This is a genomic window from Streptomyces sp. NPDC015345 (assembly GCF_043078805.1).
In the GTDB taxonomy this organism is placed as follows: Bacteria; Actinomycetota; Actinomycetes; order Streptomycetales; family Streptomycetaceae; genus Streptomyces.
This window is the reverse complement of sequence record NZ_JBIBTX010000001.1, coordinates 473,272-529,456: the sequence shown is the minus strand read 5'-3', so window position 1 is coordinate 529,456 and position 56,185 is coordinate 473,272. Positions and strand designations below refer to the sequence as shown.

Below are 56,185 nucleotides of genomic sequence, written 5' to 3'. Positions count from 1 at the left end.
GAGGTCGAGCGGGAGCTGAAGCTCGGCCCCGGCGGGCTGCGGGACGTCGAGTTCGCCGTCCAGATGCTCCAGCTGGTGCACGGCCGCAGCGACCCCTCGATCCGCAGCGGGTCGACGCTCGTCGCCCTGGACGCGCTCGGCGCGGGCGGCTACGTCGGGCGGGTGGACGCCGCCCAGCTCGACGACGCGTACCGCTTCCTGCGCTCCCTGGAGCACCGCATCCAGCTGTACAAGCTGCGCCGCACGCACCTGGTGCCCGAGGACGACGCGGACCTGCGGCGCATCGGCCGCTCCCTCGGGATGCGCACGGAGCCGATCACCGAGCTGCACCGCGCGTGGAAGCGGCACACCTCCGTCGTACGCCGCCTGCACGAGAAGCTGTTCTACCGCCCGCTGCTCGACGCGGTCGCCCAACTCGCCCCCGGTGAGGCGCGGTTGAGTACGGAGGCGGCCCGCGAGCGGCTGGTCGCGCTCGGCTACGCGGACCCGAGCGGCGCCCTGCGCCACCTGGAGGCGCTCGCCTCGGGCGTCTCCCGCAAGGCGGCCATCCAGCGCACGCTGCTGCCCGTCCTGCTCGGCTGGTTCGCGGACTCCGCGGACCCGGACGCGGGCCTGCTGAACTTCCGCCAGGTCTCCGACGCGCTCGGCAAGACCCCCTGGTACCTGCGGCTGCTGCGCGACGAGGGGGCGGCGGCGGAGAACCTCGCCCGCGTCCTGTCCGCCGGCCGCCTCGCCCCCGACCTGCTGCTGCGCGCCCCAGAGGCGGTCGCCCTCCTCGGCGACCAGCGGGGCCTGGTGCCGCGCGGCCGCGCCCACCTGGAGCAGGAGATCCTGGCGGCGGTGCGCCGCGCCGACGGCGCCGAGCAGGCCGTGACGGCGGCGCGCGGGGTGCGCCGCCGGGAGCTGTTCCGTACCGCTGCGGGGGACATCATCGGCTCGTACGGCACGGAGGAGAGCCCCGCCGAGGCCGACCCCGGCGCGCTGGTGGACCGGGTGGGCGACGCGATCTCCGACCTGACCGCCGCCACCATCGCGGGCACGCTGCGCGCGGTGGTCCGCGACGGCTGGGGCGACACGCTCCCGACCCGCTTCGCGGTCATCGGCATGGGCCGCTTCGGCGGCCACGAGCTGGCCTACGGCTCGGACGCGGACGTCCTGTTCGTGCACGAGCCGCGCGAGGGCGCCGACGAGCAGGAGGCGGCGAAGGCGGCGGCGAAGGTGGTCGCGGAGATGCGCCGCCTCCTCCAACTCCCCTCCGCTGACCCTCCATTGCTCATCGACGCCGACCTGCGCCCGGAGGGCAGGAGCGGCCCGCTGGTGCGCACACTTGGGTCGTACGAGGCCTACTACCGCCGCTGGTCCCTCGTATGGGAGTCCCAGGCGCTGCTGCGTGCCGAACCGGTCGCGGGCGACGAGGAGCTGGGCCGTGCCTTCATCGACCTGATCTCCCCGCTGCGCTACCCCGCGGAGGGCCTCGGCGAGGACGCGGTCCGTGAGATCCGCCGCCTGAAGGCCCGCATGGAGAGCGAGCGGATGCCGCGCGGCGCCGATCCCACCCTCCACGCCAAGCTGGGCCGCGGCGGCCTCTCCGACGTCGAATGGACCGTCCAGCTCCTCCAGTTGCGGCACGGCTGGGCCGAGCCGGGCCTGCGCACGACCCGCACCCGTGAGGCCCTGGCCGCCGCCTGCGCCGCGGGCCTGATCCCGGCCGAGGACGCGGCGACCCTGGACGAGGCCTGGGTGCTCGCGACGCGCGTACGCAACGCGGTGATGCTGGTGCGCGGCCGCGCGGGCGACACGTTCCCCTCCGGGGGCCGTGAACTGGCCGCGGTGGGCCGCTACTTGGGCTATGACGCGGGCCATGTCGGCGACATGCTGGACGACTACCGGCGGATCACGAGGCGGGCGCGAGCGGTGGTGGAGGAGAGGTTCTACGGGGCTTAGCGGCGCTTCGTCAGCCCGTGATTCTTCCTGCGGTTCCGGGTCCGGTCCTGAGCCGCGCCGATACGCTGGGCGGGTGATCCGGCGGTACTTCGAAGGTCTCAGCCGCTTCGAGGCGGCGTTCGTGGTGGCCGTTGCGTGCCTCGCGGCCGTGGGGATCGGCCGAGCGTTCTGGCCGGGCCCCGATGGCGGCGGCCCCGCTCCCCGCCCCGCGGCAGCGGTCAAGAAGCTGCCGGTCGTGGTTGATTCGGCCGAACCGGAGCTCATTGGCACCGACTTGGGACGGTCGGCGATGGGCCTGCCGCCGCCGCCCGGTTCTGACGCCTCGCTCACCGAGAAGGTGTTGGACGAGATACGGGAGAAGACCCTCGGCATGGCGGGCATCCGCGCCCAGGTCGGTGCGAGGTGTGAGGGCGACGAGGTCACGGTGAAGAAGGGGGAGTGGACGGTGTGCACCGCCACCTACCGAGGCGTGAAGCTGGCCTGGGAGGTGTTGGTCGAGGATGTCACCGGCGGAGGAGCCTGGACCGTCCAGTTCATCGATTACCACGTCTTTCCTCCTGACTCGGGAGTACTGCTGGCCAAGGCGGTCCAGGGCCGGTTCTGGGATCAGTACCGCAAGGACGCGAAGGAACTGCGCTGCGACAAGATGCCGCCCCTCAAGAGAGTCGCGCTCGGCGCCGACACCGGGTACCGGTGCCAGTACCTGGACGTGGAGGGTGACGCGCCGCGCTGGGTGAACGCGAAGGTCTTCCTCGAAGAGTTCGGTCCCGTTTTCCGAGAGGTCGAGTGACGAGAGGCCGGTGCTGGGCAGGTCTGCTCGGCAGGGCTCGCTTTTCCTGCCGGTGCCCGCGTCACATCCCGCCCCGGGGCCGGCAGGTCCATCAACGCCGGCCCTCGCCCGGCTACTGACCGCCGCCCGGCTCGTCGTACGCCGCCAGCATGGCCCCCGCCTGCGCCAGAAACCCCGCCAGCGCCAGCTCGAAGGCCCGGTCCGCGCGGCCCGGGGGGACCGCGTCCAGCGCTCGCGCCAGCGCGGGCGTCGCCGATGTGTCCGTCAGCTCCCACATCGCCTCGGGCGCCGCGAGGTCGAGCGCCGAGCCGAGCACCATGTTCTCCAGGGCGATGATCAGCGGCATGACGTCCGCCAGGGCGAAACCGGCGGCCAGGAGCAGCGTCACCGCCCGCTCGTACTGCCGGAGCACCCGCGGTGCCCGCACCGGTGACGTCATCAGGAGGGGGATCGCCCGGGGGTGGGCCGCGAAGGCCGCGCGGTAGGAGGCGGCCCAGGCGGCGAGGGAGGCGTCCCAGGGGCGGCCGGGGTCGAGCGTGGCGGAGTCGATCGCCTCGGCCACCCGTTCCCGCAGCAGCTCGACGATGCCGTCGCGGCCGTCCACATGGTGGTACACCGAGCCCGTCTGCACGCCGAGCCGCTTGGCGATCTTCGGCACGCTGAAGTCGCCGTCGCTGTCGACGAGTTCCAGCGCGGTCGTCGTGATGCGCTCCCGGTCCAGGAGTGGTGTGCGCGGCCGGCCCATGGTCCCGATCTCTCCGTCTCGCGGTGAAGTCTTCCCGAACTGCCCAGGGTGAGGCTACATTGCCGAAACCGAAAGCCTTTAGGTTTCTGGCTCCCGCCTCCTGCCCGGCGTCCGGCACCCCGCCGTGCGCCGCGCGTCCGCCCGCCGCAGAAGGGCTGCTTCGCCATGCCTGCCACCAGCACCGCGGAGAGATCCGCGCCCACGCTCCGCACCGGCTCCCTCGGCACCGCCGACATCACCTTCTTCGTCGTCTCCGCCGCGGCCCCGCTCACCGTGATGGCGGGCGTCGCCCCGGTCGCCCTCACGCTCGGCGGCATCGGCGCCCCCGTCGGCTACCTCCTCGCCGGCGTCACCCTCACCGTCTTCGCCGTCGGGTTCACCACGATGAGCCGGCACGTCCGCGGCGGCGGCGCCTTCTACGCGTACATCACCCGCGGCCTCGGCCGCCCCGCCGGGATCGCCGCCGCGCTCCTCGCCATGCTCGGCTACAACGGCATGGAGATCGGCGTCTACGGCCTGCTCGGCACCGCCACCCAGGACACGGCGCACGCCCTCTTCGGCGCCGACATCCCCTGGCTCCCCGTCTCCCTCGCGGGCCTGCTGCTCATCTGGTACGGCGGCTTCCGCTCCATCGACTTCGGCGCGAGACTCCTCGGCGTCCTGCTCGTCGCCGAGACCGGCATCCTCGTACTGCTCGCGGGCGGCGTGCTCGTGAAGGGCGGCGCCGACGGGCTCAGCCTCGCGGGCCTCGCGCCGGGCAACGTCCTCGTCCCCGGCACCGCGGCCGTCCTGGCCTGCGCCTTCGCCGCGTTCACCGGCTTCGAGTCCACCGTCATCTACCGCCGCGAAGCACGCGACCCCGACCGGACCGTGCCGCGCGCCACCTACATCGCCGTCGCGTTCCTCGGCCTCTTCTACGCCTTCGTCGTCTGGACCGTCATCCAGGCCTTCGGCGACGAGCAGGTCGTGAAGGCCGCGAGCAACGACCCCGCCGGGCTCTTCTTCTCCGCCATCACCACCTACGTCGGCGCCTGGGCCGCCGACCTCATGCACGTCCTCATCGTCACCAGCGTCCTCGCCTCCCTGCTCGCCTTCCACAACGCCATCAACCGCTACGGCCTCGCCCTCGCCGAAGAGGGCGTCCTGCCCAAGGCCCTCGGCCGCGTCCACCCGCGCCACCGCTCGCCGTACGTCGCGGGCGCCGCCCAGACCGTGCTCGGCGCGGCCGTCGTCCTCGCCTTCGCCGCGGCCGGAGCCGACCCGTACCAACAGCTCCTGCTGTGGGTCAACACGCCAGGCATGATCGGCCTGTTGACGCTCCAGCTGTTCGCCGCCGTCGCCGTGCCCTGCTACTTCCGCCGGGCCGGCCACCAGGAGGGCGTCCTGCGCACCGTCGTCGCCCCGGTCGTGGCGACGGTCCTGCTCGGCGCGGCCCTCGTCCTCGTCGTCACGCACGTCGACCTCTTCACCGGAGCCTCGCCCCTGGTGAACACCCTCCTCGTCTCCCTCGTCCCCGCCGTCCTCGTCCTCGGCGTCGCGCTCGCGTGGCGGCTGCGCCGCAGCCGCCCCGAGGTCTACGCGAACTTCGCCGCGGAACCGCCCCCGGAACCCTCCGAGCGGCCCGCCGCTTCCCTCACCACGACCAGCCCCACCGCCTAGGAGCAGCCACCGTGCCCACCGCCGACCTCATCCTCACCGGCGCCCGCATCCGCACCCTCGACCCCGGCCGGCCGCACGCCACCGCGCTCGCCGTCCGCGACGGGGTGATCACCGCCGTCGCCGACACCGATGACGGCGTACGTGACCGGCGAGGGCCCGGCACCGAGGTGATCGACCTCGCGGGGGCGTCTCTCGTGCCCGGCCTCGTCGACTCCCACAGTCACCCCGTGTGGGGCCTGGAGATGGCCACGGGGTTCGATCTGTCCGCCGTACGCGATCTCGACGGGCTCCGGGCCGCGCTGCGCGGGGCCGAGCGGACCGGGGGGTGGGTCGTCGCCTGGGGGCTCGACCACAACGCCTTCGGCGGGCGGGCCGTCGACCGCGCGCTCATCGAGGACGTGCTCGACGGCGCGCCCGCCTTCATCCGCCTCTACGACGGCCACTCCGCCCTGGTCAGCGGCGCCGCCCTGCGCGCGGCCGGCATCGAGGGTCCGAGGGAGTTCGTGCAGCGCTCCACCGTCGTGTGCGACGCGGACGGGCGGCCCACCGGGCACCTGATCGAGCATGCCGCGATGGATCTCGTCCAGTCCGTGCTGCCGCGGCCCTCCTTCGCCGAGCGCCGCGACCGCCTCGTGGAACTGCTGTCCGCCATGGCGGCCACCGGCCTGACCGGCGCGCACGTCATGGACATGGGCGGCGGGGACGTACCGCAGCTGCTCGCGGCCGTCGAGGAGGCGGGCGACCTGCCGCTGCGGCTGCGGCTCGCCCCCTGGTGCATGCCCGGTGTGGGCGCGGAGGGCATCGAGGAGATCATCGCCCTCCAGGCCGAGGCGGGGCGGCTGTGGCAGGTCGGCGGCGCCAAGTTCTTCATGGACGGCACGGTCGAGGGCGGCACGGCCTGGCTGGAGCACGCGGACTGCCACGGCCAGGGCACCGACGCCTTCTGGCCGGACCCGGAGGCGTACGCGGACGCCGTGCGGCGCCTGCACGCGGCCGGGGTGCGCACCGCCACGCACGCCATCGGGGACGCGGCCGTGCGGCACGTCCTCGACACCGTGGCGTCACTGGGCGACGGCGGGCGCCTCGCGCACCGGATCGAGCACATCGAGACCGTGCCGGACGACACGGTCCCGCGCTTCGCCGAGCTGGGCGTCATCGCCTCGATGCAGCCGCCGCACACCGCGTACACCCGGGCCGACCACAGCGACGAGTGGTCCAAGCGGCTCGGCGACGAGCGGGCCGCCCGGGCCTGGCGCATGCGGAACCTGCGGGACGCCGGGGCGTACGTGGCGCTCGGCTCCGACTGGCCGATCGCCCACTACGACGTACGTGAGGTCCTGGCCACCGCCCGCAGTCCGCGCGGGGCGGCTTCGCGGGCGCCGGGGCTCACGGGGCTCATGGCGCTGGAGGGCTGCACGACGCACGCGGCCGTCGCCGCGGGGGAGGGGGGAGTGGCGGGGCGGATCGCCCCCGGGTGCCGGGCGGATCTCACGGCGTTCGGGCTCGATCCGGTGGTGGCGCCGGCCGATGAGGTGGCGGCGGCGCCGGTGTTCCTCACGGTGGTGGGAGGGCGGGTCGCTCACCGCGGGGTTTGAGTGGGCCCCCTTCGCCTGCGGCGGGCCCCCGCTTGGGCGTCTGCCGTGGGCTGCGGGGTGGCGGGTGCGGGTCGGTTGTGGTTGCTCGCGCGGTTCCCCGCGCCCCTGACGGGGCGCAGCCCCGGTGCTACACCTCGCGTGGTAGCGCGGGCGGCAGCGCGCCGTACCAGAGGCGGGTGACCGCGAGGCCGAAGGCCAGGCAGATCATGCCGCCCACCGCGTCCAGCCAGAAGTGGTTGGCCGTGGCCACGATCACCACGAGCGTCACCACGGGGTAGAGCAGGCCGAGCACCTTGGCCCACGGCACCGACGCCAGGGCGAAGATCGTCAGGCCGCACCACAGGGACCAGCCGATGTGCATCGACGGCATCGCCGCGTACTGGTTCGACATGTTCTTCAGGTCACCGGAGGCCATCGAGCCCCACGTGTGGTGCACCAGGACCGTGTCGATGAAGGTGGTGCCGTTCATCAGGCGCGGCGGCGCCAGCGGATAGAGGTAGTAGCCGACCAGGGCCACCGCCGTCGTCGCGAAGAGGACGAGGCGCGTGGCCGCGTACCGCCCGGGATGCTTGCGGAAGAGCCAGACCAGTACGCCGAGCGTCACCACGAAGTGCAGCGTCGCGTAGTAGTAGTTCATGCCGACGATGAGCCATGTCACCGAGTCCACGGCGTGGTTGACGCCCCGCTCGACGGCGATCCCGAGGTCGTGCTCGACCCGCCAGATCCAGTCGGCGTTGCGCAGCGCCTGAGCCTTCTGCTCCGGCACGGCGTTGCGGATCAGTGAGTACGTCCAGTAACTCACCGCGATCAGCAGGATCTCGAACCACAGCCGGGGACGGCGGGGGGTCCGCAGACGACGCAGGAGATTCCGCCCATTGCGGTCATCTTCCTCGCCCGCGATGGGTGATGCGGTGGGCGCCTGCCGGCCCTCAAGTGTTGTCACGATCGTCTCACCCATAGGCACAGAGTCTGCCAGATCCCCGTCCTCCGACCGATCATCCCCTGGTCGGGTCCGGACCGCATTCTCTCCGTCGGAAGTACGAGGCCGCTGCCCGAAGAACCCTAGGGGCGCCTGGGGGCCGAAGCGGTTGAACCGCGAACCACCAGCTCCGGCATGAAGACGAACTCGCTGTGCGGGGCGGGGGTCCCGCCGATCTCCTCCAGGAGTGTACGCACCGCCGCCTGCCCCATCGCCGGCACCGGCTTGCGCACCGTGGTCAGCGGTGGATCGGTGAACGCGATCAGCGGCGAATCGTCGAAGCCGACCACCGAGACGTCGTCCGGCACCTCCAGGCCGCGCCGACGCGCCGCCCGTATCGCACCGAGCGCCATCATGTCGCCGGCACACGCGATCGCCGTGCAGCCGCGGTCCATCAGCGCCGCGGCCGCCGCCTGGCCGCCCTCCAGGGTGTAGAGGGAGTGCTGGACGAGGTCCGCCTCGATCTCCTCCGGGGCCAGGCCCAGCTGATCGCGCATCGAGCGCACGAAGCCCTCGATCTTCCGCTGGACCGGCACGAACCGCCTGGGGCCGAGGGCCAGTCCCACGCGCGTATGACCGAGCGAGACGAGGTGCGTCACCGCGAGCCGCATCGCCGCGCGGTCGTCCGGCGAGATGAACGGCGCCCGCACCTCGGGCGAGAAGCCGTCCACGAGGACGAACGGCACGTCCCGCGCCCGCAACCGCTCGTAGCGCCGCATGTCGGCGGAGGTGTCCGCGTGCAGCCCCGAGACGAAGATGATGCCGGCCACCCCGCGGTCCACCAGCATCTCGGTCAGCTCGTCCTCGGTGGAGCCGCCGGGGGTCTGGGTGGCGAGGACCGGTGTGTACCCCTGGCGGGTCAGGGCCTGCCCGATGACCTGCGCGAGCGCGGGGAAGATGGGGTTCTCCAGCTCCGGCGTGATCAGTCCGACCAGGCCCGCGCTGCGCCGGCGCAGCCGCACCGGGCGTTCGTAGCCGAGGACGTCGAGCGCGGCGAGCACGGACTGACGGGTGGCCGCCGCGACGCCCGGCCTGCCGTTGAGCACGCGGCTCACCGTCGCTTCGCTGACCCCCGCCTGGGCTGCGATGTCGGCTAGCCGTGCGGTCACAGGAGGGGACTGTACCGGTCGCGTCTCAGGCTGCCCACCAGAGCGTCGAATCGGCCGGCAGGACGGTCTCGTCGGCGCCCGGCGTCACGTCCGCGCTCGCCAGGAGCAGGTCGCCGGGTGTCGGCAGCGTGACGGGGGAGGCGGTGAGGTTCACCGCGCAGACGAACGCGCGCGTCGCACACGTGCGGCGGAAGGCGAGCACACCCTCGGGGGCATCCAGCCACTCCACACCGCGGCCCGCGCCCAGCGCCGGGTGCTCACGGCGCACGGCGAGCGCGGAACGGTAGAACTCCAGCGTCGACGTGGGGTCACCGGTCTGCGCCGCCACCGACAGGTCCCGCCAGGACTCCGGCTGCGGCAGCCAGCTCGGACCGCCCTCGGCCGGACCGAAGCCGAACGGCGCGCGCTCACCGGACCACGGCAGCGGCACCCGGCAGCCGTCACGCGTGCCGTCCTGCCCGGCGGAGCGGAAGAACGCCGGGTCCTGGCGCACCTCGTCCGGCAGATCGGTGACCTCGGGCAGGCCGAGCTCCTCGCCCTGGTAGATGTACGCGGAGCCGGGCAGCGCCAGCATCAGCAGCGTCGCCGCCCGGGCCCGGCGCAGGCCGCGGGCCTCGTCGCCGCCGGCGAAGCGCGTGGAGTGGCGTACGACGTCGTGGTTGGAGAGCACCCAGGTGGCGGGCGCGTCCACGGAGTTCATCGCGGCGAGGGAGCGTCCGATGACGTCGCGCAGCGCCCGCGCGTCCCAATCGGTCGTCAGGTACTCGAAGTTGAACGCCTGGTGCAGCTCGTCGGGGCGCAGGTACAGGGCGCTGCGCTCGACGGTCGGGGTCCACGCCTCGGCGACGGCGATGCGCTCGGTGCCGTCCTCGCGCGTGTACTCGTCGAGGATCTTGCGCCAGTCGCGGTAGATCTCGTGCACGCCGTCCTGGTCGAAGTACGGCACGGCCTGGCTGCCGAGCAGCTTGACCTGCTCCTCGTGGCCGGTGTCCGGCAGGCCCCGCGCCTTGACCAGGCCGTGCGCGACGTCGATGCGGAAGCCGTCGATGCCGAGGTCGAGCCAGAAGCGCAGGATGGAGCGGAACTCGTCCTTGACGGCCGGGTGGTCCCAGTTGAAGTCGGGCTGCTCCGGCGCGAAGAGGTGCAGGTACCAGGAGCCGTCCTCGACGCGGGTCCAGGCGGGTCCGCCGAAGACGGACTCCCAGTCGTTCGGCGGCAGTTCGCCGTCGGTGCCCTTGCCGGGCCGGAAGTGGAAGCGGTCCCGCAGCGGCGAGCCGGGGCCCTCGCGCAGCGCCTGCTTGAACCACTCGTGCTGGTCGGAGCAGTGGTTGGGCACGAGGTCGACGATGACGCGCAGGCCCAGCGAGTGGGCTTCCCGTACGAGGTCGTCGACGTCCGTGAGGGTGCCGAACATGGGGTCCACCGCGCGGTAGTCCGCCACGTCGTAACCGGCGTCGGCCTGCGGCGAGGCGTAGAAGGGGGAGAGCCAGACGGCGTCCACCCCCAGGTCGCGCAGGTGCGGCAGGCGTGCCGTGATGCCGGGCAGGTCGCCCATGCCGTCGCCGTTCCCGTCGGCGAAGCTGCGCGGGTAGACCTGGTAGATGACCGCGTCGCGCCACCACTCCCGGCTCGGCACGGAGTCGGTGTGGGCGGGCGCGGCGGTGACGTGCTGGGTCATGAAGTCCCTCATGGGTGCGGGGGGTTGTCGGCTCGGGGGTGGGGTGCGTCGGGAGGTGGTGGCGAAGGTGCGGGTAGGTGGCTGCGCCGAAGTGGTCGCTCACTTTGGTGAACGCCTCGCGGAACGCGAAGGTCACGAGGGCGTCCGCCCCGCCGGTGGCCGCGGAGTCTTCGGCGTCCCCCGACGCCACCCCGCAGGCCGGGCCACAGCGGCCCCGGATCCTCGCCGGGCAGGCCCAAGAACTGCACCACGTCAAGGTGAGGGGCGCAGATTCTATCGTCAAGTACTCCCTCGACGAGAGAGGTTCGGGGATCTTCACCGTTCCCGGTAGGACCGTCGCCGCCCACTCCCGGAGCACACGGCGGAACGCTAACTTGGACGAGCGGGACTGTCCTCAGACCGGGCGGGCACCCCGCCCCACCGACCAGCCCATCGACCTGCCCCAAAGGGGCCCCGCTTGAGCGCCAACGGCAAGGCAGACACCACGATCCTGGTGGTCGACGACGTCGCCGCCAGTCGATACGCGCTGGGCGCGGTCCTGCGCAGGGACGGCCACCGTGTCATCCTCGTCGCCAGCGCGGCCGAAGCCCTCGCCGAACTCGACGCGCGTCACCGCATGGGCGAACTCCCCGACGTGGCGCTCGTCGACGTGGGCCTGCCCGACATGAGCGGCTTCGAGCTCTGCCGCCGCATCAAGGAGGCCCCGCAGACCGCCGCCCTGCCCATCGTGCACTTCTCGGCGGCCCGCGTCGCCCCCGCCGACCGCTGCCGCGGCCTCGACGCGGGCGGCGAGGCCTATCTGACGGTGCCCGCCGAACCGGAGGAGATCCAGGCCGTGGTCCGGGCCGTCGCCCGCGGCGCCCGCCACCGCAGCGACGCCGAGGCCGAGGCCGGGCACCTCACGCGGCTCGCCGAGACCATCCTCGCCGTCCAGTCGGCCCGCTGCCCGCGCGAACTGGCCGACGCCGCGGCCGCGGGCACCGACCGCCTCACCAGGAGCCCCGCCGCCGCGTTCATCCTCGGCGGCGACGGCGCGGTGCACCGGGGCCTGTCCCGGCGCAGGGCCTGCGCCTCGCTGCCCGACGACGGCGCGCAAGAAGCGGTGGCCCGCCTCGTCCTGCGGATCATGTCGGGCCACGTCGGCGTGCGCAGCACCGTCGCCCCCGCCCCGCTGTGGCCGCCCGGCTTCTTCCAGGCCGAGGCGGTCAGCGGCACCGGACCGCCCGACGGGGCCCGGCTCGCCCTGGCCCGCAGCCGCGAGGGCAGCGCACCCGTCTGCCTCGCCACACCCGCCTACGCCCAGCACCCCGACCCCGACACCGAGCGTCTCGTGGGGCGGCTCGCCCATGCCACCGCGCTCGCCGCGGAGCGACTGCTCATGTACGAGATGGAACGCCACATCGCCCTCACCCTCCAGCGCAGCTTCCTGCCGACGCACGTGCCCCAGGTACCCGGCACGGAAGTCGTCGTCCGCTACGAACCCGCCTCCAGCGACACGGAGATCGGCGGCGACTTCTACGCCGCGCTGCCCACCTCGGGCGGCGTCCTCACCGCCATCGGCGACGTGGTCGGGCACTCCCTGGACGCCGCCACCGTGATGGTCGAGATCCGGCACGCCCTGCGCGCCTACTGCGTCGAGGAATCCGACCCCCGGGAGCTCGCCCACCGCCTGGACAACATGCTCCAGCGCTACCACCCCGACGTGACGGCCACCCTCTGCCTGGCCCTCGTCGACCCCGCCACCGGACGCACCCGCGTCGCCAACGCCGGGCACATCCCGCCGCTCGTCGTCAGCGACACCGGCTCCGCCACGTACCTGCGGGCCTACGGTCCGCTCCTCGGCCTCGGCCTGGACAGACCGGCCCCCACCGAGACGGTCCTTGGCCCCACCGACCGGCTCCTCATGGTCACCGACGGCCTCATCGAGACGCGCGGCACCGACCTCGCGGTCTCCATGCAGCACCTGCGCACCGTCGCCGCCGACGCACCACTCGGCGTCGCCGATCTGTGCGACACCCTGCTCGCCTGCTTCGGCCACGACCGGGACGACGACATCGCCCTGCTCGCCCTGCGCCTGACCGGCGACCGCTAGGGCCTGTCTGACAATTCCCGCCTGCCTCGCGACGCCATGCACGCACTCTCGCCGCACCGGGCGCAGAGCCAAGTACATCCAGTACGAGGCCCTACGCCCGGCACGCCGAGAGCACGCACCTGACGCCGCGAGGCCGCCCTCCGGGCGACGACGGGAATTGTCAGACAGGCCCTAGACCAGGCGCTTCTCCATCAGCGTCACGCCGTATGTGCTCCCGTCGGCGGCCACCTTCCCCGCCAGCTCACCGACGGCCGTGTAACCGGCCCCCTCGTAGTACGTACGCAGCCGGGGGTTGGCCGACACGCAGTCCAGCCGGCACAGCTCGCGCCCCGCCTCGGCGATCCGCCGCTCCGCCCGCGCGAGCATCGCCCTGCCGGACCCGGGCCGCGCCCCGCGCCGCACCATCAGCCGGTGCACATAGCCCGCGTCCGGCGCCCGCACACCCCAGGCCGCCTCGTCGTCCCACCACAGCTCGTACGCCCCGACGACCTCGGCCCCTTCCTCGGCGAGCCACACCTCCTCCACCCCGGAGTCGATCAGCCGCCGGAAGTGCCGCGCGTCCTTGTCGCCCGGCTTCCACTGGTCGATGCCGCGCTCCAGCATCCAGCGGGCCGCGCCGTCGTAGAGGCCGGTGAGGGTCGCCGTGTCGGCCTTGTCCGCCCTGCGGAACGTCAGTTGCGCCGTCATGGCGATCACCGTAAAGGTGGGCGTCACCAACGGACCTACAGGGGTGGCCATGCCGCAGATCACCGTCGACTACTCCGAGCAGCTCGCCGGGGACTTCGACCGCAGGGGCTTCGCGCTGGCCCTGCACCCGCTGCTCGTCGAGGTCGCGGGCGCCGCCGCCGACGCCTGCAAGACCCGGTTCGTACGGACCGAGGAGAGCGTGGTGGGCGACAGGACCGGCGGCGACGGCATCGTCCACGTCATGATCGGGCTGCTGCCCGGGCGCTCCGCGCGGACCAAGGCCGAAGTGACCGAGGGCGCGCTGGACCTCGTGCGGCGGTACGTGAAGCCCGCGGCCGGCGTCACCCTGCACGCGTCGGCCGAGATCCGGGACCTGGATGACTCCTACCGCAAGTCGTCGGCGGCCTGAGGGGCCAGCGCGAGGAGGCGGCCGACGAGATCGGCGAACGGGCCGTCGGCCGGTTCCTCGGCGAGGATGCCGCGCAGCAGCGCCGCCATCTCCTCGTCGTAGGCGGCGCTCACCGCGGTCAGCGCCGCGAAGTCGTGCACCAGCTGCAGTTCCAGCTCCGCACGCGGCACGCGCCGCCCGTCCAGCCAGAGCAGCGCCGTGGACTCGGCCAGCGAGATCCAGGACCGCACGACGAGTTCAAGGCGGGCGGACGGCCCGGTGACCTTGAGGTGCGCGAGAATCTGGTCGTACGCGGCCTGGCGCACCGAGTCGATCAGTGCGTTCGTCGTGGACGCCGATGCCGATGCCGTCCCCGGGCGCACCGCGCAGCCGCCGCCCGCGGAGACCGCGGGACCGCCCCGCATCAGCGCGGAGAAGCCGGGCCCGTGCTCGTCGACGAAGGAGAGGAAGCGCCCCGTCACGCGCAGCAGCCGCGCCCCGAGCGGCCCCTCGTGCGGCTCAACGAACCGCTCGGCCAGCTCCTCGGCCGCGCGGCGCAACGCCGCCTCGTACAGGCTGAGTTTGCCGGGGAAGTAGTGGTAGACCAGCGGGCGCGAGATGCCCGCGGCCGCCGCTATCTCGTCGATGGAGACGTCGTCGGGCGAGCGGTGGCTGAACAGGTCGAGCGCGACCCCGATCAGCTGCTGCCGCCGCTCCTCGACACCCATCCTGCGGCGCACCCCGGTAGTCATACGAACACCTTACCGAGCGGAACCGGCCCTCCGGCGGTCCGGTCCCGCCCGGTGCCTCACAGGTCGAGCACGAGCCGCTCACCGCGCGCACGCGAGACGCAGATGAGCATCGAGCCGGCCCGCTCGCCGTCCGCCAGCAGCTCGTCCCGGTGGTCGATCTCCCCTTCCAGGACGCGCTGTTGGCAGGTCCCGCAGAACCCCTGCTCGCAGGAGTACGGCGTGTCCGGCAGCGCGGTGCGGACCGCGGCGAGCACCGTGCCGTCCGCGGCGACCGCCACCGTGCGCCCGCTGCGCCGCAGTTCGACCTCGAAGGCGGTGTCGCCCTCGGTGCGGGTGCGCGGCGAGAACCGCTCCAGGTGCAGCGAGCACCCAGGCGGCAGCGCGGCGCCGACCGCCTCCATCAGGGCCTCGGGCCCGCATACGTGGACGGCGGCGCCCTCGGGCGTTCCGCTCAGGAAGGCGGCCACGTCCGGCAGTCCGTCCTCGTCCTCCGCGACGACGGTGACCCGTCCGCGCCCCGCCCCGCCGAGCTTCTCGACCTCTTCCAGGAACGGCATCGAGGCGCGCGACCGCCCGCCGTAGAGCAGCCGCCACGGCGCCCCCGAGGCCCGCACGGCCCGCAGCATCGGCAGGATCGGCGTGATCCCGATGCCGCCGGCGACGAAGACGTACGACGTGGCGTCGGCGAGCGGGAAGCGGTTGCGCGGCCCCCGCACCTCGACCTCGTCGCCCTCCCGCAGCCGCTCGTGCACCTCGCGCGAGCCGCCCCTGCCGCCCTGCTCGGCGCCGATCAGCCGGATCGCGACGGTGTACGAGGAGGAGTCCTCGGCGTCGCCGCAGAGCGAGTACTGCCGTACGAGCCCCGACGGCAGCACCAGGTCGAGATGGGCGCCCGGCTGCCAGGGCGGCAAGGCGGCTCCTTCCAGGCGCAGTTGGACGACGCCGTCGGCCACGCGCTCGTGCCGTGCGACGCGCAGCCGCAGCGCGCGGGAGCGCGGCCGCCCGGAGACCGGCTCCGCAAGGGCGGGCAGCGGCCACAGCGGGGAGGCGGCGATCCGGCGGCGCAGGGCCCGCCGGGCGAGCAGGGCCGTCCCGGCGGCGAGGGCGAGGGCGGGGAGGCGGGCCATGTCAGACGTCCCCCTGCCCGGCGGCGGCCTTCTCGGCGGCGGTGGCGGCCGGTGAGGAGGCGAGGTAGGCCACGGCCTGTGCCGTGCTGCCCTCCTGGGAGGGGTGGTAGCCGCGGCTCAGGTAGCGGGGGATGGAGCGGACCATGGCTCCGGTGGTCGGCAGCGTGCCCGCGCGTCCGCTGCGGTGGAAGTCCTTGAAGCTCGCCCTGCCGTCGACGAGCGTCGGGTCGTTCTCCATGAAGAACCGCGTCCCGCGCTGCCAGAGGAAGACCAGCGCGGTGAAGGCGGTCGCCCACGTCCGCACGCGGCGGCGATAGCCGCCGTCGACGTGCAGGAAGAGGTCGAAGGCCACGGAGCGGTGCTCGACCTCCTCGGCGCCGTGCCAGCGCAGCAGGTCCAGCATGGTCGGGTCGGCGCCCCTGCGGTCCAGCTCATCGGCGCCCAGGACCCAGTCGCCGAGGAAGGCGGTGTAGTGCTCGATGGCCGCGATCATCGCCACGCGCTCCATCAGCCACCACTTGCGCGCTTTGCCCGGCGGCAGTGTGCGGTCGCCGAGCAGCTTCTCGAAGAGCCAGTCGACCTGCGCGGTGTACGGCGTCGGGTCGAGCCCCTGCGCCTTGAGGTACGGCAGGACCTCGTCGTGGGCCTGCGAGTGCATGGCCTCCTGGCCGATGAACCCGATGACGTCCTTCCGTAGCCGCTCGTCCCGTATGTAGGGCAGGACCTGCTTGTAGACGTGCACGAACCAGCGTTCACCGGCGGGCAGCAGCAGATGCAGCACGTTGATGGTGTGCGTGGTGAACGGGTCGCCCGGGAGCCAGTGGAGCGGGGTGTTCTCCCAGGAGAAGGAGACGTTGCGTGCCTTGAGCGGTATGTGCTCGGACGCGACGGGCGTGGGCACCCGGCTCTGCGTATTAGACATGTCGTCAATGTACTGACGGGTAGACGGGTGGTACAGGGGTCGGCGGCCGGAAGTTCACCGCCTGTCCATCACGATCGCCGTCCCCGTCACGGTCATGGTCACGGTCACCGCAGCGTCGGCACCTTCGTGCCGTCCGCCAGGGTGCCGGTCAGCCGGGCTCGGGCGGTGCGTTCCGTCCTGGCCGCGAGGACGTTGCCCTGCACCTGGTCGCCGCCGGACGCGGTCAGTGACGTGACGTCCTTGCTGCCCGCGCCCAGGAGGTACCAGTTCCCGCCCGGCGACTTCCACCGGACGCCCGCGAGGACCCGGGGCTCCCGGGGGCCGCACGCCGGGGAGTCCTCGGCCTTGGCCGCCACGGCGCCGGTGGGACCGTCGGCCGTCTGGAACTGGGCGAGGCTGCGGCTGCCCGCCCCCCGCCAGGTCTCGGCCCGCGTGCACACCCACTGGGCGGCGGCGCCCGTCTCGGGGAGCGTCTGACGGGCGTACGCCCAGGAGTTCACGGACCGCACGCCGTGCGAGCGCACCGAGGCGAGGGAGCAGGCGGACTTGGTCCAGTCGGCGGGCGCGGCCTCGCGCGGCGCCTCCGGGCGGCCCGCGGTCAGCCGGGCGGGGGTCAGCTCGCCGAGGTCGGTCACCATCCGCACGGCACCGGAGTGGTCGCGCATCCGCAGCGCGTTCCAGGACGTGCACCGGCCGCTCTGCGCCGGACCGGCGAAGGGTTCGGTGACGCCGTCCGCGTCGCGGCGCAGCGCCAGGGCCTGCCCGGCGGGCTTCAGCAAGTCGCGGACGGCGGCCGACCGCACCCAGGGCGCCGTCAAGTAGCGGACGTTGCCGTCGGCGCGGTTGACGACCAGGGCGCTCGCCTCGGGGCCGCTCGCGCCGTCCACGCGGGCGAAGTCGAGGGCGGCGCCGCTCGTGCCCTCCTTCGGTTCGGCGTAGCGCACGATGCGCAGCCCGTCGTAGAGCAGCACCACGCGCGCGGCGTCGACCTCCCCGGCGTACAGCAGCTGCGCCGGACCGGGGGGCGCCCCGGAGGGCGTGCCCGGGGTGGCCGAGACCTGGACGGACTCGCCGGGCCGCGCCCAGACGGCGAGGGCGCGGCGCAGCAGCGCCTTGTCGTCGACGAGGCTGCCGCGCGCGGGCCACACGGAGAAGTCGGTGCGCGCGGAACGCCGCCACGCCCCGGTGGCCGCGACCGTCAGCTTGCCCGGGTCCAGGGCCGCTTGGGCGGCGGGGTTCTGGGCGTACGGCGGCGCGGCGGCGCCGTCGGGCCCCCAGCCGTCGCCCGGCAGGCCGAGGAGCGCCCCGCACACCAGCGTGGCGAGGGCCGCGACCCCGGCCGCCTTCAGGTGCTGCCTGCGCCGCATCAGGTCGGTCGGCCTGGCGTGCAGGGAGCAGGGGTCGAACTCGGGGGACGCGAGCAGGGCGTAGCGCGCCTCGACGGCGTCCGCCTCGGCGAGGGCGTCGTCCGGGTCGTCGCAGCCGGCGGCCGTGAGGACCATGCGGACCCCGGCGTCATCGAGCGCCTCCAGGCCGCGCAGCACGTAGGCGGCGCGGGCGGCGCCCGACAGCTTGGCGAGGCGCTGGTCGAGGGCGAGTTCGTCGGCGCCCCCGGAGCGCGGGAAGAGCCGCAGCCCCCGGACCTGCGGCAGCAGCGGGGGCAGCTGGGCCCGCCGGGGCCAGGACCGCCACGTCAGCGGCAGTCCGGCGTCGAGCGCGCCGCGCACCACCTGGAGGCGTACGTACGCGTATCCGGGGTCCCTCCGGTGCCCGCCCCCCTGCTGGGCCGGGATGGCCACCGCCACGCCGGGCTTGCGGCCGCGCGGCAGGGAGCGCTGGGTGAGGGCGTGGGCGGTCAGGACCCGGCGGTTGCGGCCGAGGCTCGGCGGCAGCACCAGATAGGCGAGCCGGACGAGCCGCGGGTAGTGCTCGACGAGGGCGGCCTCGGCCTGCTCCACGTCGACGACGGGAGCGGGACCGGGGGCGCTCGCGGACTGCGGCGGCTGGGACTGCACATTCGACGACACGTTCAGCAAAACGAGCGAATCGTCGGTTGGTCACCTCATGCCTGGGCGGGCTCCACGAGCGCGCGGGCGTAATGCGCCATCGACCGCTGGTAGCGCGGCAGATGGGGCGCGAGGGCGCCGAGCACGAGGGAGAGGCCTTCGCGCTCACGGCCGAGGGAGGCCAGGCACAGGGCCAGGACGGCGCGGACGGCGTCGTCCAACTCGTCGGACGGTCCGTCGAGTTCGGGCGTCAGAAGCGCGACGCCCTCCTCGGCCCGGCCGACGTTCCGCAGCGAGCTGGCGAGTTGGATCAGTGCCCGGCGCCTGCGGTAACCGCCCAGGCCGCGCTCCAGTGCCTCCTGGTAGAGCGGCACGGCCAGGTCGGAGCGGCCGGTGGAGTCGAAGGCGCAGGCCCGTTCGAAGAGCCCGGCGGGGTCACCCTCGGGCAACTCCGCCACCAGCGCGTCGATCACCGCGCGGAACTCCGCGGCCCGGTCCTCGCCGTAGGTGTCGTACGAGGCCCAGGCCTCGTCGATCCGCTTCTCCCAGTCGTCTCCCATGCCCTCACCGTCGCACACAAGTGCCCAGGCGCGACACGTGATTACGGCGTCACCTCCCACCCGCTGAACTCCACGGTCCCGCGCTCCCCGGCACCGCCGTCGGTGGCGCTCATGAACATCCCCACGTCCTGCGCGGCGGCCGCGCCCGGCACGGTCACGGCTCCCACGGTCCGCCAGGTGGCGCCGCCATCCGTGGAGCAGGCACCCGTGAAGGAGTCCCCGGCGCGTGTGAGGCGCAGCAGCACCGGGGCCCGCACCCCCGTGATCCGCTTGTACGTGTCAAGGGTGCCGTCGCCGTTGGTGTCGTACGACAGCACGACCCCGTTGGCCGGGGTGACGGCGAGGTTCACGAACCCCCGCGAGCCCGGCGTGTCCAGGGCGGCGCGGGTGATGACACCGGCCCTGGCCCAGGGGCCCGTGGCCGCCTGCGCGTCGACCCGCACCATCACCGAGACCCCGTCGCGAAGCGCCCCCCGCCGGTACAGCGTGCCGAACTCGGTGGTGCCCTTCCACAGGTCGGCGCCGCCCCCGTCGATCGCGTACCGCCCGTCCAGCTCCCCGAAGACGGCGGCGTTGTTCGTGTACGTCCGCCAGTCCGCGCCCACCGGACCGGCCTCGAAGAGGGTCCCCTCGTGGACGTACCGCACCCGCCGCTCGCCCGCCGGCCCGTACCGCACGGTGATCTCGTACGGCAGCGGGCGCAGCGGCCGGTCCAGAGGCGTGTCCCGCGCGTCCACCCGCCATGCCACCTTCCCGGTCCCCGCGGGCGCGACCCTCGGCAGGGACACGGGGCCCGTCGGCTCGGCCTCGACGCCGGTCAACGCGAAGTCGACGCGGCCGGTGGCGCGCAGACCGTTGACGTTGCGGAAGACGGCGCTCACGCGCGTGTGGCCGCCGGGCGGCATGGCGGGCGGCTCCGCGGTGACGGTCACGGACCCCTGGTAGGGCGCCCGCGCGAGGACGCTCCGCACCCGCGCGGCGGTGCGGTACGGATCGCCGACGGGGCGCAGCGGGTAGTCCTCGCGCTCGCGCGTCCAGGGCTCCTCGAAGGCGAACCAGTCGACCGGCCGCGGCTCGCGCCCCGTGGCCAGCGCGTCGGCCAGCTCGTCGAGCCACTTCTGCCAGCGCGGCACATAGAAGTCGCTCATCAGTCCGTGCCATTCGCGGTTGCCGTACTCGTGGAGCCTGCCGCCGTCGGCCGTGGCGCGGTCGCCCCACACGGTGATGAGCACCTTGGCGGTCCGCTCGAACTCGGCGCGTTCCGCCTCCTGCGTCCCCATGCGCCGGGCCGCCTCGATCCAGGGCCCGAGCAGGAACGCCGGGTCGGTCCCGGTGACCTCGTCGCTGAGCCGCATCAGCCGCAGCCACAGCGTCGAAAGGGCGCGGAAGGTCTCCTGGTCGCCGCGCCGGTACGCCGTCCGCAGCTGCGGCAGGAGCTGTCGGCTGCGATGGGCGAGCGCCTGCCGGGCCACGTCCACCAGGTCGTACCGGTAGGGAGCGCCGCGCCGCAGCGGAGCCGCCACGCCGAGCAGTCCCGCGAGCGCCGCGTCGAAGCGGCCCGGGTCGTAGGTCAGGGCGCGTGGCGCGTACTCGGCGGCGCGGTTCGCCGCGAGGTCGGGGCGGGCGGCGAAGAGGGAGTCGTGGGGGTCGCTGCGCTCCACGGCGGTGTGCTGATAGGCGGTGTCGTGCAGGGCCCGCCAGGCGGCCCGCGCGCCGCGGTCGCGCGCGCCGTACCGGAAGTCGGCGTACGAGGAGAACCACGCGGCCCGGTCGACGGGGCCCCGGACCCAGGCCAGTTCGGAGAAGAGCTCGAAGGCGGCGGGGTCCCGGTCGGTGGCCTCCGGCATGAAGGCGGTGCCCGTGAGCGCGCTGTCCGGCTTGTCGCGCCAGGCGAAGAACTTCTCGTTCCAGAGGTGGGTGCGGGCGCCGATCGTCGTGCGCCCGCCGAAGTTGGGGATGGTGCCGAAGGCGTAGGGCGTGCCGCCCCAGTCCTTCTCCCGGTCGGTGACGCTCGCGTACCGGTCCGAGACGCCGTCGACGATCAGCATCCGCTCCTTGTCGACGGCGTCGAGCAGCGCGGGCAGCGGATTGGCCTCCCAGCCGAGGATCACCCAGGTGGCGCCGGGCCGGGCCGCGCGCAGGGCACTCTCCACGCCCCGGGCGGCGGCGGGCACGGGCACGTCACCGGCGGTGCCGCCCTCGTGCAGCAGGTCCATCTTGAAGTGGTCGCAGGCGCCGAGCAGTTGTCGCTGGTGCCGGTAGAAGGAGGCGGCGACCCGGGCGAAGGCGGTGGTGCGCGGATCGAGCCAGTCGGGCCGCTTGAACCCGTGCCAGACGCCCTGCGGCACGACGCGCGCGTCCCCGCCGTTGCGCTCGACGAAGCCGTCGGGCACGTTCCCGTAGTAGCCGGGCAGCACGGGCGCGATGCCGAGCGCGCGTAACCGGTCGGTGATCCTGCGGCCCAGCGCGGCGCGGTCGTCGATCAGCTGCCGGGAGAGCGGGCCGCCGTACCCGGCCAGGTTCTGGAGCAGCCACCACGGCTGGTGCGAGGGCGCAGGCAGCCATGCCCTGGCCTCGTCATCGGAGTAGCCGAACTCCTGGAGGAGGCGGTGGTAGACGGCCTCGGCACCCGCCACCACCAGGACCTCGTTGCAGCCGTGCAGGGCGAGTACGTCGATCATCCGCTCCCAGTACGCCCAGTCGGCGTACGGCGCGGTGTACCCGTCGTTGGTGTCGTTCAGGGCGAACCGGTGGGGGAGCGAGGTGGACCGCTCCAGGGGCCGGGCCGGGGCGGGCAGCCTGCGCGGCAGGTCGAGCCGGGAGCCGTGCCACGTGATGTGGGCGCCGCACACGTACTTCAGGTACCAGTGGACGCCGGTGAGCAGCACCGCGGGTGTCGTGCCGGACACCTCGATCCGCCCGGTGGTCCCGGTGACCCGGAAGCGGTCCGTGTGCCCCTCGGCGGCGAGGAGTCTGAGCCGGAACTGCTCCGCGTGATGCGGCAGGAGTCTGTTGAGCGCCTCGCGCGCGGAATCCGTATCGAAGGCGGGGGCCTTCGCGGTCCCCTCGGCGGCGCGGGCCGGCAGCGGGACGCCGCCGAGGGCGGTGCCGAGGCCGAGGGCCCCGGCGGTGCCGAGCAGTGAGCGACGGGACGGTTCGGACATGTGTACCCCCTGGGGTGAAGGCTGCGGCGCACGGTATCCCCGCGACCTCCCGTGCTCAACGGCACGGCGGAAGATGGCGGGTTCGGCTCGCCGGGAGAGGCAGGAGAGCCAGTGAGGGCGACGCGAGCAACCCAGACAAGGCAGACGACGCGGGCGGCACGGAGCGTGCTTTCGGGCATGGCGGCGGGAGCACTGCTCGCGGTGGCCGGGTGCGGCTCGGGGGGCGACGGCACACCGGCCACGGCGAGCGGCAGCCTGGAGCAGCTGGCGGACAGGGCGAGGTGCAGGGCGGACATCCAGACGGACGCGGCCGAACTACGCCAGGCCACCTGTGAGAGCGGTGCCCGGCGCTACATCCTCGTGACCTTCGCGAACGCCCGTGGCCAGGCCGAATGGCTCGACGAGGCGGACGACTACGGCGGTACGTACCTCGTCGGCGGGCGCTGGGTCGCGGTCGGCGGCCGCCGCGACATCGCGGCGCTGCGCGACCGGCTCGGGGGGACCGTGGTGGACGCCGCGGACAGGCACGGCGGTGGCCACCACGGTCACCGTACGGACTGAGGCGGGCGGTCGCCGTCAGGTGCAGCGCTGCCCGGAGTTGACGCAGCTCGCCACGCGCCGCATCAGCCGCTCGTCGAAGACGTTGATGAAGTCGCCGTGGTCGGTGACGGGTTTGTGCAGCTGCTCGGGGAACGAGTCGACGGCGAAGCCGGGCCCCGGCGGCACGTCGTACACGACGCGCTGCACCAGCTTCGGGATCGCCCGGAAGCCCCGCGGGCAGGCGCCGGTCCGCGGGTCGGCGAAGGCGACGTGGGTGCGGTGGTTGGCGCTGTCGGTGTTGCGCCCGTCCCAGCAGCTCTGGAAGTTGAACGTCCGCACCACCTTGCTGCCCTCGGGGCAGATCGGGTACTTGTCCTTGAGCTGCCGGTCCTCGAAGCCCGTGCAGCTCCACGAGGCGTTGGCGTTGGCGTCGCCGTTGGTGAACGCCTTGGCGTCGCCGGTGATGACGCGCAGGAAGCGGGGCATCGCGACGACCTTGCTCACCGGGCTGCCGGTGAACTTCAGGGTGACGGCGTCCGGGGTCTGGATCTCGCCGACGTTCTGGTCCTTGCCGCCGCCGTCCGCCTGGGCGTCGGCCTCGTCCGTGCCGTTCTGGAGCCGCAGCACGGGCCAGTAGTAGGTCGACTTGTCGCCCTGGTTGCGGCAGCTGGTGCGGCCGTTCGCCAGGTCGTCGTCGCCGGAGAACGCGTCCGTCGCCTGGTTGCCCACGTAGTCGTGCATGTGGTGCGCGCCATTGCTCACGCCGGGCGCGACGATGACGTTGTCGGGGTTGAACTTGCCGTTCTCGTTGCGCCCGCAGTCGGTGGTGAAGGTCCCGCGCGAGGCGCCGCGCCGGTCGCGGGGGCGTTCGACGTTGGGCCGGACGGATGTGATGTCGACGAAGTCACCGGCCACGGGGCCGTTCCCGCTCTGCCCTTGGCCCCCTTCCCCGCCTTCGCCCTCGCCGTCTCCCTGGCCCTGGCCCTGGCCCGGGTCCTGCCCCTGGCTCTGCTCCTGGCTCTGCTCCTGGTCGGAGGCGCGCAGAGTGCAGGGGGCCATGCCGCCGAGGCCCTCGGGCCGGGCGCCCGCCCGGCCCATGGCGTCCGCGATCTCGCCGAGCGTGCCCCGCCGCTGTTCCTCCAGCGGCGGCAGCACGGACTCCTGGGCCCCGGCGTCCTCGGCCTTGCTGAACCGGTCGTAGGCCCGCGTGATCTGGCTGTCCAGCTCGGCGAGGCGGCCGTCCACCTCGCCGCGCGCGCCCGGTGGAACCTCCCGCAGCCGATTCGCCACGTCCGGGCAGCTGATCGTCGACAACTGCCGGGCCGCGGCCGCTTCCGGGGGCTGTTGGGCGCCGTCCTCGGCGTTCGCGTAGACGTTGACGGCGATGAGACCGCCGCCGCCCATGACGAGAGCCGCGGACGTGGCGACCAGGCGCCGCGCCAGCTTTGATCGTTTTCGTGAGGTGCGTCCCATGGGGCTACATACGCATCAGCGGCGCGGCGTGTTCAGCGCCCCTGGTCCAGATAGGCGAGGACCGCGAGCACCCGCCGGTTGTCGTCGTCGGAGACCGGTAGGCCGAGCTTGCCGAAGATGTTCGACGTGTGCTTGGCGATCGCCCGCTCCGTGACGGTCAGTTGGGACGCGATGGCCGCGTTCGACCGCCCCTGCGCCATGAGTTCCAGTACCTCGCGCTCGCGGGGCGTGAGCGCGCCGAGCGGCTGGTCGGTGGAGCGCCGGGAGAGGAGCTGCTGGATCACCTGCGGGTCCATCGCGGTGCCGCCGGCCGCGACCCGGCGCACGGCGTCGACGAACTGCGCCGCGTCGAAGACCCGGTCCTTCAGGAGGTACCCGACGCCGCCGTTGCCGTCGGCCAGCAACTCCCGCGCGTACAGCTGCTCCACGTGCTGCGAGAGGACGAGGACGGGCAGGCCCGGCCTGGCCCGCCGGGCGGCCAGGGCGCACTGGAGACCCTCGTCCGTGTGCGACGGTGGCAGCCGTACGTCGACGACCGCGACGTCCGGCGCCAACTCCGCGAGGGCCTTGGAGAGTTCGGGCCCGCTCTCCACGGCCGCGGCTATCTCGAAGTCGAATGCCTCCAGCATCCGCACCAGGCCGTCGCGCAGCAGAAAGAGGTCTTCGGCTAGGACAACTCGCAAGGGATCTCCATGGTCACCATGGTCGGACCGCCCGCGGGGCTGCTGACGGCCAGTACGCCGTCGAATGTACCGAGCCGGCGTTCGATCCCGCTCAGCCCGGACCCCGCCCCCAGAGCCGCCCCGCCCTTGCCGTTGTCGGTGACGGCGACGCGCAGCATGCCGTCGCCGTAGTGCATGTCCACCCAGATGCGGTCGGCGCCCGAGTGCTTGATCGCGTTGGCCAGTGACTCGCTCACCGCGAAGTACGCCGCCGACTCGACCGGCGCCCCGGCCCGGCCAGGCAGCTCCACGTCGACCTCGGTGGCGATCGGCAGGCGCAGCGCGAGAGCCTTCACCGCGTCGCCGAGGCCGCGCTCGGCGAGCACCGGCGGGTGGATGCCGCGGACCAGGTCGCGCAGCTCGGTCAGCGCCTCGCCGGAATCCTGCCGGGCCTTGGCCAGCAGCTCCTTGGCCTTGGCGGGGTCCGTCTCGATGAGCGCCTCGATGGTGCCGAGGTCCATGCCCATGGCCACCAGACGGGCCTGCGCGCCGTCGTGCAGGTCGCGCTCGATGCGGCGCAGCTCCGCCGCGGAGTTGTCCACCGCGTCGTGCCGGGTCTCGGTCAGGCGGTCCACCCGCCGGGCCAGTTCGCGCTCCCGCATGGCCGAGGTGGGCGCGAGGAACGCGCGGGCGAGGAGGAAGTGCGTACGTACCAGCGAGGTGTTGACGAACACGCCGAGGACGAAGAGGCCCATGCCGAGCGCCGCCGCCTGGTTGGCGGTGGACTGCGAGGTCACGTGGATGAAGGCGTACCACTCGCCGCCGCCCGCCTCGTGGATCGGCTTCCACACGCCGAGCGCGAGGACCCAGCCGTAGAGCATGTAGAGCGGCAGCGCCGGGGCGAAGACGGCGACGACGGCGCCCGCGGTCATGTTCACCAGGAGCCACTGGAGGTCGCGCCAGGTCGCCGGGTCCTTCAGCATCAGCGTGCAGCGCTCCACCTGCCCGGCCACGCCGCCCCGCAGGTCCGCGGGGAGGGGCCGGTAGGGCACGGGGATGTCCACACCGGACCACGCGCCGGCCCGTATGCGCTGGCCGTCGGCGTACTTGCGTACGCCCGCCAGGACGACGGGCGTGGTGAAGAGACCGATGCCGAGCAGGATGAACGCGATCGACAGGACCGAGAGAACGAAGAGGACGATGGATCCCACCATCGCGACGATCGTCAGGTAGAGGCCCTGAGCCCCCGCGATCAACGCGTTTCTGACCCTGGTCATGGTCGTCCGTCCCTCTCGTCAAGCCCGGCCGCCCGGGTCGCGTGCCGCACCCCGGGCCGGGAACAGTCTCGCCCGTGCGGCGGGGCCAGGTCATTGGGCCCTCCACCCGGGCGGGGGTGTACCTGACGACACCCCCCGGACCTCGTCCCGGGCTCCGGGGAGAGGGGGGCTCGGCGGCTGGGGCGCCCGGCCCCGGATTCCTACCGTGAGGCAGGTCCTGTTCGACGTTCACTCACGCAGATCGATGGGGGCGGTTCGCCATGAGGCGGAACCTCGCGGCACGACTCGGGGTGTGGAGCGCGCACCACCGCAAGACGGCCGTTCTCGGCTGGCTGGTCTTCGTGGTCCTCGCCACGGTCCTCGGCGGGGCCTCCGGCACGGTCACCGCGTCCGACGACGAGATGGGCGTCGGCGAATCGGGGCGGGCCGCCGCGATCCTGAAGGACGCAGGCATCGACGAGCCCGCCGGTGAACTCGTCATGGTCACCGCGCGGACGCCCGACGGCTGGCGGGAGGCCGCGGCCGACCTCTCGAAGGCCCTGACCGCGACCGGTGACGTACGCGGCCTCCAGGCGCCGCTGCCTTCCGAGGACGGCAAGGAGGCGCTGCTCCGCTTCGAGATCAAGGGCCCCTCCGACGAGGCCGCCGACCGCGTCCAGCCGGTCCTCGACGCCGTGGCGAAGGCGTGGGAGAAGGGCGCGGCGCACGGCATCTCGGTCCATCAGTTCGGCGACGCCAGCTCCGAGAAGCACCTGTCGGACCTGCTGGCCGACGACCTGAGGAAGGCCGAGTTCACGGCGGTGCCGCTGGCGCTCGGCATACTCCTGGTCGCCTTCGGCGCGGTGGTCGCGGCGCTGCTCCCGGTCGGCCTCGCGCTCACGGCGTGCGTGGCGGCGTTCGGGCTGCTCTCGCTGGCCAGCCATCGGCTGCACCTCTTCGAGACGACGTACTCCGTGATGTTCCTGATGGGTCTCGCGGTCGGCGTCGACTACTGCCTGTTCTACCTGCGGCGCGAGCGGGACGAGCGGGCGGCGGGACGGGACGCGCGGACGGCCCTGCGGATCGCCGCGGCCACCAGCGGACGCGCCGTCCTGGTCTCCGGCCTGACGGTGATGGTCGCGATGGCGGGCATGTTCCTGACCGGCCTGCTCCTCTTCAAGGGCTTCGCCCTCGCCACGATCCTGGTGGTGTGCGTGGCGATGGCCGGCTCCGTCACGGTCCTGCCCGCCCTCCTCGCCGGGCTCGGCGACCGGATCGACGCGGGCCGCGTCCCCTTCCTGAACCGCCGCCCCAAGAAGGGCGCGCACACCGGCGGCGGCATCGCGGGCACGCTGCTGCGGCCCGTACTCGCCCGCCCGAAGTCCTTCGCCGTCGGCGCGGCCGTGCTGCTCCTCGCGCTGGCCGCCCCCGCGCTCGGCATGAGGACCGAACAGCTCGGCCTGGAGAAGCAGTTCGGCTCCGATGCCCCGCTCTCCGTCTCGTACAAGAAGATCACCGACGAGTTCCCCGGCGGCCCCTCACCGGCCCTGGTGGTCGTCACCGCCGACGACATCGACGCGAGGCCGGTGCGTGACGCGCTCGACGCCCTGACGAAGCGGGCGGGCGACGGCGCCGAACTCACCGTCCACCGGGCGGCCGACGTCGCCGAGATCGAGGTGCCGCTGCCGGGTGACGGCACCGACGCCGAGGCCAAGGAGGCGCTGGGCGAGCTGCGCGACGAGACGGTCCCCGCGGCCTTCCGCGGCGTCGACGCCGAAGCCCGGGTGGGCGGCGAGCTCGCCTCCTCCGAGGACTTCGGCGACCAGCTCGGCAGGGGCATCGTCCCGGTCTTCGGCTTCATCGCCGCGGTGACCTTCCTGCTGATGCTCCTCAGCTTCCGCTCGGTGGTGATCGCCGTGACGTCGATCGTCCTCAACCTGCTGTCGGTGGGCGCCGCCTACGGCGTGATGACCGCCGTCTTCCAGCACGGCTGGGGCGCGGAGCTGATCGGCTCGGAGAAGGCAGGCGCGATCGAGAACTGGATGCCGCTGTTCGTCCTCGTCGTCCTCTTCGGACTCTCCATGGACTACCACGTGTTCGTGGTCTCCCGGATCCGCGAGGCGCGGGACCGGGGCATGGACAACCGCGCGGCGATCCGCGAGGGCATCACGCGCACGGCGGGCGCGGTGACGGGCGCCGCAGTGATCATGGTCGCGGTCTTCGCGGTCTTCGGCACGCTGTCCATGCAGGACATGCAGCAGATGGGCGTGGGCCTCGGCGTGGCCGTCCTGCTGGACGCCACGGTGGTCCGCATGATCCTGCTGCCGTCCGTGATGGCCCTCCTGGGCGAGCGCAACTGGCGCACCCCGCGCGCCCTTTCCTGGCTGCCGGAGGTCTCGCACGGCGAGGAGATCCCATCGGCCGCGCCCGCCGAGCGGCACCCGGCCGGAGCGCACGCGCCGCACTGACGCACGGGCACGGCCCCCGGCGCACACCGCGCCGGGGGAGTACGTCACGTCACAGGCCCAGCACCTTCGCCTCCTTCTCGGGGGCGAGCCCCACCACCGGCCGGTCGGGGCGCTGCGGCGGGGCCCCGCCGATGGACCGCAGCCACTCCCACGTGTCGCGGACCGTGTCCATGACGGGCCGCGTCCTGAGCCCGGCCGCGACCGCCTTCTCCGAAGAGGTGCGGTGCATGGTGTCGTGCAGCTCCCCGGGCGCCAGCCACACCGGCAGCTCCATCCACTGCTCGACGCCCGCCTCCAGGATCACCTCGGGCTCCGTCCAGCGCAGCTCCGCGTCACCGCCCACCACCCGCGCGCACGCGTCGAGCAGCTCACCCATGGTGAACCGCCCCATGGGGCTGATGAGGTTGTACGCGCCGTGCAGTTCCGCGGCGGCCGCGTCGAGGACCCACTCCGCGAGGTCCCGCACGTCGATGTACTGGATCTCCAGATCCCGCGGCCCGGGGGCGAGGACGGGCCCGCCCCGCGCGATCCGGTTCAGCCACCACGGCAGCCGGCCGATGTTCTCGTAGGGGCCGAGGATCAGCCCGGCCCGCGCGAGCACCGTGCGCTCCGCGCCGAACCCGGCGATCGCGGCCAGCTCACCGCCCCGCTTGTCCGGCGCGTACTCGGCGGCCTCCGCGTCCGGATCGCCGTCCACCACGGGGAAGCTCTCGTCGGAGCCGGCCGCGCCCGGGTACTGGTAGACGGAACCGCTGGAGATGTACACGTACCGCCCGGCCCGCCCCGCGAGCAGCTTCGCCGCGTCCCGTACGACGTGCGGCGCCGAGGACCAGGTGTCGACCACCACGTCCCACTCGCCCTCGGCGAGTCCGGCGAGGCCGCCCTCGGCGGTGCGGTCGCCATGGATGACGCGGGCCCCCTCGGGCGCCGCGTGGCGGCCGCGGTGGAAGACGGTCACCTCCCAGCCGCGGGCGAGCGCCGCCTCGGTGACGGCACGGCCCACGAACTCGGTACCACCCAGTATCAGAAGTCTCATGGAGATGACTCTGCCCTGGTCACCCGGGCCGGGGGAACCGTCTTCTGCTCCCAGCAGAGAGCGGGCTCACCGGTGCGGGGCTCAGCGAGCGGCCCCCGGCGCGTACTTGTACCCCACCCGCCGCACCGTCTGGATCGTCCCGCGGTGCTCGGCGCCGAGCTTGCGCCGCAGCCGCGCGACGTGGACGTCCACGGTGCGGCCGTCGCCGACGTGGCCATACCCCCACACCGTCGTCACCAACTGGTCGCGGGTGTGCACCCGGTGGGGGTGCGCGACGAGGTGGGCGAGCAGTTCGAACTCCAGGTACGTGAGGTCGAGCGGGCGGCCGTCGACCTCGGCGGAGCGCCGCACGGGGTCGACCCTGACCGGCCCGGCGCACGGCGTCCTCGGCTCGTCCGGTTCCCGCACGGCCACGGGCGCCTGCCCGGCGGGTACGAGGACGAGGTAGCCGACCATCGGCGGCTGGCCCGGCAGCGTCGGCAGGGTGTGCTGCGGCGCGGGCAGCCATCGGGCGCCCGGCGGCAGGAAGTCGGCGATCGGCACGGCGGGATGGGGCTCGTCGGGGTCGACGGCCCGCAGGCGCCCCCGAGCGGCGGGGACGGGAGCGGCAGCGGTGGTCGCGGTGAAGGTACGGGAGTTCGCCATGTGAGGTCAGCTCTTTCGCGCGAAGAAGGAGTCGAGTCGTCGAGAAACAGACGTACGTCGTGCTCGCGCGGGGCGAAGGCCGTGGGAACGGCTTTAGAGGGCCCGCGCGTTCGTCGCGCGGCAACACATCCGGTCGAAGTCGTGATGCTGCCGGGAGGGCCAGAAGGGCTCGAGGTCGTGCCGACCCGTCGCGGAGTTCTGGTAGCTGCTGCCCATGCCCCCCATTGAAGCAGATGGGCCGACGACGACGGGGGCGCCCACCGCGATCGGTGGGCGCCCCCGTCGTCGGGGCCGGCGCCGGATCAGACCTGGCCCGCCTTCTCCAGGGCGGTGCAGCACGTGTCGACGAGCAGGCGCGTGACGACGTACGGGTCGACGTTCGCGTTCGGGCGGCGGTCCTCGATGTAGCCCTTGCGGTCCCGCTCGACCTGCCACGGGATGCGGACCGAGGCGCCGCGGTCGGAGACGCCGTAGCTGTACTCGTTCCACGGGGCGGTCTCGTGCAGGCCCGTCAGGCGGTCGTCGATGCCGGCGCCGTAGTTCTTGACGTGGTCCATCGGCTTGGAGCCCTCACCGAGGGACTCGCAGGCGGTGATGATCGCGTCGTAACCCTCGCGCATGGCCTTCGTCGAGAAGTTGGTGTGCGCGCCCGCGCCGTTCCAGTCGCCCTTGACCGGCTTCGGGTCGAGGGTCGCGGAGACCTTGAAGTCCTCGGCGGTGCGGTAGAGCAGCCAGCGGGCGATCCACAGCTGGTCGGAGACCTCCAGCGGCGCGAGCGGGCCGACCTGGAACTCCCACTGGCCGGGCATGACCTCGGCGTTGATGCCGGAGATGCCGAGACCGGCCTTGAGGCAGTTCTCCAGGTGCGCCTCGACGACGTCACGGCCGAAGATCTCGTCCGAGCCGACACCGCAGTAGTAGCCGCCCTGCGCGGCGGGGAAGCCGCCGACGGGGAAGCCGAGCGGGCGGTCGCCCTCGAAGAAGGTGTACTCCTGCTCGATGCCGAAGATCGGCTCCTGCGCGCCGAAGCGCTCCTCGGCCTCGGCGAGCGCGGCACGGGTGTTGGACTCGTGCGGCGTCATGTCCGTGTTGAGGACCTCGCACAGGACGAGTACGTCGTCGCCGCCGCGGATCGGGTCCGGGCAGGTGAACACCGGCTTGAGCACGCGGTCGGAGGCGTGACCCTTGGCCTGGTTCGTGCTGGAGCCGTCGAAGCCCCACAGCGGCAGCTCGGCGCCCTTGGCGTCGTCCCCGAGGATCTTCGTCTTCGAACGGAGCTTGGCGGTCGGCTCGGTGCCGTCGATCCAGATGTACTCAGCCTTGAAGGTCACGGGGGCCTCATCCTTGAAACGTTCGGTACGGCGCAGAACGTGCGGGTGCTGCGGTGCCGTGGTGATGTGCGGCAGCCTGGCAATCCGCGATTTCCCGGCCGTTGCCCTCATGTGAACCCCGTGTTACCCGCGCCGGGTGTGGCTCACGTCACTTGATGACCGCGTTCGCGGCGGCGATGCCGAGGCCGATCGCCGCGTCCGCGCCGCCGAGCAGGACCGCGGAGCGGCGCCGGTAGCCGACCCGCAGCGCGGCGGAGGCGCCCCAGCCGAAGAGGAGCGCGGCGTTCAGCAGCAGTCCGGTGGACGTGACGGCCGGCTCGGGCCAGCCGAAGGCGCCGGCGAGGAGCAGCAGGGCCACGGTCGGCCAGCAGGCGACGACGACCGGCCACTCGTCGAGGAGCGCCCCGGCCAGCTGCCGCCAGCGGTGGACGGCCGAGCCGGGGCGGTGCGTGGCCATGTGGTGCGCGTAGCCGTGCGCGAGCGCGGCCGCGCCCGCGGTGACCATGACCCAGGCCGCGTCGTAGGTGGGCGTGTAGGGGGCGCCCTCCGAGTGCAGCGCCGCCAGCAGCGCGCTCGCGAGGACCGTTCCGTATACGCCCCCGAACATCCAGCTCCGCATGGCGCGCCCCTCTCTCCGTGTTCTCGCTGTTCTCGCTGTTCTCGCTGTTCTCGCTCTGCGTTTTCCGGGGCTGTCTGTGCCCTCCGGAGCTTTCAACGTTATGCAGGCCTATGTAACGGTTGGCCGTATATGTCCCATCGGTACGCGGTCATCGACTCTCGGGGCTGTCGGCGGCGTCCCGGGTGTCGGCGGCTCCCCGGGCATGGCCGAGCACCCCGCCCAGGAACCCCTTGACCGCGGTGCGCTGCTGCTCGTCGTACCCCTGGAGCAGTTCCACCGTCCGCCCGATGAGAGGGCCGAAGAAGGACTGCCCGAGCGCCACCGCCCGCTCGTCGATCTCGATCAGCACCCGGCGCCGGTCGCGCGCGTCCCGCACGCGGCGGACGTGGCCGAGCCGCTCCAGGCGGTCGATGAGGCCGGTCGTGCCCGCCGAGTGGAGGCCGAGCTCCGCGCCGAGGCGTCCCGCCGTCATGGCCGTGCCCTCCCGCCGCGCGTCCATCAGGCAGATCAGGGCGCGTACGTCGGTGGGGTGCATGCCGTTGCGCGCGGCGAAGTCGGCGGTGCGCAGGCTCAGTTCGACGGTGACGGCGCGCAGGAGGTGGACGATCTCCAGCTCCGCTTCCGGGCTGTCCGGCATGGTCTCCCTCGCATATTCTCTCGCTCAGCGAGATAATACGAGGAGGCCGACCCACCCATGACTGATCCGGCTGACCCCGAGGCGTTCCAGGCGGCCTACGACACGGTCCTCGCCAAGTGGCCCGAGGGCACCACCACGCGGACCGTGCCCACCCCCTACGGACACACGCACGTCACCGTCCACGGCCCCGCCGACGGCGCTCCGCTCGTGCTGCTGCCCGGCGGCGGAGCGACAGGCCTGAGCTGGTTCGCCAACGCCGCCGAACTCGCCCGCACGCGCCGGGTGTTCGCCGTCGACCTGGTCGGCGACCCCGGGCGCAGCATCCCGGTGGCCGAGCGGCCGGTCCGGACCGTGACCGACCTGACGGCCTGGCTGGACGCCCTGCTCGACGGGCTCGACATACCGGCGGCCGATCTGGGCGGGCACTCGTACGGGGCCTGGATCGCCCTCCACCACGCCCTGCGCGCGCCCGGCCGCGTGCGGCGCCTGGTGCTCGTCGACCCCACGCGGTGCTTCGCCGGGTTCCGCCCCGGCTACCTGCTGCGCGCCCTGCCCACGCTGCTGCGTCCCTCGGCGCGGGCGACGCGCGCCTTCCTCGCCTGGGAGACCGGCGGCGCCCCGCTCGACGCCGACTGGCTGACGCTCCAGGAGCACGCCGCCGCCTTCCCCGCCGCCAGGCCGGTCATGGGCCCGCGCCCGGCCCCGGCCACCCTGCGCACCCTGCGCCCGCCCATGCTGGTCCTCCTGGGAGGCCGCAGCCGTGCCCACGACATCCGCAAGGTCGCCTCCCGTGCCGCCGCCCTGCTCCCGGACGCGACGGTGGCGACCCTGCCCGGCGTCTCGCACCACGCGCTCCCACACGCGCGCCCGGCCGAACTCGCCCGCGCGATAACCGAGTTCCTCTCCCGTACGGCGGCGTGAAGGGAGTCAGCGGGAGAGCGCGTCGCGCACCGCCTCCTCCGTGCGGGCCACCACCGCCGTGCCGTCGTCCGCCGTGAGGATGGGGCGCTGGATCAGCTTCGGGTGCTCGGCGAGGGCCTTGATCCAGCGCGCGCGGCCCGAGGCGTCGCGCGGCCAGGCCTCGCGGTCCTTGAGGTTCAGCTCCTTGGCGGCCTGCTCCTGGGTCCGCGTGATGTCCCACGGTTCGAGCCCGAGGCGATCGAGGACGGCGCGGATCTCGTCCTCGGTCGGTACGTCGTCGAGGTAGCGGCGCACGGTGTAGTCGGCGCCCTCCGCGTCGAGCAGCGTCAGGGCGCTGCGGCACTTCGAACAGGCGGGGTTGATCCAGATCTCCATGCCCACACGCTACCTCCGGAACACCCGCACCAGGGCGCGCGGCGCGACCGTATTCGAACACCCCAAAGGGCGTCTGGCCAGCGGCGATTGTCAGTGCCTGGCGGTAGAATCACAGTAGTGTTCGAGGGCGCCCGACGGGGGGTCCCGACCGCGACAGGAGGATGCCCGTGCCCGCTGCCGCACTCACGTCGAAGCGTGTGTCCAAGACCGTACCGAAGCCCGTCCTGATCGATCTGCCGTACGTACCGAGGGAGAAGAAGGCGCTGCCCGCCGGGCGCCCGCGTGAGTGGTACGTCAACCACAACCGCCGCCTCAAGGCCATGCGCCTGGCCATCGCCCTGCTCGAGTCGGGCGTGTACCTGCCGAACCAGGCGAAGAACAGCACGATCCGAGGCATGGCCGAGGAGGTCGGCATCCACCCGCCCTCCGACATCACCTGCCACATGGTGCGCGCGCTGATGCGCTACAGCCGCTGAGGGGAGTGAACGCGCGGCCCGGGGACGGCAGTTGGCCTCCCCGGGCCGTGCCGTCTCCCCGCGCCGTCTTTCCGCCTGAATCTCCGCGTCCGCCTGTACGGTGGGTCATGCTGGGCCCATGACCCAGCCGGAACCCGTCGGCGAAATGCCGCTCCTGACGACCGTCGAACTCCCGGACGGCGCCCGCGTTCCGGTGCGCGCCCTGCGCGCCCCCGCGCCCGAGCGTTTCCTGCCGTCCGGTTCGGGACCGGCACCGGGGCCGCCCCCGGCCCCCGCGGTGCTCGTCCTGCCGGCGATGGGCACCCCCGCCCGCTTCTACCGCCGCTTCGCGCGCCACCTGCACGACGAGGGCCTCACCGTGATCACAGCCGACCTGCGCGGCCAGGGCGAGGCGACGCCGCGTGCCACCGACCGGGACGCCCGCGACCACGGCTACCGCGCGCTCGTCGAGGAGGACCTGCCCGCCGTCCTCGCGGCGGTCCGGGCCGAGCTGGGCCCCGAGCCGCCCCTGCGCCTCCTCGGCCACAGCCTGGGTGGCCAGCTCGCGCTGCTGTACGCCGCCCTGGGCTCCGGGCCGGACGTCGACGGCGTGGCGCTCGTCGCCTCGGGGTCCGTCTGGTTCCGCGCGTACGGCCCGCGGCGCGCCCCCGGTCTGCTCCTCGGCGAGCTGCTGATCGCCGCGACGGCGACCGCGCTCGGCCGCTGGCCCGGCGCCCGCCTCGGCTTCGGCGGCAACCAGCCCAAGGGCGTCATGCGGGACTGGGCGCACCAGGGGCTCACCGGCCGCTACGCCCCCAAGGGCTCCGCGCTCGACTACGAAGCGGCCCTGGCCGCCCTGGACCTGCCCGTCCTCGCCGTCTCCGTCGAGCACGACACCCTCGCCCCCGCCACCGCCCTCGACCACCTGCTCGGCAAGGTCCCCCGGGCGCGCCTCACCCGGCGCCACTACACCGCGCGGGAGGCGGGCGCCCGCCTCGACCACTTCGCCTGGACCAAGGCGGGCGGGGCGCTCGCCAAGCAGGTGGCGGCGTGGACGGCGGCCGAAGAGCGCCCCGGCCGGGGCCGGCCGCCCGGCGGCTAGCGGATCTGCTCGGGGGTGACCGTCAGCCACCGCTTGTCGGCGGTCACCTTCTGGCCCAGCTCGCGCTGCCGCCCGGCGTTCTTCTTCTTCATCCCGTCGAGCTGCTTCATGTACGCGTCCTTGCGGTTGACCCAGACGCGTACGCCGCCGTGCTCCACGTCCGCCGAGTGGAACAGCATCGGGCCGTCGCTGACCGGGGTGTCACCGGCGACGAGGACCGGCTTGCGCCACTCGTCGATGTACGTGTTGATCGCGGCCGGCTTGCCCGCGTACCAGGTCAGCGGGGCCCACAGCTTGGGCGTCAGCTCGCGTCCCGCGAGCTTCGCCCGGTCCTTCTCGCCGAAGCGGCCCTCTGCGATCTCCTTGCGGGAACTGGTCACCGCGCCCGTCCCGCGGTCCTTGAGCAGCATCGACACCCCGATGACGTTCCGCGGCTCCACGCCGTAGCCGTACTTCGGGTCGGCGAGGACCATCCGCACCAGGTCCTCGCTGGCCGCGCTGACCACGTACACCTCGATGCCGTGCGCGCGCAGCGTCTTGTAGAGCTGCCGCATGCCGTCCGACAGCTCGGGCGGCTTCACCTCGGTCCTGGTGACCTTCCCGTCCTCGTAGTACTCCGCGGGGATCGGCTTCTCGTACGCCAGCAACTCGTCGACGTACCCCTTGAGCTCCTTCAGCGTGAACCCGGAGAAGATCTGCGCGGCCCACGGGTAGCAGACCTGGTCGTCGACCTCGCACAGCCGGTTGTAGTAGCTGTAGAGGCTCTCCTTGTGCGTCGCCGTGTCCTTGAACGGGATGACCTTCAGGGACGGGTCCATGGTCTTGCGGGTCAGCACGCCCTTCATCTCCAGGAAGGGCAGCAGCGACTCCTCCAAGTCATTGCGGTACGAGGTGTTGTCCGCGTCGAAGACGGCATACGCGCCCTTGTGGTCGTTCGCGGCGATGACCTTGCCGAGCTTCTTCGCGACCGGCTCCGGCCAGTGCGACAGCTCGCGGGCGGTGGCGGCCGAGGTGTCGGCCGCCGTCGCCTCACCGGCGGGCCACAGCGCGCCGCCCGCGAGTGCGGCGGCGACGAGCGCCCCCACGCCACCGATGAGGGCCCGCTTGTTCTTGGCTCGTACTGCCATGTTTCCCGTGTCCCGCCGTTCCTGAGTGCGATGCGCGGCCCCGTCCGGAGCGGCGCGCCATGCTATGGGCCCGGCCACGGGATTCCCATGATCGAAGTCACCGGGGCGGGCGGGCATGGGGGGCGCGGTGGCGGGTAGCGGAGAGGGGCGTCGGCGGGCGCGTGCGGCCCGGGGCGAGGCCTCGGCGGTGGAGGCCGGGGCGTCGCATACTGGACCGCATGGGCTCCCGTGAGTTCGTGCGGGCCGTTCCCCGGCTCGACGGCATGGTCGTCTCCGCGGTCGGCTACCGCACCGCGGGGCAGCGGCCCGCCCTGCACCGGGGCCTGCCCTCGCCGTACCTGACGGTGATCTTCTCGCTGGACGGGGCCATCGCCACCGGCGGTACGCCCGCCCAGGCGACCGGCGCCGACGCGGTCCGCACCGACATCATCGTGGGCGGCCTCCACCAGAGCCCCGCCTACGTCGTCCAGCCCGAGCACGAGGCGGGCGTCCAGCTCGCCGTGCACCCGCTGGCGGCCCGCGCGCTCCTCGGCCTGCCCGCCGGTGAGCTCGCCGGACAGCTCGTCGTCGGCGGCACCGACGTCCTCGGCGCGCGCGCCGCCGAGGTGCGTGAGCGGCTGTGCGCCCTGGACGCCTGGGAGGACCGCTTCGCCGTCCTCGCCGACTACCTGAGGCGGCGCGCGGCCCGGCCCGCCGGAGCCGTGCGCCCCGAGGTCGCCGAGGCCTGGGCCTGGCTCGCCCGGCACCGCGGCGCCGGTACCCTCGGCGGCCTGTCCCGGCACGTCGCCCTCAGCGAGCGCCGCCTGACCGCCCTCTTCCGCGCCGAGACCGGCCTGAGCCCCAAGCAGGCCGCGCGCCTGATGCGCTTCCAGCACGCCAAGGCGGCCGTGACCCGCGCCGTCGCGGCGGGTGACCCGCCGGACCTCGCCCGGGTCGCCGCCGACACGGGCTACTACGACCACTCCCACCTCGTACGGGACTTCCGGCAGTACACGGGGGTGAGCCCCACGGGCTGGCTGGCCGAGGAGTGCCGGAATATCCAAGCCGGGGCGCACGCCGGAGGCGAAGAGTGGCAGACATGAACACCACACCTGACACCACACCTGATACCGCGCCTGACACCACACAGCACGAGCCGCTCACCACCACCCCCGCCCCCACGACCTGGCCATGCCTCCAGGCGCAGGACGCCCCCGCCCTGATCGACTTCCTCGTCGACACCGTCGGCTTCCTGCGCACGGCCGTGTACGAGGACGGCGGCCGCGTCGTCCACGCCCAGCTCGACTGGCCCGAGGGAGGCGGCGTCATGCTCGGCTCGTACGACCCCGGGACGGCCGCCGAGACCTGCGGGAAACCCGGCACCTCCGGCGCCTATGTCGTGACCGACCGGGTGGACGACCTGTACCACCGCCTCCGCGAGGCGGGCGTGAAGATCACCGGCGACATCGAGGACAAGCCGTACGGCAGCCGCGAGTTCGGCATCCAGGACCCCGAGGGAAACCGCTGGTCCTTCGGCACCTACCGGGGCGAGCCGAGGCCGGGCCCGGGCCGGTGAAGACGCGTGATAACTTGCGCAAGCCAGTCAAACCCACACCTGGGCCAGGGAATCCGGTGGAAATCCGGAACTGACGCGCAGCGGTGAGGGGGACGGGCGGGGCCACGGCCACTGGGCGTCTTCGGACGCCTGGGAAGGCGCCCCGTCCGGTTCGATCCCGAGTCCGAAGACCTGCTGGCGCCTCCGCTCGCACACCGGGCGGCGGAGGCCGTGACGCAGACCAGGCTCCGCGTATGAGCCGTGACACTCAAGGGATCGCGTGTCCTCGACAGTCCGTATGTCCGCCGTGCTCTGTACCGCACTGCTCGCGCTCACCGCCTGCGGTGGCGGCTCCGCCCAGAAGTCCGCGGGCAAGAGCGCCGACGGCTACCCCGTCACGGTCGCCTCCTGCGGCAAGGAGGCCGAGGTCCAGGCCCCGCCGAAGCGCGCCGTCTCCCTCGACCAGGGCTCCACGGAGATCCTGCTCTCCCTCGGCCTCGCCGACCGCATGGCGGGCACGGGCACCTGGACCGACCCCATCCCGAAGCACCTGGAGAAGGAGAACGCGAAGGTCGAGCGGCTCGCCGACCGCTACCCCGCCCTGGAGAAGGTCCTCTCCAAGGAGCCGGACTTCGTCAGCGCCTCCTTCCTCTACACCGTGGGCAAGGGCGGCGTCGCCGACCGCGCGAAGTTCACCGAACTCGGCGTGCCCGTCTACGTCTCGCCCACCGACTGCGCGGGCAAGGACAACGACGGCGGCGGCGACGGCAAACGCGTCAAGACCCTCACCATGGACACCGTCTACGGCGAGGTACGCGACCTCGCCGAGGTGTTCGGCGTCGAGAAGCGCGGCGAGAAGCTGATCGCGGACCTGAAGGGCCGCGTCGCGAAGGCCACGAAGGACATCGACGCGTCCGGTGTCTCGCTCCTGTACTGGTTCGCCAACTCCGACGCCCCGTACATGGCGGGCTGCTGCGGCGCCCCCGGCATCATCACCCGCGAACTCGGCGCGAAGAACGTCTTCGACGACACCCGCGAGGAGTGGCCCCAGATCAACTGGGAGACCGTCGCCGACCGCGACCCCGACGTCCTCGTCATCGGTGACCTCACCCGCAAGTCGCAGTCCGCGGAGAGCGCCGCGGCGAAGATCAGGTTCCTGGAGTCCAACCCCGCGACCAAGAACCTCACCGCCGTCAAGAAGAAGCGCTACGTACTCCTCAGCGGCCAGGCCATGAACCCCACGATCCGCACGGTCGACGGCATCGAGCAAGTGGCCGCCGGCCTGCGGAAGTTCGGGCTGGCGAAGTGAGCCCGGTCGCCCCCGTCCGGCATGGGCTGCTGTGGCTGGCCGGCGGCGCCGCGCTCGTCCTCTCGGTGGCGGTCGCCGTCACCATCGGCCCCGCCGACATCTCGGTCCCCGACGTGTTCTCGGCGCTCGCCGCGCACCTCGGCTGGGGCGAGGCACACCTCACCCCCATCAGGGACGGCATCGTCTGGAACCTGCGGCTGCCCCGCACCCTGCTCGCCGCGGTCTGCGGCGCGGGCCTCGCGGTCTGCGGCGCGGTCATGCAGTCCCTGCTCCGCAACCCCCTCGCGGACCCCTTCGTGCTCGGGGTGTCGTCCGGGGCGTCCACCGGAGCGGTCGCGGTCGTCGTCCTCGGTGTCGGCGGGGGAGCGCTGTCGATCTCGGCGGGCGCCTTCGTGGGCGCGCTCTGCTCGTTCGCGCTCGTCCTCCTGCTGAGCCACACACTCGGCGGCACGACGGACCGCGTCGTACTGTCGGGCGTCGCCGCGATGCAGCTCTTCTCCGCGCTGACATCGTTCGTCATCCTCACCGCGGGCGACGCGGAGACCACCCGCGGCGTGCTGTTCTGGCTGCTCGGCTCGCTCAGCGGGGCGGGCTGGACGGACGTGTGGCTGTGCGCGGCGGTCCTCGCCGCGGTGCTGCTCGTCTGCCTCGGTCACGCCCGTACGCTCGACGCCTTCGCCTTCGGGCAGGAGGCGGCGGCGACACTGGGCGTACGGGTGGCCCGCACCCGCCTGGTCCTGCTCTGCGTGACGGCGCTGCTGACCGCCGTCCTGGTCAGCTCGGCGGGCGCCATCGGCTTCGTGGGCCTGGTCCTGCCGCACGCGGCCCGCGCCTTCACCGGCTCGGGGCACGCCCGGCTGCTCCCGGTCACGGCACTCACCGGCGCGGTGTTCCTGGTCTGGGTGGACACCCTGGCCCGCACGGCCCTGGACCCGCAGGAGGTCCCGGTGGGCGTCGTGACGTCACTCATCGGCGTACCCGCGTTCGTGGTGGTGCTGTACCGGACGCGGAGGGCGACATGACGACGTACGAGGTAACGGCGGACGCCCGGGGCGGTCTGCGCGCCGACCGGGTCACCCGCGAGGCCGGCGGCCGGCTCGTCGTCGACGGCGTGAGCCTCGCCCCGCCGCCCGGCGCCACGGTGGGCCTCCTCGGCCCCAACGGCTCCGGAAAGTCCACACTCCTGCGGATCCTCGCCGGAGTCCTCGCCCCCGCCTCGGGGGTGGTCACCCTGGACGGCCACCCGCTGCCCGACACCCCGCGCCGCACGGTGGCACGCCGTATCGCGGTGGTCGAGCAACACGCCACCACGCAAACCGAGTTGACTGTACGAGACGTCGTACGCCTCGGCCGCATCCCGCACCGCCGCGCGTGGTCGGCCCCCACGCCCCACGACGAGCGGGCCGTACGCGAGGCCTTGGCGCACACGGGCCTCACCGACCGCGCGGCCCAGTCCTGGCACACGCTCTCCGGCGGCGAACGCCAACGTGTCCAGATAGCCCGCGCCCTGGCCCAGGAGCCCCGCGAACTCCTCCTGGACGAGCCCACCAACCACCTCGACATCCAGCACCAGCTCGACCTGCTCTCCCTGGTCGCCGAACTCCCCGTCACCAGCGTGATCGCCCTGCACGACCTCAACCTGGCGGCGATGTTCTGCGACCACGTACTGATCCTGAAGGACGGCACGGCGTACGCGGCGGGCACGCCGACGGAGGTGATCACGGAGGAACTCATCGCGGAGGTCTACGGCGTACGGGCGGTGGTGACCCGCGAGGACCCTCCCTCCGTCCGCTTCCTGCGAGGCCCGGTACCAGTCCAGCCGCGCACGACCGGCACTTAACGCGGAACGGCCGGCGGCCGTAGGTTCACGCCGAAGACCGTGAACCACGCGAGGAGGAGCCCGCAGCCATGCGAGCGCAGCCACAGGAACGGACGACCGCGGTGATCGCCCACGTGAGCGACACCCACATCGATACGCACGAGGAGGACGGCGGCCGCAGCGTCGCCCGCACCCGCGCGGTCATGGAGTACCTGAACACCCTCCCGTACGACCTGGACGCGGTCATCGTCACGGGCGACATAGCCGACCACGCGGCCCCTTCGGAGTACGAGGCGGCCCGCGAACTCCTTGCGACCCGCCACCCCCTGCTGACCTGCCCCGGAAACCACGACGACCGCGCGGCGTTCCGCGCACACCTGCTGGGCGAGCCGCCGAGCACGGCCCCCGTCAACCACTCCCGCACGACGCCCCGCTTCACTCTCGCCCTCTGCGACACCTCGGTCCCCGGCGAGGACCACGGCAGGCTGGCCGACGAGACCCTGACCTGGCTGACGAACACCCTGGCGGCGGCCCCGGCGGATGTACCGGCACTGATCGCCTTCCACCACCCGCCGACCACCCTGCACACGCCGTACGTCGACGAGATCCGCCAGTTCGACGAGACCCGCCTGGCCGCCCTGACGGCCCGCCACCCCAACATCACGGCATTCCTGGCGGGCCACGCCCACACCCCCGCGGCAACGACCTTCGCGGACCGCCCGCTCCTGGTGGCCCCCGGCGTCGTCTCGACCCTCCGCCTCCCCTGGGAACCCCAGACGGACGCGGCCCATCACGTACACCGGGACTTGCCGCCGGCGGTGGCTTTCCATGTCCTGGACGAGACGGGCCGCCTGACTACGCACTACCGGGCGGTGCCGCTCGACCTGCACTGAGCCGCTCCGACATGCCCTCACTCGTCCCGGGAGTCGTCGCGTCGGCAGGCCACCACGCCGGGCACATCGGCGAACCGAACGGTCAGCGCTCCGAGGTCCCCGCGTCCCACGACGGAGATGAGCACCTCGGCCGTGTGCTCGGCGTCGCCCGTGGAGACCGTCCGCAGCCCGTCGACGACGAACCCGGCGGCCTCGCACTGCGCGAGGAGTTCATGCAGCAGCCGAGGACGCCACAGATAGGTGATCCGGTAACCGGCGGGCACCGATCTCAGCGCGGGCAGCCGGTGGGCGAGGGGTCGTACCCCGTAGGAGACGAGGAAGTAGGCGGCGGTCGCGAGGACCGCGAGCAGCGGCAGCCCCGCGGCGGCCGCCGAACCCACGGCGGCGGTGAGCCAGATGGTCGCCGCGGTGGTGAGGCCCTGCACCGAGCCGCGCTGCACGAAGATGACGCCCGCCCCGATGAAGCCGAGCCCCGAGACGATCTGCGCGGCCATGCGGGACGGATCCAGGGAGACGGTCCCCGTATGCAGGACATCGCTGAACCCATACTTGCTCACGAGCGTGAACAGCGCGGCCCCGACCCCGACGATGGTGTACGTCCGCAGCCCCGCGGCCTTCTGCCGGATCTCCCGCTCCAGCCCGATGACCCCGGACAACAGAAAGGCCACGCCGAACTCCCCGGCCTGCACCCATCCCTGCCCACTCGGTTCCAGAGCCGCCCGCAGCACCACGCGTCTCTCCCTTCACTCACATCACAGCCATACGTGCGTGCACATACCTGCACGCACGTACCTCCACTGTCACCGATCGGGCGGTGTCGGGCCATCACGGTCCGTCTCACCGCTCAGCTCCCGCCGCACTTGCCGCCAGGCGCGGATGATCTGCGGCAGCCTCGACAGCACCTCACTGATCTGGGTCAGCAGGAGCGTGACGCAGCCGAACGCGGCGAGGATCACAAGGGTCACTTCGTCCCACTTCATGGCGTGGCCTCTGACTTCCGACGTCTTGGCGAGAGCTCGCTAGCAGAACAGGCCCTGGCGGCAGAGCCAGTCGAGGGCGTCCGCCCCCAGCCGGTCCGGCGCTTCGAGCAACGCGGTCTCCGCCGCCACGAGGTCGGCCAGCGACTCGGGTGCGCCCGACCGGTCCAGCACGGCAAGGCGTTCCATCGCCGAGCCGACGGTGTCGGGCCAGCCGGGCATTCCGAAGTGGTCGGGAGCTTTGACAGCGGCCGAGACGGCTCGGTGCAGCAGTCCCGCACGCCAGCCCTGCTCCCGCATCACCTCCGAGGTGAACCAGACCCGGTTGTCGACGTGCCGGACGAACTCCGTTACGTCTTCCTGTACGGTCCGCAGCGCGAAGCGTGAGCCGCCGGCCCACGGAAGGTCCACATCCGAGGCGACGGCCGCGAAGGCGAGCAGTTTCTCGGGCCGGTCGTCCCGCGCGGCCACCAGCGCGGCGCGAGCCCTGCGGTACAGATCGACGCTCTGCGCGAAGATCTCCCCGTCGCTCGGTCCGCCGTCCGCCGCGTGGATCGCGTCCAGCGGCCCCTCACGCCAGGCGTCGTCGACCAGACCGACCGCCGCCGCGCTCACCAGGACGTCGATATCGTCCGCGTCGATACCGCAGTGGGCCAGGACAGCGGGGGCATGCTCCTCGATGCCCGTGAGCGGCGAAGATCTCTCCTGTTCCGCCGGTCCGGCCTTCCCCAGGAGCGCTGCGAGCCGAGGTGACAGGGGCCCGGGCCCCGGGTCCTCCACGATGATCTCGTGCTCCGCCAGATCCTCGAATACGGCGTCCGGCCCACAGTCGATCTCCGAGGAGTCATGGCGTCCCGAGCAGCCCTCCGGGCATTCGAGCTCCCCGCACATCTCCGGCTCATCGGGCTGGGCCTCGTTGACCAGGTGATAGGCAAGCCGTTCCGCTACCGCCTCCCGCGCGGTGATCATGGCGAGGTCGAGCCGGAAGGCCTCGTCCTTCAGCTCGGAGACATCCGGGTCGCCAGGGTCCACGGAAGCGGGTGCCTCCGGTGTGTCAGGGACCCAGGTGTACGCGGACTCCAGCGAGATCAGCAGCCAGGCGACACGAAGGGCCTCGATCTCATCACCCCGGGCCAGCCCCGCCACGGCCTCGGCGGCCTGCCGCACACTGTCCAGCCGGGCGAGATGATGTTCACGTACCGGCGTCCAGGCCGCGAACTCCGCCCGAGCCCGCTCGGCGTCGTGGGTCAGCGCGGCGTCCCGGTCCCGCCGGGCGCGGGTGATCAGGCGGCTCAGGCAAGGACGGCAGCCGGAAAGGCCGGCTGTCGGGGTCGGCCCGAGTGGTATGGCGGCGAGGTCCGGGCCGAACGGCCTGCTGCAAAGACGACACTCCAGACCGCCCGCCTGCCGTGATGTGGGGACGCCGGCCAGTACGGCGGCACGGATCGTGTCATGGGCGTAGGCAGGGATGTGCATGCGCGGCGACTCCTTTGGCGGTGGCGCTCCTTCGGCGCCGTCTCCATGCTCACCTCGTGGATCGGCCGTGAGTCACGGTTTGGCGGCGTACCGGCGAACTTGACGAATACTGACTCGCCCCTGGCCTGCGCCTTCTACGGTGTTGGCAGAACTTGACACCGCGCTCAGGAGGACCCCTTGGCCACCGCCACCACTGCCTCGCCCCTGCCACCGGGCCCGCACCGGGAGTTGGTCGAGGCGCTGCAAGAACTACACCGGGCGGCAGGCAAGTTGAGCTTCCGGAAGGTGAGCACACTCATCGGCGGTCGTGAGGATCAGCTGTCGTCAGCCAGCCATGAGACCGTGCGCTCCGCCGTCAACGGATTGCGGGTGCCGCGCTGGGAGACCGTCCATGACATCGTCCTGGTCCTGGCCGGACAGTGCAGCCCGCCCCGGGACGAGGAGGCCGAGACGGCCAGGTTCCTGCCGCTGTGGCGCGCCATCGGTGAGGGAGAGTCGGGCGCGCTGAAGTCGTTCCAGGAACTGGTCAACGGCGGCTGGGGAGGCGAGGACGGCAAGTGGACGCCGGAACTGGTCATGGGGATGCTGATCAACCCGTTCAGCGCCATCGAGATCCACCCTTCGCTCGCCGCCCCTCACGAGCCGCTGATACCGGAGGACCAATGGGTCCATGGGATGGCGCGGCTCATCGAGGAGCAGGGGGCGGAACACGCGCTGCGGGTCCTGCTGCACCTGCTGAAGGGTGACTATGTCGGCGCGGAGGAGGGCGCACCCTACGGCTACAGCAATCCTGACAGGAAGGCGATGGAGGCGTTCGCGGCCTTCCAGTACGGCTGCCGGGAAATCCTCCGCCGCCTTGCCGACGAGCCGAACCTCCTCGCGGAGTCGATCCGGGCCATGCGCGCCGACGAGACGATGGATCGCGACGATCGCGCGGAAATGCTGGAGAACGAGTCGGACCCGAGCCTGTTGCGCGAGCTGATGATCGTGACCCCCGACACCTGGGACGAGGTCTCGGAGGAAGCACACCACATGGTCTTCGGCTACATGATCAAACAGATCAGCCCTGTGGGTCCGCTCGGGCTGCCCGACGCCGAGCGCTTCCAGATCACCTGGCGCATTCCCGAGCCATCCGCGGCGTAGCCCCCTGTCCTCTTCCCATTCCAGGTATGCCGAGCAGATCCTCCACCATTACCATGCGTGCCCGTTCCTTCTGCTTGCGTAGAGCCGACAGCAAAGTGGATGTCAAGGCAATGGTCTTCGGCTCATCCTTGGTCGTGGATTCCGTCCCGCTCGTAGTCCGCAAGCCTCGGGCGGGGGCCATGCCGTGAACGAGTGAGGCCGCCATCCCGGCGGGGAGTGGCGGCCTCACTGTTGCTGACGCTGCGTCAGGGAATCGGCCGAGCGGTGCACACGCGGTGCACAAGGAGGCGAATACAAGCATCCCGCCCCGGTCGCCCGGACCTGATCTTTAGATGTCGAAGTACAGCTCAAACTCATGCGGATGCGGCCGCAGCTGAATCGGCGCGATCTCGTTCGTCCGCTTGTAGTCGATCCACGTCTCGATCAGGTCGGACGTGAAGACGCCGCCCGCCTGGAGGTACTCGTTGTCCGCCTCCAGGGCGTCGAGGACCGCGGGGAGGGAGGTCGGGACCTGGGGGACGCCCGCGTGCTCCTCGGGGGCGAGCTCGTAGAGGTCCTTGTCGATCGGCTCGGCCGGCTCGATCTTGTTCTTGACGCCGTCGAGGCCCGCCAGGAGCAGAGCGGAGAAGGCGAGGTACGGGTTCGAGGACGGGTCCGGCGCGCGGAACTCGACGCGCTTGGCCTTCGGGTTCGAGCCCGTGATCGGGATACGCATGGCCGCGGAGCGGTTGCGCTGCGAGTAGACCAGGTTGACCGGGGCCTCGAAGCCGGGGACCAGGCGGTGGTAGGAGTTCACCGTCGGGTTGGTGAAGGCCAGCAGCGACGGCGCGTGCTTGAGGATGCCGCCGATGTAGTAGCGCGCGGTGTCGGAGAGGCCCGCGTAACCCTGCTCGTCGTAGAAGAGCGGGACGCCGTTCGACCACAGCGACTGGTGGACGTGCATGCCCGAGCCGTTGTCGCCGAAGATCGGCTTCGGCATGAAGGTCGCGGTCTTCTCGTTGCGCCAGGCGACGTTCTTCACGATGTACTTGAAGAGCATCAGGTCGTCGGCCGCGGCCAGCAGCGTGTTGAACTTGTAGTTGATCTCGGCCTGGCCCGCCGTGCCCACCTCGTGGTGCTGGCGCTCGACCTGGAGGCCGTTCTTGTCGAGTTCGAGGGAGATCTCGGCGCGCAGGTCGGCGAAGTGGTCGACCGGCGGGGCCGGGAAGTAACCGCCCTTGTAGCGGACCTTGTAGCCGCGGTTGTTCTCGACCGCACCCGTGTTCCAGGCGCCGGCCTCGGAGTCGATGTGGTAGAAGCTCTCGTTCGCCGACGTCTGGAAGCGGACGTTGTCGAAGACGTAGAACTCCGCCTCGGGGCCGAAGTACGCGGTGTCGGCGATGCCGGTCGAGGCCAGGTACGCCTCGGCCTTCTTCGCGACGTTCCGCGGGTCACGGCTGTACTGCTCGCCCGTGATCGGGTCGTGGATGAAGAAGTTGATGTTGACGGTCTTGTCGCGGCGGAAGGGGTCCACGCGAGCCGTCGACAGGTCGGCGCGCAGCGCCATGTCCGACTCGTGGATGGCCTGGAAGCCACGGATCGACGATCCGTCGAAGGCCAGCTCCTCGTCCGGGTCGAACGCCGCCGCCGGGATCGTGAAGTGCTGCATGACACCGGGCAGGTCGCAGAAGCGGACGTCGATGAACTTGACGTCCTCGTCCGCGATGTACTTCTTCGCGTCGTCGGCGTTCTGGAACAACATCCAACTCCTCCTACTCCCGCCCGGGGCGGGACGGGGTTGCAGCTCGTGGTGCGGCCAGTGCGGTGGCACACGCTGGGACCCGACCATAGGGACGGGGGATTTCTCAAGCATGACCCATTTGTTTCGCCGAAGTTAACCGGCCCGGCGGCGAAGGGGGGTGCCCCGGTCCCGTCCGGGACCGGCCGCAGTACCGTGGACGGGTGGACAACAGGCAAGTAATCGGATCGTGGCTGTCCGGCCCGCGCGCGGCCGCGGAGGACGCCGGAGTCGACTTCGGGTACCGGGGCGAGCAGCTCGGCCTGCCGGAGGAGGGGCCGGGATCGATCGCGCGCCCCGGCCGCCGCATCGGTGCCATCGCCGTGGACTGGGGCCTGTGCATGGTGATCGCATACGGTCTGTTCGCCCGTGGTGACCAACAGGCCATGGGCAACTGGGCCCTCGGCATCTTCTTCGTGATGAGCGTGCTCACCGTCGGCACGGTCGGCTGCACGCCCGGCAAGGCCCTGTTCCGGCTGCGCGTCGTCGCCGAGGGCGGCGGGCGGCTCGGCATCGGCTGGGTGCTGGCCCGCAGCGTCCTGCTGTGCGTCGCCCTCCCCGCCCTGATCTGGGACCGCGACGGCCGAGGCCTCCACGACCGCCTCGCCCGCGCCGTGCAGGTCAGGATCTGACCGGAACGAGTACGAGAACCGGCCTACGACGATGAAGGCCCCGGAACCGATCGGTTCCGGGGCCTTCATCGTCGTAGGTGGAAGGGGCGTGCCGGCGCGGAGCGCTACCGCACGGGAAGAACTACCGCGCCTTCGGGCCGCCGCGCGGCATCCGCATGCCCTTGGGCATCGGGCCCTTCGGGAGGGGCATATTGGACATAAGGTCCCCCATCGCCCGCAGGCGGTCATTCGTGGCCGTCACCTGCGGGCCCGTGAGCACCCGCGGCAGCTTCAGCAGCGTCGTGCGCAGCTTCTTCAGGGAGACCGTGTCGTCGGTGGTGCCGACGATGACGTCGTGCACCGGGACGTCGGACACGATGCGCGCCATCTTCTTCTTCTCGGCGGCCAGCAGGCCCTTCACCCGGTTCGGGTTGCCCTCGGCCACCAGGACGATGCCGGCCTTGCCGACGGTGCGGTGCACCACGTCCTGACTGCGGTTCATCGCGACCGCAGGGGTCGTCGTCCACCCGCGGCCGATCTTGTCGAGCACCGCGGCCGCCGCTCCGGGCTGGCCCTCCATCTGTCCGAAGGCGGCACGCTCGGCCCTGCGTCCGAAGACGATCGCCATCGCGAGGAAGGCGAGCAGGAAGCCGAGAATGCCCAGATAGACCGGGTGACCGATCAAGAAGCCGATCGCGAGGAAGACACCAAAGGTGACGATTCCCACAGCCGCGATGACGAGGCCGATTTTGGAGTCGGCCCGTCGGGTCATCTTGTAGGTCAGAGCGATCTGCTTGAGTCGCCCTGGCTCCGCGGCCGCATCCGCCGCGGTGGTTTCCTTCCTCGCCATGTCGTGAAGTCTACGTGGCCCCGGGCGCGACTACGACGTGCGGGTTGCCACGCCCTCCTCGAAGACCCGCAGCGCCTCGACCCGGTCCTTGGCGCGACGCCGGTCCTCGAGCACGGAAGTCCAGGCGTTGCGGCGTGCGGTGCGCTGGCCGCCGCTCATCAGCAGCGACTCGACGGCACGCAGGGCGTCGGTGACGGACGGGATGGCGGTGGCGCGTACGGGCGCGGCCTGCATGATGGGGCCCTCCTGGGGAAGCGGCTCGGGGGTGAGCGCTATGGGTAAGGGTGGGGCAAATGCTGGGGGTAAGGCTGTACGTGCGGTGACTCCAGGGTCACTGATTGGTGTTACCAGGGCGTGACTGAGTGGTCAAACGCCGATGAAACCTTGACGCCCCGCGACGCCATGCCCCAAAACACTGACGCGGTCCGTACGACCCCCTTCACCTGCGGGGATCGCACGAACCGCGTCGTTGCGGGTTCTACCAGTCAGTAGCTCCTTGTGCGCGGATTCACACAGTGCCCGCGCGACCGGCGTGTGCCGGTCTCACACCGCCTGCGAGGCCACGTACGCCCCGCGCTTCTCGATCGCCATCTGGTACAGGCGCCCGGCGCGGTACGAGGAGCGGACCAGCGGGCCCGACATGACGCCGGAGAAGCCGATCTCCTCGGCCTCCTCCTTCAGCTCCACGAACTCCGCCGGCTTGACCCAGCGCTCCACGGGGTGGTGCCGCGGGGTCGGGCGCAGGTACTGCGTGATCGTGATCAGCTCGCAGCCCGCCTCGTGCAGGGCGTGCAGCGCCTCGCTGATCTCCGCGCGCTCCTCGCCCATGCCGAGGATGAGGTTGGACTTGGTGACCAGGCCGGCCTCGCGGGCCCGCGTGATGACCTCCAGCGAGCGCTCGAAGCGGAAGCCGGGGCGGATCCGCTTGAAGATGCGCGGCACCGTCTCCACGTTGTGCCCGAGGACCTCGGGGCGCGAGGAGAAGACCTCGGCCAGCTGGTCGGGGTCGGCGTTGAAGTCGGGGATGAGCAGCTCGACCTTGGTGTAGCCCTCGGCGCGCTCCGCCGTCATGGCGTGGATCTGGCGCACCGTCTCGGCGTACAGCCAGGCGCCGCCGTCCTGAAGGTCGTCGCGGGCAACGCCGGTGATCGTCGCGTAGTTCAGGTCCATCGTGACGACGGACTCGCCGACGCGGCGCGGCTCGTCGCGGTCGAGGGCCTGTGGCTTGCCGGTGTCGATCTGGCAGAAGTCACAGCGCCGCGTGCACTGGTCGCCGCCGATGAGGAACGTGGCCTCGCGGTCTTCCCAGCACTCGTAGATGTTCGGACAGCCCGCCTCCTGGCAGACCGTGTGCAGACCCTCGCTCTTGACGAGTTTCTGCAGGGCGTTGTACTCGGGGCCCATTTTCGCCCGGGTCTTGATCCACTCGGGCTTGCGCTCGATGGGGGTCTGGGCGTTCCGGACCTCCAGGCGCAGCATCTTGCGTCCGTCGGGTGCGACTGCGGACACATCGGCTCCCTGTAGCTTCGATTCTTCGGCGCACACCAGAGTACGCCCGTTATTTCGCGGGACTTACTTCCGGCCAACCTCTGGCCAGAGGAGAGCATTCCCTCAGGCTCCGGCGGGTTCAGCCTGCTTCTCCGCCTGCCGTTCCACGACGCGCGGCTTCAGCTCCGCGTTCTCCAGTACGTCCCGCAGATGCCGCTCCGCGACGGGCAGGACGTCGGCGATGGTGATCTCGCGGTCCAGCTCGTACGCCAGGGAGGTGACGCCCGCGTCGCGGATGCCGCACGGGATGATCCGGTCGAACCAGGTGTTGTCCGGGTTCACGTTCAGCGAGAAGCCGTGCATCGTCACGCCCTTGGCGACGCGGATGCCGATCGCGGCGATCTTGCGGTCCTCGCGGCGCTGGCCCGCGTTGGACGGCGCGTACTCCGGACCGTTGAACCGGGCGTCGAACTCGTCGTCCGTCAGGCGCGGGTCGAAGTCCAGGGAGAGCCCGCCGAGCGCCGGACGCTCCTCCACCGGATCCCCGAGGACCCATACGCCGCTGCGGCCCTCGACGCGCGAGGTCTCCAGGCCGAACTCCGCACACGTACGGATAAGAGCCTCCTCCAGACGCCGCACATGTGCTACGACGTCCACCGGGCGCGGCAGCTTCTGGATCGGATAGCCCACCAGCTGGCCCGGACCGTGCCAGGTGATCTTGCCGCCGCGGTCCACGTCGATCACGGGCGTGCCGTCCAGCGGGCGCTCGCTGTCCTCGGTGCGCCGGCCCGCGGTGTAGACCGGCGGATGCTCCACGAGCAGGCAGGTGTCGGGCACCTCGTCGGCGAAGCGGGCCGCGTGCACGCGGCGCTGCTCGTCCCATGCCTCCTGGTACTCCACGGCGTCCGGGCCGAAGCCCATATGGACGAACCGAAACTCACTCACGGCAGGTGCCTCCCTGAACATTCACCGTGCACATATCGCGCCCCTGCCACTGTACGGGCCACCTCAGCAGGCAACTCGGGCCCGGGTTCCTCACACGATCGGATGAACAGCGGAGGAAGCCGCATCCACGGGCCGTGATGGCCGTTACATTCGCGCCGTTCACGAGGCCATAAGGGCTGCTCAAGGCAGGCCCGGAAGGCAGGAGACCGCACAGCCGATGACGGAACGACCCCCGCAGCGCACTCCCAACCGCCAGCTAGCCGCGCTCATCTCGGAAGCCGGGTTCTCCAATGCGGGCCTTGCCCGCCGCGTCGATCAGCTCGGCCTCGAACACGGCCTCGATCTGCGCTATGACAAGACGTCCGTGACCAGATGGCTGCGCGGGCAGCAGCCCCGAGGCACCACACCCGCACTGATCGCCGAGGTCTTCACCCGACGGCTCGGGAGGCGCCTGTCCGCCCAGGACCTCGGGCTCGACGCGTGCGCGCCGGTATACGCCGGGCTGGAGTTCGCCGCCACGCCCGAAGAGGCCGTCGACATCGTCGGGGGCCTGTGGCGCAAGGACTCCGGCAGCCACGCCGAACTGCGGAAGATCGCCTTCACCCCGGCCGGGCTCGTCGTGCCCAGCCGGGACTGGCTGATCGGCCGGGCCGACGAGCGCGTCGGGCGCGGGGAGACCGATCCCGGCCATGTGCGCGTGCCCGCCCAGGGCCGCCCCGGCGTGCCCCGCCAGCGCAGGGAGTCCGACCGCGGCCCCGGCCAGCGCGTCACCAACGGCGACATCGCGGCGCTGCGCTCCGTCGGCGAGCTGTTCCGCGCGCTCGACAACGCCTACGGCGGCGGGCACGCCCGCCAGGCCCTCGTCCGCTATCTGGAGCACGAGGCCGAGCCGATGCTCCGTGGCACCTACGGCGAGCAGGCCGGGCGGCGGCTCTTCGCGGCCGCCGCCGACCTGACCCGCCTCGCGGGCTGGACCTCGTACGACATCGCGGCCCACGGCCTCGCCCAGCGGTACTACGTCCAGGCGCTGCGCCTCTCGCAGGCGGCGGGCGACCGGGCGTACGGCTCGTATGTCCTGGTCACGATGAGCCGCCAGGCCGTCTACCTCGGGCACGGACGCGAGGCCGTGCAGCTCGCGCGCGTGGCCCAGCAGGGCGTCGGCTCCTCGGCGCCGCCCGTCGTGCAGTCCCTGTTGTACGCCGCCGAGGCGCGCGGGCACGGGGTGCTCGGCGAGGCGCGGGCCTGCGCGGCCTCGCTGGTGCGGGCCGAGCGGTCGCTCGAGGCGTCCCGGCCCGGCGACGAGGTGCCGCACTGGGCGCGGTTCTTCGACGAGGCGCAGCTCGCGGACGAGCAGGGGCACTGCTACCGCGACCTCCAGCAGTACCGCGCCGCCGCCCAGCACGCCGAGCGCTCGCTCCAGCTGCGCGCGCCCGGCTTCGCGCGCAGCCGCCTGTTCTGCCGGGTGGTGCTCGCCACCGCGCGGCTCGGCCTCGGCGAGCTGGAGCAGGCCTGCCAGCTCGGCGCGGAGGCGGCGCAGGCGGCGGCGGAGATGCGGTCCGCCCGGGCCCATGAGTACGTACGCGAATTCGAGCGCCGCCTTGAGCCGTACCGGGACGCGGCGCCGGTGCGGGGGTACCGCGACAGGCTCGCGGCCCTCGGGTGACCTCGCGCGCGACGGCGCTTCCCGGCGGTGCGGAGCTCACTTCAGACGCGCGGCCTCCGCCGGGGACAGCGCCTCGTCCCACGTGATCAGGTCGTCCAGATCCCCGCGCAGACCGGCCTTCTCCGTCCCGATCGAACGCAGGGGGAGGGGCAGCGACGCGTCCACGGCGCCGACCCGGACCCCGTCGGCGTACAGGACCGTGTGCCCCGGCATGGCCACCCACGTCAGCCGTGTCCAGCGGTCCAGCGGCAGCGTGTGGCCGAAGCTGTGGTCCGCCTCGCCGAACCGCGTGAAGCCGACCCGGCCGGTGCCGTGCTGCATCAGCTTCAGGGCGCCCGCCTTCGAACTGAGCAGGACCTGATCGGCCGTCCGGGAGGTCGCGCGGACCCGCACCGAGACCGTCCAGGGCTCGGCGACGTCGAGGCCGCCGAAGCCGACGCCGTCCCGGTCGGAGTCGAACCGCCAGGCCCGGCCGCGCACGCCGGGCACGGGCGTCGGGTTGTCGATGATGTACGACGTGCCGTGCAGGCCACCGGCCACGTCCTCGGCGAAGAGCGTGTTGCCGGGGCTCCCCGCGTATGTCCAGCCGCTCGGGTACGGCGCGTCGTCGAAGGTCCAGTGGTGGCTTGGGCGCCCCTCGACGCGGGGCGGCACCGGCGCGGGCGTGGTGCCCGCGGGGTCGCCGACGCGGGCGGCGCGGGCCCGGAAGGCGGCGAGTGTGTCCGGCGTAGGGGACCCGTTCCAGGCGCGGTCGGCGAGGATCGCGCGGGGGCCCGCCAGGTGCTGTTCGAAGTAGCCGTCGTCGGCCCAGAAGTTGTAGTCCGCCCAGTTCGTGACGCCGGAGCCGAGCATGTCGGGGGCGGTGCTCGGCGCCCAGCCGTCGTACATCCAAGGCTCGTCCGGGTACAGGTGGTGGTAGTTGTTCGGGGTGTTGTAGAAGGGGCCGATGGCGATCTCGTCATGGCCCGGAACGGCCGGTTCGGCGTCCGTGCCCTCCCAGGTGAGGAAGACGACGCCGGGGCGGACCCGCTGCTGGGGCGCGGCCAGGTGTTCGGAGCCGTTGTAGACGGCGGTGCGCTTGCCGTGGGAAGTGACCACGCCGTCCAGGGTGTTGATGTAGCGGTTGAGGAGATCGCCGAGCGTGCTGACGTCGGGGGCGCTCGCGAGGTGGTCCTGCACGCGAGGGCACCGCGCGAGCTGCCCGGGGACCTCCTCCGCACCGATCGAGAAGAGCGGCGCGTCGAACCAGCCGGCGAACTCCGCCACGATCTCCTTCGACTTCGCCACCGCCTTCTCGCTGGTCATGTCGATGATCCAGTCGGGCGTGAGGTGCGAGTGGGTGTGCGCGCCCGTGCAGGGGTTTGGCCCGGAGCCGAAGCCGATGCCGAAGGTCTCGCTGATCGCGGTGGCGTGGCCGGGCAGTTCGAGGCCGGGCATCAGCTGCACGTGCTGCCGGGCCGCGAAGGCCTTCAGGTGTTCGATGTCGGCGCGGCTGTAGCTGTGCGCCGGGTCGGCGAGGCCGGGAAACCGGGGGCTGTTCAGGCGGAAGCCCTCGGATTCGGAGAGGTGCAGGAGCAGCGTGTTGAGCTTCTGGTCGCCCATCCTGCGGATCAGGTTCTCCAGGTACGGGATGCGCCAGTACTTGCGGCCCGCGTCGAGATGGACCATGCGGATCCGCTGCGTGGGCCGGTCCGTGGCGGTGGCGCGCGGCAGCGTGCGATGGCTGCCTTCCGTGGCGCGCAGGAGCTGGAGCAGCGTCCGCGTCCCGTAGAACAGGCCGTGCGTGGACGCCGCCTCGATACGGATGGGCCCCCGGCTGTCGAAGCGGTACCCCTCGGCGCCGAGGCCGCCCCGGTCGGTGAGGGTGAGCACGATGTCCCCGGCGGCCGGGCGTCGGCGGTCACCGGTGACGCGCGGCGTGATGCCGGTGACCTGCTTGAGCTCCGTACGCAGTTGAGTGGCGAGGCCGCGTACGGACTGCCGTGCCGGGCCCGGGAGTTCCGCGCGGCCGCCGGGCAGCGTGGTGGCGGACGCGGTGCGCGGGTCGATGAGGATGCGGGTGTGGCGGGTGAGCGAGGTGTGGCCGGCGAGCGTGGTCCAGTCGGTGGGGCGGGGGACGACCGACGGTGGCGCGTCCGGCCCCGCGGGCTTGTTGGGGGAGGCGTCGGCCTGGGCGTTGGGCAGAACGAGAGCTCCCATCAATAAGCCGAGGATGATCGATGCCACCGGCAAGGTGCGACGCACGTCAGTCCTCCCGCTGCTTGGCGATCCGGGGGACGGGACCGTAATCGCGTACGGCAGGGGTCGCAAGAGGAGTTGCCGGGCCCTGTGAGGTGGCGGGGGCAGGAAGAAGCCCCCGCGTGGGGGAACGGGGGCTTCCGGGGAGCGGACCGAGAGATCGGAGGGGTGAGCCGGGGGAGCGGGGGCGGTCGGACAGTCCGCTTCGGCCTCAGGCCGCGGCGGGCAGTGGCTCGTGGGCGTACGCCGGTGCGATGCCGAAGTCGGTGAGTACGGCGTGTGCCGCGCGCCGCCCCGAGTGCAGGGCGCCCTGCACGGTGCTGGTGTCCCGGTGGTCCCCGCAGACGTAGAGCCCCGAGAGCAGGCGGACCGGGCGGCGCGGGTCGTGCGGCGGCGGCATCGCGGGCACGGCCTCGCGGGTGTGATGGACGGCGAGGAGTTCCCAGCGGTCGGTCGGGGTGCCGTACAGCGTGGCGAGATGCGCGCGGACGGTCCGCTCGTCCGGCGGCGGGCCGAGCACCGTCGAGGAGACGAGGACGCGGTCGGCGGGCGCGCGCGACGGGTCGACCCGGCTGATGACGGACGTGTGGGCGACCGGGCCCGCGCGGTCGGCGTCCA

The 56,185-nt window shown here is 72.4% G+C and carries 51 protein-coding genes and 1 riboswitch (2 of these 52 running past the window's edge); of the genes, 20 read left to right on the top strand and 31 right to left on the bottom strand.

Going from position 1 to position 56,185, the window contains the following annotated elements:
* Together ACF062_RS02475 and ACF062_RS02470 are read left to right on the top strand one after the other, a co-directional pair.
* A protein-coding gene (locus ACF062_RS02475) for a bifunctional [glutamine synthetase] adenylyltransferase/[glutamine synthetase]-adenylyl-L-tyrosine phosphorylase (protein ID WP_392134657.1) crosses the window boundary here: on the top strand, nt 1-1,944 show its 3' portion. It extends 1,068 nt beyond the left edge of the window; the window shows 1,944 of its 3,012 coding nt (coding positions 1,069-3,012); the start codon falls outside the window, past its left edge; it ends in the stop codon at nt 1,942-1,944.
* A 73-nt stretch (nt 1,945-2,017) separates the two neighbouring features.
* Nucleotides 2,018-2,734 (top strand): hypothetical protein, encoded by a 717-nt coding sequence (locus ACF062_RS02470; RefSeq protein ID WP_392134654.1) that lies wholly within the window; start codon nt 2,018-2,020, stop codon nt 2,732-2,734.
* 112 nt (nt 2,735-2,846) lie between these two features.
* On the opposite strand, the gene ACF062_RS02465 is transcribed toward ACF062_RS02470, so the two are convergent.
* Nucleotides 2,847-3,479 carry a TetR/AcrR family transcriptional regulator gene (locus ACF062_RS02465; protein WP_392134651.1) on the bottom strand — a complete coding sequence of 211 codons (633 nt, stop codon included), beginning with the start codon at nt 3,477-3,479 and terminating at the stop codon, nt 2,847-2,849.
* A gap of 165 nt (nt 3,480-3,644) precedes the next feature.
* On the opposite strand from ACF062_RS02465, the gene ACF062_RS02460 reads away from it, so the two are divergent.
* A complete protein-coding gene (locus ACF062_RS02460; protein ID WP_392134648.1) occupies nt 3,645-5,138 on the top strand; it encodes an APC family permease in 1,494 nt (497 codons plus the stop codon).
* An 11-nt stretch (nt 5,139-5,149) separates the two neighbouring features.
* On the top strand, nt 5,150-6,733 hold the full coding sequence (locus tag ACF062_RS02455) for an amidohydrolase (RefSeq protein ID WP_392134645.1): 1,584 nt from the start codon (nt 5,150-5,152) through the stop codon (nt 6,731-6,733).
* A 127-nt stretch (nt 6,734-6,860) separates the two neighbouring features.
* Here ACF062_RS02455 and ACF062_RS02450 read toward each other — a convergent pair whose 3' ends face one another.
* The 3 genes from ACF062_RS02450 to ACF062_RS02440 form a co-directional block, all read right to left on the bottom strand.
* Nucleotides 6,861-7,691 (bottom strand): phosphatase PAP2 family protein, encoded by an 831-nt coding sequence (locus ACF062_RS02450; protein WP_392134642.1) that lies wholly within the window; start codon nt 7,689-7,691, stop codon nt 6,861-6,863.
* Between the two features lie 104 nt (nt 7,692-7,795).
* Complete coding sequence (locus ACF062_RS02445) at nt 7,796-8,821, bottom strand: LacI family DNA-binding transcriptional regulator (RefSeq protein WP_392134640.1); 1,026 nt, start codon at nt 8,819-8,821, stop codon at nt 7,796-7,798.
* Between the two features lie 25 nt (nt 8,822-8,846).
* Nucleotides 8,847-10,499, bottom strand: coding sequence for a glycoside hydrolase family 13 protein (locus ACF062_RS02440; protein WP_392134637.1), 1,653 nt, complete (start codon nt 10,497-10,499; stop codon nt 8,847-8,849).
* A 457-nt stretch (nt 10,500-10,956) separates the two neighbouring features.
* On the opposite strand from ACF062_RS02440, the gene ACF062_RS02435 reads away from it, so the two are divergent.
* The gene (locus tag ACF062_RS02435; protein WP_392134634.1) at nt 10,957-12,591 is read left to right on the top strand and encodes a SpoIIE family protein phosphatase; all 1,635 of its coding nucleotides are present in this window, start codon (nt 10,957-10,959) and stop codon (nt 12,589-12,591) included.
* Nucleotides 12,592-12,762: 171 nt separating this feature from the next.
* On the opposite strand, the gene ACF062_RS02430 is transcribed toward ACF062_RS02435, so the two are convergent.
* Nucleotides 12,763-13,278, bottom strand: a complete 516-nt coding sequence (locus tag ACF062_RS02430) for a GNAT family N-acetyltransferase (protein ID WP_392134631.1) — start codon at nt 13,276-13,278, stop codon at nt 12,763-12,765.
* Between the two features lie 49 nt (nt 13,279-13,327).
* Here ACF062_RS02430 and ACF062_RS02425 point away from each other — a divergent pair, with 49 nt between their 5' ends.
* On the top strand, nt 13,328-13,687 hold the full coding sequence (locus ACF062_RS02425; protein WP_392136443.1) for a 5-carboxymethyl-2-hydroxymuconate Delta-isomerase: 360 nt from the start codon (nt 13,328-13,330) through the stop codon (nt 13,685-13,687).
* Here ACF062_RS02425 and ACF062_RS02420 read toward each other — a convergent pair.
* The 6 genes from ACF062_RS02420 to ACF062_RS02395 all read right to left on the bottom strand — a co-directional run bounded on the left by ACF062_RS02420 (nt 13,663) and on the right by ACF062_RS02395 (nt 22,197).
* Complete coding sequence (locus ACF062_RS02420; RefSeq protein ID WP_392134628.1) at nt 13,663-14,418, bottom strand: TetR/AcrR family transcriptional regulator; 756 nt, start codon at nt 14,416-14,418, stop codon at nt 13,663-13,665. The genes ACF062_RS02425 and ACF062_RS02420 overlap by 25 nt on opposite strands.
* Nucleotides 14,419-14,474: 56 nt before the next feature.
* Nucleotides 14,475-15,545, bottom strand: coding sequence for a PDR/VanB family oxidoreductase (locus ACF062_RS02415; RefSeq protein WP_392134625.1), 1,071 nt, complete (start codon nt 15,543-15,545; stop codon nt 14,475-14,477).
* A gap of 1 nt (nt 15,546) precedes the next feature.
* A complete protein-coding gene (locus ACF062_RS02410; protein WP_392134623.1) occupies nt 15,547-16,467 on the bottom strand; it encodes a metal-dependent hydrolase in 921 nt (306 codons plus the stop codon).
* A 104-nt stretch (nt 16,468-16,571) separates the two neighbouring features.
* The gene (locus ACF062_RS02405) at nt 16,572-18,482 is read right to left on the bottom strand and encodes a hypothetical protein (RefSeq protein ID WP_392136440.1); all 1,911 of its coding nucleotides are present in this window, start codon (nt 18,480-18,482) and stop codon (nt 16,572-16,574) included.
* Nucleotides 18,483-18,529: 47 nt separating this feature from the next.
* Nucleotides 18,530-19,033 carry a tetratricopeptide repeat protein gene (locus tag ACF062_RS02400; RefSeq protein WP_392134620.1) on the bottom strand — a complete coding sequence of 168 codons (504 nt, stop codon included), beginning with the start codon at nt 19,031-19,033 and terminating at the stop codon, nt 18,530-18,532.
* A 41-nt stretch (nt 19,034-19,074) separates the two neighbouring features.
* Nucleotides 19,075-22,197, bottom strand: coding sequence for an alpha-N-acetylglucosaminidase (locus ACF062_RS02395; protein WP_392134617.1), 3,123 nt, complete (start codon nt 22,195-22,197; stop codon nt 19,075-19,077).
* A gap of 177 nt (nt 22,198-22,374) precedes the next feature.
* Here ACF062_RS02395 and ACF062_RS02390 point away from each other — a divergent pair, with 177 nt between their 5' ends.
* Nucleotides 22,375-22,758, top strand: coding sequence for a hypothetical protein (locus ACF062_RS02390; protein ID WP_392134614.1), 384 nt, complete (start codon nt 22,375-22,377; stop codon nt 22,756-22,758).
* A gap of 15 nt (nt 22,759-22,773) precedes the next feature.
* Here the strand turns inward: ACF062_RS02390 and ACF062_RS02385 are convergent, their stop codons facing one another.
* Genes ACF062_RS02385 through ACF062_RS02375 form a run of 3 tightly spaced genes read right to left on the bottom strand, consistent with a single transcriptional unit; the run spans nt 22,774 to nt 26,149 of the window.
* Nucleotides 22,774-24,210 carry a DUF1996 domain-containing protein gene (locus ACF062_RS02385; RefSeq protein ID WP_392134612.1) on the bottom strand — a complete coding sequence of 479 codons (1,437 nt, stop codon included), beginning with the start codon at nt 24,208-24,210 and terminating at the stop codon, nt 22,774-22,776.
* Nucleotides 24,211-24,242: 32 nt separating this feature from the next.
* On the bottom strand, nt 24,243-24,893 hold the full coding sequence (locus ACF062_RS02380) for a LuxR C-terminal-related transcriptional regulator (protein ID WP_392134609.1): 651 nt from the start codon (nt 24,891-24,893) through the stop codon (nt 24,243-24,245).
* Entirely contained in the window at nt 24,878-26,149 is a 1,272-nt protein-coding gene (locus ACF062_RS02375) for a sensor histidine kinase (RefSeq protein WP_392134606.1), read from the bottom strand. Before ACF062_RS02375 ends, ACF062_RS02380 begins: the two co-directional genes overlap by 16 nt.
* A gap of 260 nt (nt 26,150-26,409) precedes the next feature.
* Between ACF062_RS02375 and ACF062_RS02370 the strand changes: the two genes are divergently transcribed.
* Nucleotides 26,410-28,596 (top strand): MMPL family transporter, encoded by a 2,187-nt coding sequence (locus tag ACF062_RS02370; RefSeq protein WP_392134604.1) that lies wholly within the window; start codon nt 26,410-26,412, stop codon nt 28,594-28,596.
* A gap of 49 nt (nt 28,597-28,645) precedes the next feature.
* On the opposite strand, the gene ACF062_RS02365 is transcribed toward ACF062_RS02370, so the two are convergent.
* From ACF062_RS02365 to ACF062_RS02345, 5 genes are all read right to left on the bottom strand, one after another.
* Nucleotides 28,646-29,632 carry an NAD-dependent epimerase/dehydratase family protein gene (locus tag ACF062_RS02365; RefSeq protein WP_392134601.1) on the bottom strand — a complete coding sequence of 329 codons (987 nt, stop codon included), beginning with the start codon at nt 29,630-29,632 and terminating at the stop codon, nt 28,646-28,648.
* 81 nt (nt 29,633-29,713) lie between these two features.
* Entirely contained in the window at nt 29,714-30,277 is a 564-nt protein-coding gene (locus ACF062_RS02360; protein WP_392134599.1) for a winged helix-turn-helix domain-containing protein, read from the bottom strand.
* A 302-nt stretch (nt 30,278-30,579) separates the two neighbouring features.
* Nucleotides 30,580-31,608: a glutamine synthetase gene (glnII, locus tag ACF062_RS02355; protein WP_223774241.1), complete on the bottom strand. Its 1,029-nt coding sequence runs from the start codon at nt 31,606-31,608 to the stop codon at nt 30,580-30,582.
* A 148-nt stretch (nt 31,609-31,756) separates the two neighbouring features.
* A complete protein-coding gene (locus tag ACF062_RS02350; protein ID WP_392134596.1) occupies nt 31,757-32,227 on the bottom strand; it encodes a hypothetical protein in 471 nt (156 codons plus the stop codon).
* Between the two features lie 148 nt (nt 32,228-32,375).
* Entirely contained in the window at nt 32,376-32,864 is a 489-nt protein-coding gene (locus ACF062_RS02345) for a MarR family transcriptional regulator (protein ID WP_392134593.1), read from the bottom strand.
* A gap of 57 nt (nt 32,865-32,921) precedes the next feature.
* Between ACF062_RS02345 and ACF062_RS02340 the strand changes: the two genes are divergently transcribed.
* Complete coding sequence (locus ACF062_RS02340; RefSeq protein WP_392134591.1) at nt 32,922-33,785, top strand: alpha/beta fold hydrolase; 864 nt, start codon at nt 32,922-32,924, stop codon at nt 33,783-33,785.
* Between the two features lie 6 nt (nt 33,786-33,791).
* Here the strand turns inward: ACF062_RS02340 and ACF062_RS02335 are convergent, their stop codons facing one another.
* Entirely contained in the window at nt 33,792-34,160 is a 369-nt protein-coding gene (locus ACF062_RS02335; RefSeq protein WP_392134588.1) for an arsenate reductase family protein, read from the bottom strand.
* A gap of 167 nt (nt 34,161-34,327) precedes the next feature.
* Between ACF062_RS02335 and ACF062_RS02330 the strand changes: the two genes are divergently transcribed.
* On the top strand, nt 34,328-34,636 hold the full coding sequence (locus ACF062_RS02330) for a hypothetical protein (protein WP_392134585.1): 309 nt from the start codon (nt 34,328-34,330) through the stop codon (nt 34,634-34,636).
* Between the two features lie 118 nt (nt 34,637-34,754).
* Nucleotides 34,755-35,717, top strand: a complete 963-nt coding sequence (locus ACF062_RS02325) for an alpha/beta fold hydrolase (RefSeq protein WP_392134582.1) — start codon at nt 34,755-34,757, stop codon at nt 35,715-35,717.
* Here the strand turns inward: ACF062_RS02325 and ACF062_RS02320 are convergent.
* Entirely contained in the window at nt 35,714-36,844 is a 1,131-nt protein-coding gene (locus tag ACF062_RS02320; RefSeq protein ID WP_392134579.1) for a haloacid dehalogenase-like hydrolase, read from the bottom strand. The two genes, ACF062_RS02325 and ACF062_RS02320, sit on opposite strands and share 4 nt — an antisense overlap.
* Before the next feature lie 218 nt (nt 36,845-37,062).
* Here ACF062_RS02320 and ACF062_RS02315 point away from each other — a divergent pair, with 218 nt between their 5' ends.
* From ACF062_RS02315 to ACF062_RS02290, 6 genes are all read left to right on the top strand, one after another.
* Complete coding sequence (locus ACF062_RS02315) at nt 37,063-37,926, top strand: helix-turn-helix domain-containing protein (RefSeq protein WP_392134577.1); 864 nt, start codon at nt 37,063-37,065, stop codon at nt 37,924-37,926.
* Nucleotides 37,923-38,399 (top strand): VOC family protein, encoded by a 477-nt coding sequence (locus ACF062_RS02310; protein WP_392134575.1) that lies wholly within the window; start codon nt 37,923-37,925, stop codon nt 38,397-38,399. Before ACF062_RS02315 ends, ACF062_RS02310 begins: the two co-directional genes overlap by 4 nt.
* A 7-nt stretch (nt 38,400-38,406) precedes the next feature.
* Nucleotides 38,407-38,593: riboswitch (cobalamin riboswitch) on the top strand.
* Between the two features lie 83 nt (nt 38,594-38,676).
* Nucleotides 38,677-39,687, top strand: a complete 1,011-nt coding sequence (locus ACF062_RS02305) for an ABC transporter substrate-binding protein (RefSeq protein WP_392136437.1) — start codon at nt 38,677-38,679, stop codon at nt 39,685-39,687.
* Complete coding sequence (locus tag ACF062_RS02300; protein WP_392134572.1) at nt 39,684-40,709, top strand: FecCD family ABC transporter permease; 1,026 nt, start codon at nt 39,684-39,686, stop codon at nt 40,707-40,709. Before ACF062_RS02305 ends, ACF062_RS02300 begins: the two co-directional genes overlap by 4 nt.
* Nucleotides 40,706-41,527, top strand: a complete 822-nt coding sequence (locus ACF062_RS02295) for an ABC transporter ATP-binding protein (protein ID WP_392134570.1) — start codon at nt 40,706-40,708, stop codon at nt 41,525-41,527. Before ACF062_RS02300 ends, ACF062_RS02295 begins: the two co-directional genes overlap by 4 nt.
* A gap of 68 nt (nt 41,528-41,595) precedes the next feature.
* On the top strand, nt 41,596-42,399 hold the full coding sequence (locus ACF062_RS02290; protein WP_392134567.1) for a metallophosphoesterase: 804 nt from the start codon (nt 41,596-41,598) through the stop codon (nt 42,397-42,399).
* A 17-nt stretch (nt 42,400-42,416) separates the two neighbouring features.
* Here the strand turns inward: ACF062_RS02290 and ACF062_RS02285 are convergent, their stop codons facing one another.
* The 3 genes from ACF062_RS02285 to ACF062_RS02275 all read right to left on the bottom strand — a co-directional run bounded on the left by ACF062_RS02285 (nt 42,417) and on the right by ACF062_RS02275 (nt 44,852).
* Complete coding sequence (locus tag ACF062_RS02285; protein WP_356576996.1) at nt 42,417-43,067, bottom strand: MgtC/SapB family protein; 651 nt, start codon at nt 43,065-43,067, stop codon at nt 42,417-42,419.
* A 132-nt stretch (nt 43,068-43,199) separates the two neighbouring features.
* Nucleotides 43,200-43,379, bottom strand: a complete 180-nt coding sequence (locus ACF062_RS02280) for a hypothetical protein (protein ID WP_356576994.1) — start codon at nt 43,377-43,379, stop codon at nt 43,200-43,202.
* A gap of 39 nt (nt 43,380-43,418) precedes the next feature.
* Nucleotides 43,419-44,852: a hypothetical protein gene (locus tag ACF062_RS02275; protein WP_392134564.1), complete on the bottom strand. Its 1,434-nt coding sequence runs from the start codon at nt 44,850-44,852 to the stop codon at nt 43,419-43,421.
* A gap of 177 nt (nt 44,853-45,029) precedes the next feature.
* Between ACF062_RS02275 and ACF062_RS02270 the strand changes: the two genes are divergently transcribed.
* Complete coding sequence (locus ACF062_RS02270) at nt 45,030-45,995, top strand: hypothetical protein (protein ID WP_356576990.1); 966 nt, start codon at nt 45,030-45,032, stop codon at nt 45,993-45,995.
* Nucleotides 45,996-46,323: 328 nt separating this feature from the next.
* On the opposite strand, the gene glnA is transcribed toward ACF062_RS02270, so the two are convergent.
* Complete coding sequence (glnA, locus tag ACF062_RS02265; RefSeq protein ID WP_392136434.1) at nt 46,324-47,733, bottom strand: type I glutamate--ammonia ligase; 1,410 nt, start codon at nt 47,731-47,733, stop codon at nt 46,324-46,326.
* 203 nt (nt 47,734-47,936) lie between these two features.
* On the opposite strand from glnA, the gene ACF062_RS02260 reads away from it, so the two are divergent.
* Nucleotides 47,937-48,404 carry an RDD family protein gene (locus ACF062_RS02260; RefSeq protein WP_392134560.1) on the top strand — a complete coding sequence of 156 codons (468 nt, stop codon included), beginning with the start codon at nt 47,937-47,939 and terminating at the stop codon, nt 48,402-48,404.
* Between the two features lie 121 nt (nt 48,405-48,525).
* Here ACF062_RS02260 and ACF062_RS02255 read toward each other — a convergent pair whose 3' ends face one another.
* The 4 genes from ACF062_RS02255 to lipB all read right to left on the bottom strand — a co-directional run bounded on the left by ACF062_RS02255 (nt 48,526) and on the right by lipB (nt 51,666).
* Nucleotides 48,526-49,233, bottom strand: a complete 708-nt coding sequence (locus ACF062_RS02255; RefSeq protein ID WP_392134557.1) for a DUF4191 domain-containing protein — start codon at nt 49,231-49,233, stop codon at nt 48,526-48,528.
* A gap of 30 nt (nt 49,234-49,263) precedes the next feature.
* Nucleotides 49,264-49,467, bottom strand: a complete 204-nt coding sequence (locus ACF062_RS02250) for a hypothetical protein (RefSeq protein WP_223774226.1) — start codon at nt 49,465-49,467, stop codon at nt 49,264-49,266.
* Nucleotides 49,468-49,776: 309 nt separating this feature from the next.
* Nucleotides 49,777-50,742, bottom strand: coding sequence for a lipoyl synthase (locus ACF062_RS02245; protein WP_392134554.1), 966 nt, complete (start codon nt 50,740-50,742; stop codon nt 49,777-49,779).
* Nucleotides 50,743-50,844: 102 nt separating this feature from the next.
* Entirely contained in the window at nt 50,845-51,666 is an 822-nt protein-coding gene (gene lipB, locus ACF062_RS02240; RefSeq protein ID WP_392134551.1) for a lipoyl(octanoyl) transferase LipB, read from the bottom strand.
* A gap of 217 nt (nt 51,667-51,883) precedes the next feature.
* On the opposite strand from lipB, the gene ACF062_RS02235 reads away from it, so the two are divergent.
* On the top strand, nt 51,884-53,329 hold the full coding sequence (locus ACF062_RS02235; RefSeq protein ID WP_392134548.1) for a regulator: 1,446 nt from the start codon (nt 51,884-51,886) through the stop codon (nt 53,327-53,329).
* 36 nt (nt 53,330-53,365) lie between these two features.
* Here the strand turns inward: ACF062_RS02235 and ACF062_RS02230 are convergent, their stop codons facing one another.
* Together ACF062_RS02230 and ACF062_RS02225 are read right to left on the bottom strand one after the other, a co-directional pair.
* Nucleotides 53,366-55,528 carry a family 20 glycosylhydrolase gene (locus ACF062_RS02230; RefSeq protein ID WP_392134545.1) on the bottom strand — a complete coding sequence of 721 codons (2,163 nt, stop codon included), beginning with the start codon at nt 55,526-55,528 and terminating at the stop codon, nt 53,366-53,368.
* Nucleotides 55,529-55,778: 250 nt separating this feature from the next.
* On the bottom strand, nt 55,779-56,185 hold the final stretch of the coding sequence (locus tag ACF062_RS02225) for an FAD-dependent oxidoreductase (protein ID WP_392134542.1). The gene runs 949 nt beyond the window's last position; the window shows 407 of its 1,356 coding nt (coding positions 950-1,356); its start codon lies beyond the right edge, outside the window; the stop codon is at nt 55,779-55,781.

Excerpts from the sequence above, each read along its gene's own strand:
- ACF062_RS02465 (WP_392134651.1), bottom strand. The coding sequence starts at position 3,479 with ATGGGCCGGCCGCGCACACCACTCCTGGACCGGGAGCGCATCACGACG.
- ACF062_RS02460 (WP_392134648.1), top strand. The coding sequence starts at position 3,645 with ATGCCTGCCACCAGCACCGCGGAGAGATCCGCGCCCACGCTCCGCACC.
- ACF062_RS02450 (WP_392134642.1), bottom strand. The coding sequence starts at position 7,691 with ATGGGTGAGACGATCGTGACAACACTTGAGGGCCGGCAGGCGCCCACC.
- ACF062_RS02440 (WP_392134637.1), bottom strand. The coding sequence starts at position 10,499 with ATGACCCAGCACGTCACCGCCGCGCCCGCCCACACCGACTCCGTGCCG.
- ACF062_RS02430 (WP_392134631.1), bottom strand. The coding sequence starts at position 13,278 with ATGACGGCGCAACTGACGTTCCGCAGGGCGGACAAGGCCGACACGGCG.
- ACF062_RS02425 (WP_392136443.1), top strand. The coding sequence starts at position 13,328 with ATGCCGCAGATCACCGTCGACTACTCCGAGCAGCTCGCCGGGGACTTC.
- ACF062_RS02420 (WP_392134628.1), bottom strand. The coding sequence starts at position 14,418 with ATGACTACCGGGGTGCGCCGCAGGATGGGTGTCGAGGAGCGGCGGCAG.
- ACF062_RS02415 (WP_392134625.1), bottom strand. The coding sequence starts at position 15,545 with ATGGCCCGCCTCCCCGCCCTCGCCCTCGCCGCCGGGACGGCCCTGCTC.
- ACF062_RS02410 (WP_392134623.1), bottom strand. The coding sequence starts at position 16,467 with ATGTCTAATACGCAGAGCCGGGTGCCCACGCCCGTCGCGTCCGAGCAC.
- ACF062_RS02400 (WP_392134620.1), bottom strand. The coding sequence starts at position 19,033 with ATGGGAGACGACTGGGAGAAGCGGATCGACGAGGCCTGGGCCTCGTAC.
- ACF062_RS02395 (WP_392134617.1), bottom strand. The coding sequence starts at position 22,197 with ATGTCCGAACCGTCCCGTCGCTCACTGCTCGGCACCGCCGGGGCCCTC.
- ACF062_RS02390 (WP_392134614.1), top strand. The coding sequence starts at position 22,375 with ATGGCGGCGGGAGCACTGCTCGCGGTGGCCGGGTGCGGCTCGGGGGGC.
- ACF062_RS02385 (WP_392134612.1), bottom strand. The coding sequence starts at position 24,210 with ATGGGACGCACCTCACGAAAACGATCAAAGCTGGCGCGGCGCCTGGTC.
- ACF062_RS02375 (WP_392134606.1), bottom strand. The coding sequence starts at position 26,149 with ATGACCAGGGTCAGAAACGCGTTGATCGCGGGGGCTCAGGGCCTCTAC.
- ACF062_RS02370 (WP_392134604.1), top strand. The coding sequence starts at position 26,410 with ATGAGGCGGAACCTCGCGGCACGACTCGGGGTGTGGAGCGCGCACCAC.
- ACF062_RS02365 (WP_392134601.1), bottom strand. The coding sequence starts at position 29,632 with ATGAGACTTCTGATACTGGGTGGTACCGAGTTCGTGGGCCGTGCCGTC.
- ACF062_RS02360 (WP_392134599.1), bottom strand. The coding sequence starts at position 30,277 with ATGGCGAACTCCCGTACCTTCACCGCGACCACCGCTGCCGCTCCCGTC.
- ACF062_RS02350 (WP_392134596.1), bottom strand. The coding sequence starts at position 32,227 with ATGCGGAGCTGGATGTTCGGGGGCGTATACGGAACGGTCCTCGCGAGC.
- ACF062_RS02345 (WP_392134593.1), bottom strand. The coding sequence starts at position 32,864 with ATGCCGGACAGCCCGGAAGCGGAGCTGGAGATCGTCCACCTCCTGCGC.
- ACF062_RS02340 (WP_392134591.1), top strand. The coding sequence starts at position 32,922 with ATGACTGATCCGGCTGACCCCGAGGCGTTCCAGGCGGCCTACGACACG.
- ACF062_RS02335 (WP_392134588.1), bottom strand. The coding sequence starts at position 34,160 with ATGGAGATCTGGATCAACCCCGCCTGTTCGAAGTGCCGCAGCGCCCTG.
- ACF062_RS02325 (WP_392134582.1), top strand. The coding sequence starts at position 34,755 with ATGACCCAGCCGGAACCCGTCGGCGAAATGCCGCTCCTGACGACCGTC.
- ACF062_RS02320 (WP_392134579.1), bottom strand. The coding sequence starts at position 36,844 with ATGGCAGTACGAGCCAAGAACAAGCGGGCCCTCATCGGTGGCGTGGGG.
- ACF062_RS02315 (WP_392134577.1), top strand. The coding sequence starts at position 37,063 with ATGGGCTCCCGTGAGTTCGTGCGGGCCGTTCCCCGGCTCGACGGCATG.
- ACF062_RS02310 (WP_392134575.1), top strand. The coding sequence starts at position 37,923 with ATGAACACCACACCTGACACCACACCTGATACCGCGCCTGACACCACA.
- ACF062_RS02305 (WP_392136437.1), top strand. The coding sequence starts at position 38,677 with ATGTCCGCCGTGCTCTGTACCGCACTGCTCGCGCTCACCGCCTGCGGT.
- ACF062_RS02295 (WP_392134570.1), top strand. The coding sequence starts at position 40,706 with ATGACGACGTACGAGGTAACGGCGGACGCCCGGGGCGGTCTGCGCGCC.
- ACF062_RS02290 (WP_392134567.1), top strand. The coding sequence starts at position 41,596 with ATGCGAGCGCAGCCACAGGAACGGACGACCGCGGTGATCGCCCACGTG.
- ACF062_RS02280 (WP_356576994.1), bottom strand. The coding sequence starts at position 43,379 with ATGAAGTGGGACGAAGTGACCCTTGTGATCCTCGCCGCGTTCGGCTGC.
- ACF062_RS02275 (WP_392134564.1), bottom strand. The coding sequence starts at position 44,852 with ATGCACATCCCTGCCTACGCCCATGACACGATCCGTGCCGCCGTACTG.
- ACF062_RS02255 (WP_392134557.1), bottom strand. The coding sequence starts at position 49,233 with ATGGCGAGGAAGGAAACCACCGCGGCGGATGCGGCCGCGGAGCCAGGG.
- ACF062_RS02250 (WP_223774226.1), bottom strand. The coding sequence starts at position 49,467 with ATGCAGGCCGCGCCCGTACGCGCCACCGCCATCCCGTCCGTCACCGAC.
- ACF062_RS02235 (WP_392134548.1), top strand. The coding sequence starts at position 51,884 with ATGACGGAACGACCCCCGCAGCGCACTCCCAACCGCCAGCTAGCCGCG.
- ACF062_RS02230 (WP_392134545.1), bottom strand. The coding sequence starts at position 55,528 with ATGGGAGCTCTCGTTCTGCCCAACGCCCAGGCCGACGCCTCCCCCAAC.